The sequence below is a fragment of the Mycobacterium sp. NGS57 genome (assembly GCF_059812405.1).
Map to the genome: position 1 here is coordinate 173,015 of NZ_JCALCP010000006.1, position 57,671 is coordinate 230,685.

Consider the following 57,671-nt stretch of genomic DNA (forward strand, 5'->3'; position numbering starts at 1 on the left):
TGCTCGTCGGGATCAGCACCCGGCTGCTGGCCGGTGCGAAGGACGCGCGGGCCCGCAACGCCGACGCGGCCGCCGCGCTGGACGACCTCATCGACTTTCACCTCGACTTCGCCGTGGGCGAGCCCGACCTGATCCGCATCCAGGACCGCGACCTCGCCCACCTCCCGGAGGGGGCCGAAAAGCAGGTGCGCAAGGCGCAGCGCCAGTATGTCGAGGTCTGGGTCGGCGTGCTGCGCGAGCTCAACCCGAAGCTGGCCGAGGCCGACGCCCGGCTCACGGCGCACGCGATCTTCGGGCTGCTGAACTCGACACCGCATTCCATGAAGTCACCCGATGACCCGCGCACCAGGCCCGCCCGGGCCGCGCGGTCGCGTGCCGTCATGCGAGCGATGACCGTCGCCGCGCTGGGCGCCGGAAATCAGTGCCCCTGAGTCGGGTCTCCTGAGGGCAGCCCGCTAAAGCGCCCGACTTAGGTACCCTGCAACCCATGAGGTGGGCATGAACGAACCACGTCGACCAGGGCGGTTTGGTCCCCCTCAGTGGGGATCGGGACCGACCGGGCCGCAGCGTTCCCCGTACCCGCCGCCCACTGACCCGGCCTACGCCGACCAGGCGGCGCCCTACGCGCCCACCTACGGCGGGCAGTATCCCCAATGGGCGTCGAGCCTGAACGACACCAAGGAGCTGCCGGCGTACTGGCGCCAGGAACTGCCGCCGCTGGGTGAGGCGCCGCCCGACGGGACGGCTTCCCCGCCGCCCGGCGGGCCCAAGTCGCCCCGCTGGCTGTGGATCGCCGCCGCTGCGGCGGTGTTGCTGGTCGTCGCGCTCGTGACCGCGCTGGTGCTGGCCGACGATGCGATCAAGACCCAGACCGCGGTCCCGCCGCTGCCCGCCATGCCCGGGTCGAGTGAGGAAACCCCGACGCCCGCTCCCTCCACCCGGCGCCCGTCGCGCACGCCGCGGCCGGCGCCACCGCCGAGCGCGTCGCTGACGCCGCCCGAGACGACCGTCCCCGGCGCGACGCAGGACGTGGTCTACACCGTCACCGGCGACGGCCGCGCCATCAGCATCGTGTACATCGGCACCGGGGACGTCGTACAGACCGAATTCAACGTCGCGCTGCCGTGGAGCAAACAGGTCAGCCTGTCCAAGTCGGCCGCCCACCCGGCCAATGTCACCGTCGTCAACTTCGGCCACGACGTCACCTGCTCGGTGACCGTCGCGGGGGTTCAGGTGACCCAGCGGGTCGGGGTGGGCCTGACGGTCTGCGACACGCGGGGTTAGCGGCCAGCCTTCGCCGAGCGTGAAGTGGTGCGAAAAATGGCGCGAAATCTCGCAACAGTTGCACGCTCGGCGACGCGCGGTTAGGCGCGCGCCGGGGCGCGGACCGCGAACATCCCCAGCAGCCCTGCCGTGAGCACCAGGCAGATCCCCGCGAGGCCCGCGCGGACGGCGCCGAAGGCGTCGACGAAGAGGGAGAACAGCCAGGGCGCCAGGAAGGACACGGCCCGCCCCGTCATCGTGTAGAGCCCGAAGGCGACCCCTTCGCCGCCGTCCTTGGTCAGGTGCAGCAGCAGAGCACGCGACGACGAGAGCGACGGCCCGACGAACATCGCCAGCAACAGTCCGCACGTCCAGAAGGCGTGCACGCCGGACAACGTCATCAACGTGACCGCCACGACGATGATCGCCGCCAGGGACCCGACGATGACCGGTTTCGATCCGATCCGGTGGTCGACGAGTCCGCCGATCGCCGCGCCCAGCGCGGCCACCACGCTGGCGGCCACGCCGAACACCACCACATTCCCCTGGGACAGGCCGTAGACGTTGACGCCGAGCACGGCGCCAAAGCCGAAGATGGCCGCCAGCCCGTCCCGGAACAGCGCGCTGGCCCCCAGGAAATAGACCAGGTTGCGGTCCCGGCGCCATTCCGCGCTCACCTCCGCCCACAGCTTGCGATAACCGCCCAGCATGCTCACCGGCGGCGAGATCTCGCCGGAGTCCGGCAGCCGGCGAGCCGCCACCAGCAGCGGCAGCGCCAGCAGCGCAAACCATGCCGCGGTCAGCAGCATGGCCGCCCGGACGTAGAGGCCGTCATGGACGGGTAGGTGCAGCAACCCGCGCGTCGGGCCGGTGCCGGAGATGAACCCGAAATAGACCAGCAGCAGCAGCAGGACGCTGCCGGTGAACCCCGAGGCCGCGCCCAGGCCGGAGATGCGCCCCACCGTCTGCGGCGTCGACACCTGACGCAGCATGGCGTTGTAGGGGACGCCGGCAAGATCCCCGCACGCGGCGGTCGCCGACAGCAGCACCAGGCCCGCCCACAGATAGCTGGGCTCGTCACGGATCAGGAACATCGCGCTGGTCGAGGCGACCGCGAGACCGCTCAACACCGTCAGCGCCACCCGCCGGCGATGCGGCGCCTCCACCCAGACGCCGACGAGCGGCGCCAGCACCGCGATGGTCAACCCCGAGACGGCCAGTGCGCGCCCCAACCAACTCGCCGGCGACGTGCCGCCGGGCAGGCCCGCGCCGACGCTGCTGGTCAGATACACCGAGAAGACGAACGTCGCGACGATGGCGTTCATGCCGAGGGAGCCGCAGTCCCACAGCGCCCATGCCACGACGCGCGACGGCATCAACGTGGCGGTGCGCTGACTCATGCCCCCGACTGTATTGGCTTCGTCGCTGTCTACGATTGGCCGCATGCCGATCCCAGCTCCCAGTCCCGACGCGCGCGCCGTGGTCACCGGGGCTTCGCAGAACATCGGCGAGGCGCTGGCCACCGAACTTGCGGCGCGCGGGCACAACCTGATCGTCACCGCGCGACGCGAGGACCTGCTCAACGATCTGGCCGGGCGGCTGTCCGACAAGTATCGCGTGACGGTCGACGTGCGCCCCGCCGACCTGGCCGACCCGGCGGACCGGGCGAAGCTGTGCGACGAACTGGCCGCCCGTCCCGTCTCGATCCTGTGCGCCAATGCGGGCACCGCGACGTTCGGCCCGGTCGCGGGCCTCGATCCCGCGGGGGAAAAGGCACAGGTACAGCTGAATTCCATTGCCGTGCATGACCTTACCCTGGCGGTGCTGCCGGGCATGGTCGAGCGCAAGGCCGGTGGCATCCTGATTTCCGGTTCGGCGGCGGGCAATTCGCCGATTCCCTACAACGCCACCTATGCGGCCAGCAAGGCGTTCGTGAACACCTTCAGCGAATCGCTGCGGGGCGAGTTGCGGGGCTCGGGCGTGCACGTCACGCTGCTGGCGCCCGGACCGGTGCGCACCGACCTGCCCGACGACGCCGAACGGTCGCTGGTCGAGCGGTTGGTGCCGGACTTCCTGTGGATCTCGACCGAGCACACCGCCCGCGTGTCCCTGGATGCGTTGGAGCGCAACAAGATGCGCGTCGTGCCGGGGCTCACGTCCAAGGCCATGTCGGTGGCGAGCGGGTATGCGCCCCGCGCCATCGTCGCGCCGATCGTGGGGAGTTTCTACAAGAAGCTGGGGGGCGGGTAGGACCGGCGGCGTCTCCAAAGCGATGTCGCATGTGACATCGACGCCGAGAAGATGTTGTGTCATGCCGCGCAGGGACGCGTCTGACTGATGTGACGAGGATGCCGTCTATCTCAGCTAGCCGTCACTTCCGCCGACGTCGGCGCGTGCCGGTTCCGAAGACGGCCTTCACCGCTTCACGTATCGCCGTGTTGATACCGCTTTTCACGGTCGGGTTCTCCAGCACTTCCTCCCACAGCCCGGGGCCCTTCGGCTCCGCCGGTTCCGGCATCGGGGGTACCGGGTCATTCGCCGGGACCGGTGGGTAGCCGGACTGGGTCTGCGGCGGCCGGGCCTGCGGGGCCTGCGGCTGCGCCGGAGGAGCTGTGTGGTCGTACTTGTCTTGCAGCGGGCTGTCTTTCACCGCGGCGGCGAGCGCGTCGGCGCCGATCGCGGCCATCAGCGACCGCGGCACCCGCATGCGCGTCCACGCCACCGGCGTCGGCGCGCCCTTCTCCGAGAGCACGGTGACGACCGCCTCGCCGATCCCCAGCGACGTCAACGCCGATTCCAGATCGTAGACATCGGTTTTCGGATACGTGCGAACCGTTTTGCTCAGCGCCTTCTGGTCATCGGGGGTGAACGCCCGCAACGCGTGCTGCACGCGCGCGCCCAGCTGGGAGAGGATGTCGTTGGGCACGTCGGTGGGCAGCTGGGTGCAGAAGAACACCCCGACGCCCTTGGAGCGGATCAGCGTCACGGTCTGCTCGACCTGCTCGAGGAACGCCTTGGAGGCGTCGCTGAACAGCAGGTGCGCCTCGTCGAAAAAGAAGACCAGCTTGGGCTTGTCGACGTCGCCGACCTCGGGCAGGACCGCGAACAGGTCGGCCAGCAGCCACATCAGGAAGGTGGAGAAAATCACCGGCCGCACCGACTGTCCGCTGAACTCCAGCAGCGAGATGATGCCGCGGCCCTGATCATCGTTGCGCAGCAAGTCGTTCGGATCGAGCTTGGGCTCACCGAAAAAGGTGTCGCCGCCCTCGCCCGCCAGGTTCACCAGCGCGCGCAGGATGACACCCGCCGTCGTCGAGGACACCCCGCCCAGGTCTTTCAGGTCGGCCTTGCCCTCGTCGCTGGCCAGGTGGCTGATCACGCTACGCAGATCATCGAGGGTCACCAGCGGGCGCCCGGCTTGCTTGGCCCAGTGGAAGATCAGCCCGATCGTCGACTCCTGGGTCGCGTTGAGCCCCAACACTTTCGACAGCAGAACCGGCCCGAAACTTTCCACGGTGGCGCGCACCGGCACGCCCACGCCCTCGGTGCCCAACGACAAGAACTCGACCGGGAAGCCCGCCGGCTGCCAGTCGTCGCCGGTGTCTTTGGCGCGTGCGGCGGTCTTGTCGCTGGCCTCCCCCGGTCGCGCCAGGCCCGACAGGTCGCCCTTCACGTCGGCCATCAGGACGGCGACTCCGGCCGCGCTGAGCTGTTCGGCGATCAGCTGCAGCGTCTTGGTCTTGCCGGTTCCGGTTGCCCCGGCCACCAGCCCGTGCCGGTTAACGGTGGCCAGCGGGATGCGAATTTGCGCGGTGGGGTCGGCCTGCCCGTCCACGACGACGGTGCCCAATTCCAGCGCCTGGCCTGAGACGGCGTAGCCTTCGGCGATTCGCTGCGCGGGGGTTGCCGCTGATTCGGTGCTCATCGTGCTGGGCCCTTTCTCCCTGCAGTCCGGCAAAGCTCACCCTACTTGCCAGGGGGCGGCCGACACAGGTCCCGCGTGGGCTTAGTGTGAGCGCTGTGCGCGACGAATTGGTGTGGATCGACTGCGAGATGACCGGGCTCGACCTGGGCTCGGACAAGTTGATCGAAATCGCGGTCCTGGTCACCGACGCCGACCTCAACGTGCTCGGCGACGGCGTCGACGTGGTGATCCACGCCGACGACGACGCGCTGTCCTCGATGGTCGACGTGGTCACCGAGATGCACTCCCGCTCGGGGCTCATCGACGAGGTCAAGGCCTCCACCGTCGACCTGGCTACTGCGGAGGCGATGGTGCTGGACTACATCTCCACGCACGTCAAGCAACCCAACACGGCGCCGCTGGCGGGCAACTCGATCGCCACGGATCGGTCCTTCATCGCCCGCGACATGCCAAAGCTGAACTCCTACCTGCACTATCGGATGATCGATGTCAGCTCGATCAAGGAACTTTGCCGGCGCTGGTATCCGCGCATCTACTACGGCCAGCCGGCCAAGGGCCTGGCGCACCGGGCGCTGGCCGACATCCACGAGTCCATCCGCGAGCTGAAGTACTACCGGCGGACCGCGTTCGTGCCCCCGCCGGGGCCGTCTACCAGCGAAATCGAGATGGTGGCCGCCAGTATTCAAGGCGGAGAGAACCCCACTCGAACAATCGATTCGGACACCGAGCCACCGAGCGGCTAGTATCGACAGTCGCCGCTCGCTGGCCCCCCATCGGGATGCCGGATCGCGGTCATGGTGGCTGTAGTTCAGTTGGTAGAGCACCAGGTTGTGATCCTGGGGGTCGCGGGTTCGAGTCCCGTCAGCCACCCCAACGTTTCAAGGGGCCTTTGTCCCCCGGCCGTGGTTCGGCAATTGCGTCGGTGGTAGCTCGTAGAGTGCCCACATGACGACGCTCATGGCGTGGGAGTCCACGAATCACGGGTGGAACCTGGTCGCACATTCGCTCGGCGCGTTCCTTATGTCGTCGGGGTTCGCCGGGTTAGCTGCCGTCGCGGCAGCCGTCGTGGCAGCCAGGCAGGTCAGCAAGACGCGCAAAGAAGAGCGACTCAATCGCGACTTGGAGAGCGTGCAGAAGCGGTTTGAGTGGGTTGTCGACAGGTCAACCCCCGAAACCGGGCGGCATGCTGTCGAGAGGTCGTCGGTGCTGACGAACGCCCAGACTGCGGCGATGTTGAGGTCAATTCGCAGGCGCGCCGGCGCGCTGGGCGACGACCTGCTGACGGACATCATCAGGACCTACAGGGACGACAAGCTGGGCGGCCTTCTTGGCGAAGGCGCGCCGACCACCAGGGTTGATGGATAATGGGTCGCGAAGGAGTGTGAAGATGCGAGCCATACATAACGGCGAACTCGCCGATGAGGTCCGTGCCGCGCAAACACTATTGCAGGACGTCGTTGATGATCCGAAGTCGTCTGCAGCCGAGCGACAACAGGCAGAGGATTTGTTGCGCCTGGGCACTGAGGGACTTGCCAACCGCATCGAGCTTTCACAGCAGCAGCGCGGAGAGGTCCGCTAGCCCATCGTCAGCACCGCCCCCGCCGCCATGAAGATTATGGCGCCGAGAGCTACCAGGATCACCGCGATCGCCACCCGCGCGATGTCGTCTTCGGTGAAGCGCCGACGCCGCTTGATTGCGGCGAGAACGGCCTTGGCTCCCCACACTATTGCGTGGATTCGTGCGATCGCGGCGGCGCCGGGGCTCAGCTCCGTTTCACGTTGCCGCGCGGGGATTGCGAGGGTCATCTCGAGACCTAAGCGTGCGGGCCCCGCGAGGGGTCGGTTGCGCAAAAGGCCAATGTCTTCATGTCATCGACGATACAAAGTGGGAATCACGATTGAGGTAAAGGTGGCTAACAGTACGAGCACCAAATTTCGCTTCGCGGCTGCTCGTCAACTTTCGGAGCCTTGGGACCGAAGTCCCTACAAACCAAACGCAACATTTTCTGCCGCAACAACTTTCAGGTGTTGGCGTTGCCGGCTTTCCACACCGGCCAGGGGATGTTCCAGTCCCCCAGGCCCTCGGTGCCCGGCAGCGTCGGCCCCACGGTGTGCACCACCTCGACGATGTCGCCGCTCTTGCTGTGGTCGTAGAACCATTCGGCGTTGCTGGGGCTCACGTTCAGGCAGCCGTGGCTGGTGTTGGTGTGGCCCTGCGCGCCCACCGACCACGGTGCGGAGTGCACGAAGACGCCGCTGTAGGACATCTGGGTCGCCCATTCGACCTCGGTGCGATACCCGTTGGGCGAGTTGACCGGAACGCCGTAGGTCGACGAGTCCATGATGATGTGCTTGAAGCGCGCACCGACGATGTAGAACCCGTTGGCCGTCGGCGTGCTGTCCTTGCCCATCGAGGTCGGCATGGTCCTGACGACCTCGCCGTTGACCCGCACGGTCACCGTCTTCGTGGTGTCGTCGGCGGTCGAGATGACCTCGTCGCCGATGGTGAAGTGCGTCTTGACGTTGTCCTCGCCGAACATGCCGTCGCCGAGGTCGACGCCATAGGTGTTGACCGCCACGTCGACCGTCGTGCCCGACTCCCAGAAATGCTCTGGGCGCCAACGCACTTCGCGGTTGGTCAGCCAGTAGAAGGCACCCTCGACGGGCGGGTTGGTGGTGATCTTGATGGCCTTCTGGGCCGCGGCGCGGTTGGCGATGTTCTCGTCGAAGCGGATCGCCACCGGCTCGCCGATGCCGACCACCTCGCCGTCGGCGGGGCTGACGTAGGGCATCGTCAGGTGCGCCGGCGAACTGGTCTGGAAGGTCATCTGCCGGGTCGCGGCGCCGCCCAGGCCGAGTGCCTTCACGCTCAGCGTGTAGCGGCGGTTGTAGCCCAGTTGCTCGGTCGTCGACCAGCGCAGCCCGTCGGGGCTCAGTTGACCGCCGATCGACCGGCCGTTCTCGTTGACCATCGTGACCGCCCCGAGCACGCCGTCGGCGACGCTCACGGTTACCGGGGCGTCCACGGTGACGCCGACGGCGCCGTCGCTCACCGAGGACGTGAGCTTGGGCACCAACAGGTCGGCAAACGGCGTGCCCTTGTCGAAGATGACCTTCGGCGGCGCGGCGGCGTGGTTACCGCTGCAGGAGACGCCCAACACAGCAAACGCGATCATGGCGATAACCAGCCATGGTCGACGGCTGCGCAAAGGCATCATCGAGCAAACCTTTCGAATCGATCCGTTTGGGTTTGGTCACCGCTGACCAGAAACAGTGGAAGCATTGTAATGAATTTCCGGCCGCCCACAACGCGCTTACGGGCGAGCGTGACGGATGCGTGACTACGCCGGCTGGCCGGCCGGTTCGTGCCGCTTCGCGTCGACCCTGCGCCGGGTCGCGACGGCCTCCACCCGCGCGAGCTTGACGATCGCCGCCGTCATCACCAGTGCGGCCGCTACCAAGGCGACGACTCCGCCGCGGCCCGTGTTCAGAGTCTCGTCGAGGACGACGACCCCCAGCGCCGCCGCCACCACGGGCTGCGACATCTGCAGGGCGGGCATCGAAGCGGTCAACGGGCCGGCGCGGAAAGCCAACTGGCTGAACAGAAAGCCCCCAGCCGCGACCAACAGCCAGGCATAGAACTCCGGCGCTCGGGCCAGCGCCCACTGGCCCCCGCCGAGCCGGGCGACGACCTCCTTGGTCAGCACCGCGAAGACGCCCCACAGCGAACCCGACACGAACGCCAACAGCACGGCCGCCACGGAGCCGCCCCAAATGCGGGCCACCACAACGCATGCGACGAACAGCGGCCCCAACACCGCGACCACCGCCGCCCACGTGCCCAGCGATGCGCTGGAACGTCCGGCCTGGGGATTGCCCACGACGACCACCACGATCACCGCGGCGGTCAGCAAGCCGGCCCAGATCCATTCGCCGCCGCTCACCGCGCGGTGCGACAGCCTGGCATTGACCGGCAATGCGAACAGCAGCGACGTCATGAGCAGCGCCTGCACCATCAGCACCGACCCCCGGCCCAGCGCGGCCGCCTGCAGAGCGATGCTCGCAGCCAGCAGGATCAAGCCCCACCACCAACGTTGGCTGCGCAGCAGATTGGCGAACAGTTCGACGTGGCCGACCGAGCGGTCGGTGGCGCAGTGCGCCGCTCGTTGCTGCAACACGTCACCGAGCGCGATGCACAGCGCGGACGCCAATGCGAGCAGAGCGGCGACGTGCGTGCTAGCCACGGCCGCTCACGACCCCGGTGGGCCACCTCTTGATCAACGGCCCCCGTCGGCTCGGCGCGTCCGCGGCCCAGCGGCGCCGCCCCACCTCCGCGGCGCCGGCCTCACCCGTCGCCACCCGTTCGTGCAGCCACGCCAACGGTTTCGGCGCCCACCAGGTCCACCGGCCGAGTAGGTGGATGAAGGCCGGAACCAGCACCATCCGCACCAGGGTGGCGTCAGCCAGCACGGCAAGGGTCAGACCCAAACCGAGCATGCGCATGAACGACACGTGCGCGGGTATCAACGCGGCGAACGAAATCGACATCACCACCGCGGCGGTGGTGACCACCCTGCCGATGCCGGCGATGCCCAGCGCCGTGCTCTCGTCGGTGGCGGCGCGCGCCTCGGCCGGGATCGGTCGCGTCTCGCGCGCGGCCGGCGAGGCCCGCCAGTACTCGTGGATCCGCGAGACCAGGAACACCTCGTAGTCCATGGCCAGCCCAAAAGCTATGCAGAACAACAGAACCGGGATGTTGGCGTTCAACGTCCCGGTGGGGGTCGTCCCGAATGCGCCGAGGTGACCGTCCTGGAAGATCCACACCATCGCGCCGAACGCCGCGGTCAGCGACAACACGTTGCACACCAGCGCCTGCAACGGTATGACCGCACTGCCGGTGAGCAACAACAGCAGCGCGAAGGTGATGGCGGCGATCAGCGCCAGCGCCGTGGGCAACCCCTTGGTGATGGCGTCGACGCTGTCGCGGTTGATCTGCGCCAGCCCGGTCATCTGCACCGACCGCCCCGCCGGGCCGGGGATCGCATGGAGTCGGTCGAGTTGGGTGTTGGAGGCCTGCGAGTACAGGGGCGCGGTGCTGGCCACGGTGAGGAACGCACTGCCGTTGGCGATGGCGGTGGCCGCGGCCGGGGGTCCCACGGGTCGTCCGGCGGCGAACGTGCCGGTAGGCGCGGCGACCGCGGACACGTCGGGCACGCGCGACAGCTCGGCGGCATAGCGCGCCAGGTCGGCCTGGGTCACCCCGCGCGCGTCGGGGATCACCACGGTCACCCCGGTGCCCAGCCCATTGGCGAAGTCGCCGTCGAGCATGTCGGCGACCTGGCGCGCCGATGCCGACGGCGGCAGCACCCGCTCGTCGGGAAAGCCCCATCTCACCCCCAGAAACGGGACGCCCAACAGCAGCAGCAGCGCGACGACGCTCAGGCCCGCCGGCACGGCGTAGCGCAGTACGAACTTGGTCGAGCGATACCAGAACAGCGAGTAGACAGGCTGGTTCGCGTGGTCGCGCCACGACTTGGCCCGCGGCGGCACCCGACGCGCAAACCAGCGGCGGGCGTCCAGGGCGTCCAGCCGGGGGCCCAACAGGGCGATCGCCGCCGGGGTCACCACGATGGTCGCGAGCGCGACGATGGCGGCCGTGGCGACGATGGTGTACGCCGACGACTTGAGGAAGTACATCGGGAACACCGCCATCACCGCCATCGACAGCCCGACGGTGGTGGCCGAGAACAGTACGGTCCGGCCGGCGGTGGCCATGGTCCGGAACAGCGCAAGGTTCCGGTCGCCCGCCCGCGCTAGCTCCTCGCGGAAGCGGCTGATGATCAGCAGGTTGTAATCGATCGCCAGAGCCAGGCCCATCGCGATGCTCAGGTCCAGGGCGTACGTCGACACGTCGGTCGCGAAGCTGATCAGCCGCAACACCGACATCGTCAGGACGATGGTCAGCGCACCCAGCCCGATCGGCAGCGCCGCCGCCACCGCCCCGCCGAGCACCCAGACCAGCACCGCGAAGCTCAGCGGAATCGCGATGGACTCCATCAGCACCAAGTCGCGCGCGTTCTGGTCGTTGATCTGCGCATACGCCACGGCCATGCCGCCGGCGCGCAGCGTGACGCCGTCGCGGTCATGCACCAAATCTTTGGTGAGCGTGCTGGCGTACTTCTGCGCGTCGTTCTCCCCGCCTTTCAGGCCGGCGACGATCAGCCCGGACTTGTCATCCTTGCTGACCAGCTGGGCGGCGGCCTGCGGCGGTGACGTCCACGCCGAGGACACGTTCAATACCCACGGCGATCGTTTCAGCTGGTCGACGATGTCGGTGGCGACCCGCCGGGCCTGGGCGCTGTGGGCTCCCGCCGGGGAGGTCAGCGCGATCATCATCTGCTGGTCGGTTTGGTTGAACTTGTCGCGCAGCAGCTCGGTCGCGCGGGCGGACTCCGAGGTCGGGTCCTGAAAACCGCCGCCCGACAGGCTGGTGACCACCGGGATGCCGAAGAGCGCCGCCCCCAGCAGGGCCAGGACCGCGACCGCGATGATGCGGCGAGGTGCGGCGATGGCGAGCCGGGTGATTGCGCGCAGCATGGCGTATCGCTATACCCCGAACGCGACCGACTGACCCAGGTGTGACGAGGTTTGGCGTTTTGGCAGTCGGGTATCGGTGTGCAGAGCGCGGTTTGGCTGGGCCAGCAGCGATTGGATGAGCATGGATACGACGGACGAAGCCTTGGAAATCAGACATCCAACCGAAGATGACTGGCAGGCGGTCTATGAAAACCAGGCTCGCACATTCGGCGATCCGGTGGACGCCGCGGACGTCGATGCATGGAAACGTCGGGTCGAACTCGAGGACATCCTGGTTGCCGAGGACGTCTCCGATGCGCAACACCCGCGCCTGGTGGGGACGTCGATCATCTACCGCTCGCGGTTGACCGTGCCGGGCGGCGCCAGCCTGCGCGCCGCGTGGCTGACGATGATCACCGTCGCGTCGACGCATCAGGGCACGGGAATTTGGGCGCAGCTGTCCGCCCAGGGGCTGGGGATACTTTTGGACCGCGGCTACCCGATCGTCTGCGGCGTGCCGACCCAGACCGCGATGTACGACGGTTTCGGCGCCGGAGTGGCGAGCTACCTGCACTCGTACTCGCTGGATCGCCGCTTCGCGAAGCTGCGGGATTCGCCGGACGCCAATCGGGCGCGCGAGGTCAACGCCGACGAGGCCCGGGCCGTCCTGCCCGAGCTTTACGAAAGATGGTGTGCCGCAACGCCTGGAGCCGTCGAGAGGAGCGACGCGTGGTGGGCCGACTCGTTAGAGGACCGGCCGACGAAACGCGGCAGCGGGTCCGCGCTGAACTACACGGTTCATCCCGACGGCTTCCTGACGTATCGGGTGATCGGCGAGGCCAAGCACGCGTTTCGGCCGCCGTTCGGCACCGTCGTCGTCGAGGACTTCTGCCCCATCACCGACGAGGCGCATACCGAGCTGCTGGAGACGTTGCTGGTGCTGGAGATGTTCGACGAGGTGGAGATCGACGTGCCGGTCGACGATCCGCTGCCGCTCAAACTGCGCGACCAGCGCGCCGCGCGGACCACGGGCCGCAGCGACTTTTTGTGGGTGCGGATCAACGACGTGCCCGAGGTGCTCGGCGCCCGCGCGTACTCCGCCGATGCCGAAGTCGTGTTGGAGGTCGCCGACCCGCTGAACCTCGCGGGTGGAACGTTCCTGCTGCAGATCCGGGACGGCGTCGGGAAGTGTGTGCCGCACGACGGGCCCGCCGATTTGCAACTGGGCTTGGCCGAACTGGCGACGATCTACCTGGGTGCGCATCGGGCATCCGAGCTTTCGCGGGCGGGCCGCATCAGCGAGTTGCGCCCCGGGGCGCTGCGCGAGCTGGACGCCGCCTTACGCACCGAGCGCGCGCCGTACTGCGGGACGCTGTTTTGATCGGGGCTTTGCTCGCGGCCCAGCGGCTACCCTGGAAGGAATCCGGGATTTCGTGCCGCGACAGAACGCCTGTTATTGTCGCAAACGCGGTCTTGGATGACCGACGCGCCGTTAGCTCAGTTGGTAGAGCAGCTGACTCTTAATCAGCGGGTCCGGGGTTCGAAACCCTGACGGCGCACCACGCACCACCTGCAGCAAATCCTGCCGCTCTAACGTCGCATGCAGGTAGCTTCTTTTGCACACCGATCGCTGGCAAAGGAGCTGCCATGGGATTCATCCAGCCGAACCTGCCCGTCGTCGACATGGCCGAGTGGAGCAAGCAGACCCGCGCCGAGCGCATCGTGCCGATGGTGCACCACATCGCCCAGCACGGATTCGGCACCCCACTGGTGATGCACGTGATGTACGGCGTCAAGATCGCGCTGTACATCCTGGGCGGCTGGCTGTTCGCGTGGCTGACAGCGGGGATCGGCAGCTTCACCGCGGTCGGCGCGTGGTGGTCGGAACCGATCGTCTTCGAAAAGGCCGTGCTGTTCACGATGCTCTTCGAGGTCGTCGGCCTCGGCTGCTGCTTCGGGCCGCTGGCCGGGCGCTACTTCCCGCCGATGGGTTCGATCCTGTACTGGCTGCGGCCGGGCACCGTCCGGTTGCCGCCCTGGCCCGATCGGGTGCCGCTGACCAAGGGCGACAACAGGACTGCGTTCGACGCGCTGCTCTACGGCGCGCTGGTCGCGTTGCTCGTGACCGCGCTGGTGTCCGACGGAACGGGGCCAATTCCCGCCCTGGACACCAGGATTGGCGTGCTGCCGTCGTGGCAGATCGTCGCGATCCTGGCCGTCCTGGCGGCGATCAGCCTGCGCGACAAGGTGATCTTCCTGGCCGCCCGCGGCGAGGTGTACGCGCCATTGGCGTTGGTGTTCCTGTTCTCCGGGGCCGACATCGTCGTCGGGGCCAAGCTGGTCTTCATGGTGATCTGGCTGGGCGCCGCCACGTCAAAACTCAACCGGCACTTCCCGTTCGTGATCTCGACGATGCTGGCCAACAACCCGTTCATCCCGTCCGGGCCGCTGAAGCGGTCGATGTTCAAACGCTACCCGGATGACCTGCGGCCCAGCACATTAGCGGGTTTCATCGCCCACTTCTCGACCGCGGTGGAGGGACTGGTTCCGCTGGCGCTGTTGTTCTCGCACGGCGGCTGGCCGACGGCCGTCGCCGCGTTCGTGATGATCGTCTTCCACCTCAACATCCTGTTGGCCTTCCCGATGGGCGTGCCGCTGGAGTGGAACGTGTTCATGATCTTCGGCGTGCTGTGGTTGTTCGTCGCACACGCGGGCATCGGGTTGTCGGCGCTGAGCGGGCCGTGGCCCGTCGTGCTGTTCGCGGTCATGGCGAGCGTCGTCGTCGTCGGAAACCTCTACCCGCGCAAGGTTTCCTTCCTGCCCGGCATGCGCTACTACGCCGGCAACTGGGACACCACGGTGTGGTGCGTGAAACCGTCGGCCGACGAGAAGTTCCGCGTCGGCGCGCGCGCCCTCGGACCGATGTACCACTTGCAACTCGAGCGGTTGTACGGCAACAAAGAGGAGACGCTGGTGCCCATCCACCTGGCCATGGCGTTCCGCGGCATGAACACCCATGGGCGCGCGCTGTTCACGCTCGCCCACCGGGCGATGGCCGGCTACGACGAGAACGACTACAACCTGTGCGAGGGCGAGATCCTGTGCGCGATGGTGCTGGGCTGGAACTTCGGTGACGGGCACATGCACAACGAGTGCCTCGTCCGCGCGCTGCAGCGGCGCTGCGGGTTCGAGCCCGGCGAAGTGCGGGTGGTCATCCTCGACGCGCAGCCGATCCAGCGAAAGACCCAGGAATACCGGCTCGTCGACGCGGCGACGGGCGAATTCGAGCGCGGCTACATCGACGTCGACGACATGGTCACCAGTCAGCCGTGGGCCGATGATCTCCCGGTGCACATCCAAAGCGCCGCCGGCGCCGGGATGTCGTGACTAGCGGTTCCTGACCCGGCGGACCACGACCACCACGACGACGGCCCCGACCCCGGCCAGCGACACGAGCACCGCGGGCTTCTGCACGAACTCGAGCACCCGGGCCTTGACGTCGTCGGCGAGACGGCGCGGATTGGCCCGCTCAGCCAGCGAGTCGACGGTTGCCGCCAGCTGGTCGCGGGCGGCGTCGATGTCCCGCTTGATGGCCTCGGGGTCCCGGTCCGCCACGTCTCTGTCCTCCAAGTCGGCTGATGCACCTGAGGCACTACCCTAGATCAGTGACCGAAACCCCACGGCTAGCGCCCGGAGACAAGGCCCCCACCTTCACCCTGCCCGACGCAGACGGCAACAAGGTGTCGCTGGCCGACTACAAGGGACGCAAAGTCGTCGTCTACTTCTATCCGGCCGCCTCGACACCGGGGTGCACCAAACAGGCGTGCGCCTTTCGCGACAACCTTCACGACCTCAACGACGCCGGTCTCGACGTCATCGGCATCTCCCCCGACAAGCCGGAGAAGCTCGCCAAATTCCGGGACGCCGAGAAGCTGACGTTCCCCCTGCTGTCCGACCCCGACCGCAAGGTGCTGACGGCCTGGGGCGCCTACGGCGAGAAGCAGATGTACGGCAAGACCGTCACCGGCGTCATCCGCTCCACCTTCGTGGTCGACGAAAAAGGCGAGATCGCCGTCGCGCAGTACAACGTCAAGGCGGCACATACCGCGACGAAGATCAAGCAGATGCTCGATGGCAAGCACTGAGTGAAGCAGTGCGCGCCCGTCGGGTTTCACCGATTGCTCCGACGGAGCACAGCCGACCCTCCAGTCGAACGGCGCATCCGCTTTGCCGTCGAACCGTTTGGGAGCACCGCCGATGAGTTGGTGGATCGTGACCCACATCCCGTCGTGGGTGCTGCTCACCGGCCTGATCGTGCTCATTGCGGGCGGAGCGGTGTTGCTTCAGAGGTACGTGCGTCGACGATTCCCAGTGCTCAAAGGTGACGCACACAACGACGTCACCAAGTTCACCTACGGCTTCATCGGGTTCGTCTACGCCTTCTTCATCGGATTTGTCGCCTCCTCCATGTGGGGGCAGAACAACGCCGCAGACGGTAACGCACGCGCCGAGGGCGCAGCGGCGGCGCAGATGGCCAGAGACGCAGTCTTTTTCGACACGGCGGATAGAGACCGCATCCACCAGAGTCTGCTGGCGTATGAACATGCCGCCATCGCTGAATGGCCGAACGCCGGGAACAGCCGATCGCCAGACGCCGACACCGCCCTGGCCCACGTATATCAGGCCTACGACGGCGTAGCGGCGAAGACGAACACCCAGAAGACCCTGCTCGCGACGTCCTTTTCCAACCTCGACAAGATCAGCCAGGCGCGCACCGCGCGAATACTCACCGCCCGCGAAGACGCCGGACTCCCCTGGCCGTTCTGGACAGTGATCTTCGTGACAAGCGGTCTGGTGCTCGGCGCCGTGATCATCTACGGGGTCGAGAAATCTATCCTGCACTATTCGATGGTGGCCATCGTCGGCGTCATCGTCGCCACCAACCTCTTCCTCGTCCTTGAACTGGCTCACCCGTATGTCGGCGCGGTATCTACGAGCCCGGACGCACTGCAAGAAGTGGTCACGGTGCTCTCCCAGCCCGTTTCTTAACTTTGGCTCGGCAATACTGTTGCCATGAATTCGTTCGTCGAGAAGGCACTCTTCGGATACATGCGATTGCACGACAAGGTGTATCAGGGCACCCACGGTTGGATCGGCCACCGGATGATGTGGATTCCCAGCCTGTTGCTCCACACGATTGGCGCGAAGACCGGCGAGCCGCGCACCGCGTCGCTGGCCTATGGCCGCGACGGCGAGGACTACCTGGTGACCGCCTCCAACGGCGGCGCTCCGCGGTCGCCGGGCTGGTACCACAATTTGAAGGCTCGCCCTGACGTGGAAATCAACGTCGGGCCCAGGCGTTTCGATGCCGCAGCACGGCCCGTCCTGCCGGGTGATCCTGAGTACGGCCGACTGTGGAAAATCGTCAACAAGGTCAACAGGGGCACGTACGCCGAGTACCAGAAGCGCACGGCGCGACCGATCCCCATCGTGGTCCTCACGCCCAGACGCTAGAACTCACGGCGCCCGTTCGCCCAGATTGGCCAGCAGCAGCGCCTCGCTGATCGCCGCGCGTTCCAGGACGCCGAGATCGAGGCTCTCGTTGATGCTGTGCGCCTGGGTGGCGGGGTCCTCGACGCCGGTGACGAGGATCTTCGCCTGCGGGAACGCCGCGGCGAACTCGGCGATGAACGGGATCGAGCCGCCCATGCCCATGTCGATCGGCTCGACACCCCAGGCCTGCCGAAAGGCCGCCCGCGCGGCATCGTAGACCGGCCCGCTGGCGTCGATCGCGTAGGGCTGACCGACGTCGCCGGGTGTGACGGTGACCTGCGCACCCCACGGCGCGTGCCGCTCCAGGTGGTTGCGCAACGCGTCCAGGTGCGCGGCGGCGTCGCCGCCGGGAGCGACGCGCATGCTGACCTTGGCGCGGGCGCGCGGAATCAACGTATTCGACGACGCCGCAATCGATGTCGTGTCGATGCCGATCACGGTGATCGCCGGTTTGGCCCATAGCCGCTGCGGCACCGAGCCGGAGCCGATCTCCGACACCCCATCCAGAAGTCCTGTGTCGGCCCGGACCCGCTCGGGCGGGTACCCGACTGTGGCCGCGGTGCTTTCGTGCAGGCCCGCCACGGCCACGTTGCCGTCGTCGTCGTGCAGGCTGGCCAGCAGGCGCACCAGCGCCGTGAGCGCGTCGGGCACCACGCCGCCCCACAGACCGGAGTGCAGCCCGTGGTCGAGCGTGGCCACCTCGACGACGCAGTCGGCCAGGCCGCGCAGCGACACCGTCAGCGCCGGAATCTCGGTGCTCCAGTTGTCCGAGTCGGCGATGACGATGACGTCGGCGGCCAGCGCGTCGCGGTGGGCGGCCAGCAGCCGGCCCAGCGAGGGCGAGCCGGACTCCTCCTCGCCCTCGACGAAGACCGTCACGCCCACCGGGGGCTTGCCGTCGTGCGCCCGAAACGCCGCCAAATGCGTTGCTATGCCTGCCTTGTCGTCGGCGCTGCCGCGGCCGTAGAGCCGGACGTCGCGTTCGGTGGGCTCGAACGGCGGCGACACCCACTGGGCGCGGTCACCCTCGGGCTGCACGTCGTGGTGGGCATACAGCAACACGGTGGGCGCGCCCGGCGGCGCCGGATGGTGCCCGATGACCGCCGGCGCCCCGCCCTCGCTGACGATGCGCACGTCGCCGAAACCCGCCTGCGACAACAGATCCGCGACCGCCCGCGCGCTGCGGTGCACCTCGTCGCGCCGCGCGGGGTCCGCCCACACCGATTCGATGCGCACCAAATCCTCGAGGTCGCGGCGCACCGACGGCAGCACCTCGCGGACGCGCTCAACCAGATCGCTCATGCCCTCGAGGCTAGTCGGCGCACCGCGGGGCAATTACGAGCCGGCGAGCGCCCGCAAAATGCCACGCTTTGCGGCGTGTCGCCGTACAGACACGGCCGCTCGCGGCAAAGGAGGGTGGCCGCTCGCGGCAAAGGAGGGTCAGGAAGTCTCCAGGATCGCGACCGCGGCGGCGGTGTCGCCCTCGTGGGTCAGCGACACGTGGATCGTCACCTCGGCCAGATGCCTGGCGATGTCACCGGTCAACCGCACCCGCGGGCGCCCCCACATGTCGGTGACGACCTCGATGTCGCGGTGGATGCCCTCCGGCAGCACCGGGCGCTGGGCGAACCGCGACCCCGACCACGCCTTGATCACCGCCTCCTTCGCGGCCCACCGGGCGGCCAGGTGGCGCGCCGCCGACGAACTCTTGTCCGAGGCGTCGCGACGCTCACCCGGGGTGAACGTCTCGGCGAACACCGTCCCCGGCTGGTCGACCTGCTCGGCGAAATCTGGAATGGAGACGACGTCGATCCCCACGCCGACTATTCCCATGGGTCGGAAGGTTAACGGATGACGGCAGGCATCAGCAGGAGGCCTCGTACACGTCACCGTCGTCGAGCCGCGCGGCCGGGTTCAGCAGCATCGCCGCCTCCTGGCGCTTCTCCGGCGCGTGGTGGTCGAAGCGGCGGTCCGGCGGACGCTCGTACATCGGCGGACCCCCCGCGATGGCCGACGCCAGCCGCCGCTGGCCGGTCAGCAGCCGTGCATCGGCGCGCCGCCGGTAGTCCGCGCGCTGCTCCGGATCCAGCGCGGCGATGAACGCCTGCGGGTGCACCAGCGCCACCAGCCCGGACACGTGCCCGAACCCGAGGCTGGTCAGCATCCCGGCCTTGAGCGGGAACTTCTCCCCCAGCCGCAGGGTCTCGCGCACCCAGACGAAGTGGGCCGAGCCGGCCAGCTCGTCGTCGACGCAATCCAGGCTGCGGTTGGGCGGAATCACCCCGTCGCGCAGCATCTGGCACAGCCCCATCGTCTGGAAGACCGCCGCGCCGCCCTTGGCGTGCCCGGTGAGGCTCTTCTGCGACACCACGAACAGCGGCGCACCCGGGGAGCGGCCCAGTGAGTCCGCGAGCCGCTCGTGCAGCTCGGTCTCGTTGGGGTCGTTGGCCAGCGTCGACGTGTCGTGCTTGGAGATCACCGCGACGTCGTCGGCGGTCACGCCCAGCTTGGCCAGCGCGCGTGCCAGCGGCGACTGCCTGCCGCCGCGCCCGGCGCCCAGCGCGCCCAGGCCGGGGGCCGGGATCGAGGTGTGCACGCCGTCGCCGAACGACTGCGCGAAGGCGACCACCGCCAGCACGGGCAAGCCCATCTTCAGCGCGAGGTCACCGCGCGCCAGCAGGATGGTGCCGCCGCCCTGGGCCTCCACGAAGCCCAGCCGGCGCCGGTCGTTGGGCCGGGAGAACTTCGAGTCGTGGATGCCGCGGCCACGCATCATGCCGGTGTCGGCGGTGGCGGCCATGTCGCCGAAGCCGATGATGCCCTCCAGCGTCAGGTCGTCGATGCCGCCGGCGACCACCATCTCGGCCTTGCCGAGCCGGATCTTGTCGAGGCCCTCCTCGACCGACACCGCCGCCGTCGCGCACGCGGCGACGGGATGGATCATCGCGCCGTAGCTGCCGATGTAGGACTGAACCACGTGCGCGGCAACAATATTCGGCAACACTTCCTGGAAGATGTCGTTGGGCTTGTTACGGCCCAGCAGGTTGCCGTGATACATCGTCTGCATCGACGTGCCGCCACCCATGCCCGTGCCCATCGTGTTGGCCACCAGGCTCGGGTGTACGTAGCGCATCACCTCGGCCGGGGTGAAGCCGGCACTCAGGAACGCGTCGACGGTCGCCACGATGTTCCACACCGCAAGCCGGTCAACCGAACTCGCCATGTCGGCGCTGATGCCCCACACGGTCGGGTCGAACCCGGTCGGGATCTGGCCGCCCACCACCCGCGACAGCTTGGTCTTGCGCGGCACCCGAATCTCGGTGCCCGCCTTGCGGATGACCTGCCAGTCGCTGGAATCCGGCACCGGCCTGATCACCGTGTGGCCCGGGTCGAATTCGGCGAACGCGCGGGCATCGGCCTCCGAGGAGACCACGAAGGCGAAGTCCTTCTCCAGGAACACCGAGACCAGCAACGGCGACGCGTGGTCGGGATCGATCGCGCCGTCGTCGACGAACTCGCGGATGCCGCAGCGCTCGACGACGGTGTCGTGGTAGCGCTCGACCAGCTCGGCCTCGTCGACCAGATCGCCGGATTCGGTGTCGTACCAACCGGGTTGGGGGTCGTCCTCCCAGCGGATCAGCCCGGTGGTCCAGGCCAGCTCCAGCACACCGGCCGCCGACAGCTCGTTGTCGACCTCCATTTCGAACCGGGTGCGCGACGAGCCGTAGGGCCCGAGCTCGGCGCCGCCGACGATCACCACCAGGTCGGCGGGGTCGACGTCGAGGTCGGCCCACTCCGGTGCCGGCGCGGGGCGGTAGCCGCGGGGCGGCGACGGCAGCGCCGCGATGGTGCCTTCGGCGGGAGCGTCCTCGGCCGCGGCCTCCGACGTCATCTCCTCGCGCGCCTTGGCCGCCAGCTCGGCCATGTCCAGGTCGGCTTCGGCCAGGCCGCCGGTCATGTCGGCCTTGATCGGCGAAATGGCCGCGGCCACCTTCGATTCCACGTCGCACAGGCCCAGCAGCAGCCCGGCCATCTCGTCGGTCGAGTAGGTGGTGACACCGGCCTCCTCCACGGCGCTGACGATGGCGTCGTTGTGACCCATCAGCCCGGTGCCGCGGGTCCAGCCGATCAGCGCGTGCGCCAGGCTGACCCGCGCCGCCCACGACGACTCGGCGTGCCAGCGGCTCACCAGCGCGTCGAGCGCCGACTTGGCCTCGCCGTAGGCGCCGTCGCCGCCGAACATTCCGCGGTTGGGCGAGCCGGGCAGCACCACGTGCAGCCGCGACGCGATGTCGCGCTCGGCGCCGATCTTCGACAGCCCGCCGATCAACCGCTGCACCGCCCACAGCAGCACCTTCATCTCCATCTCGGAGCGGGAGCCGGCCTCGGACAGGTCGCCGACCACGCGGGGCGCGGCGAATGGGAACAGCAGCGTCGGGGTCTGCGCGTCCTTGATGTGAATCGACTGTGGCCCAAGGCTTTCGGTTTGCTCGGTGCCGACCCATTCGACCAGGGCGTCGATGTCGGAGTAGGACGCCATGTTGGCCGCGACGACCCACAGCGCGGCGCCGTAGCGGGCGTGGTCGCGGTAGAGCCCGCGGTAGAACGCCAGCCGCTCGTCGTCGAGCTTGGACGTCGTCGCGACCACGGTCGCGCCGCCGTCGAGTAGCCGCGCGACCACCGATGCCGCGATCGAGCCCTTGGAGGCACCCGTCACCACGGCGACCTCGCTGCTGTGCGGGCCGGGATCGGGGTTCTCGGCGCCGGCGGCGATGCGGCCGTACAGCGACGCGTGGATCTGGCGGCCGGCCGCCAGTGCCTTGCCCTGCCACCAGGTGGCCTGGGTGGCGACGACATGCCCGGCACCCTCGAACCGTTCCGACAGCCGCATCCAGTCGGTGTCGATGTCGCCCTCGTCCGTCAGCCACAGCTTGACCAGGTCCTCGCGGGCGCTGGCCCAGCGGTCGTCGAACAGCACGGCCTTCTTCGCGTCGAACACCGGCGCCACCAAACGTGGCCAGTCCGCGCCCAATTCGGCGGTGACCAGGTCGATGAGCTCGGCGTCGGTGGCCGCCGGCGCCGCGCTGATCGGGTCGTCCAGGCCCAGCTGCCCGAGCACCAGCCTGGCCGCCGAGGCCAGCACGCCGTCACGGCCGGTGATCTGGTCGGTGAATTCGCTCAGCGCCGCGGCGTCGACGGTCGCGCCGCCGCCACCGCCGGCCGACGGCAGCGCCACCGCAATGCCGCGCCGCGCGGCCACCGAGGTGACCGCGGCGTCGATGACCTTGTCGACGGACGCGGCGTCGGCCAGCGCCCCCTCGTGCAGGTTGCCCATGGCTCCCCCGCGGACGCTGGTGCCCTCGCGGGTGCCCAGCGCGACCTCGACTGTGACGTGCTTGACCCAGCCCTCGCCCAGCTCCCAGGCCTTGGTGACCCGCTCGGCGATGGCGGCCGGCCGCTTGCCCGACGGGCCGAGCACCGTCCGCAGCTGATCGTTGATCGCGTCGGAAAGCACTGGGCCGAAAGGCTTGTAGGTGCGCGCCAGCTTGGTCACCTGCGAGCGCAACCCGGCCAGGTCGGCCTCGGCGGCCCCGTCGATGGCGCCCAGGTTCAGCTCCGAACCCAGGTCCACCAGCAGCTGGTTACGCCGCGACGACGCGCCGTCGGTGATGGACTCGATGGAGTCCAGCTCCTCGATCTGGTCGATGCGCATCTTGGCCGACAGCGCGATCAGCGCCAGCGTGGCATCGGCGGCGTCGAAACCGATGTCGTCCGGCCGCGCGGTACCCGACGGGGCTGCCGGCGCCGACGCCGGTGCGGCGGGGGCCGCCTCGGTCGGCATCGACTCGGCGATGGGCTCCGCGGGCTCCGTCGCCTCTTCCTCGGGCTCCGGCTCCGGGTCGGTGTCGGTGGCGAACAGCACGGCGGCGTCGCGCTCGGCGTTGAGCACTTCCACTGCGCTGTGGGCATATTCGGGCAGCTTGAGGGTGTTGGTGGCCAGGCCGGCGACGGTCGGCGACGACTTCACGCCGATCTCGACGAACCGCTCGACGCCCAGCCCGCCCGCGGCCTCCTCGATGAACAGCAGGTCCTGCGTCTCGATCCAGCGCACCGGGCTGGCGAACTGCCAGGCCAGCAATTCGATGAAGATCTTGCGCGCCATCTCGCGGGGACGCTCGCGACGCCAGGTGTCGTAGTCGGCCAGGATCTCGTCGAGCGGCTCGGCGGGCACCAAATCCCGGATCTCCTGGATGAAATCGCGATCCAGCGTGAACGGCCGCGGCACCAGGTTCGGAATGTAGCGGCCGATGATCGGCTCGGGGTCCTTGTCGCGCGGCATGACCCGCTCGAGGGAACGGCGGAAATCGGCCACGCCGACGCGCAATACCCGCGAATGGAAGGGAACGTCGATGCCGGGCACCAAAATGAACGAGCGACGGCCGCCGGTGAGCTCCCGGCGCCGCTCGACCTCGGCCTCCAACGCCTCCAGGCCGCGCACCGTGCCGGCGATCGCGTACTGCGAGCCGCGCAGGTTGAAGTTCACGATCTCGAGAAATTCCCCGGTGCGCTCGGAGATTTCGGCGACGAAAGCCGGGACCTCGTCGTCCGGCAGGTCGATCTGCGAGGGCCGGATCGCCGCGAGCCGGTAGTTGGAGCGGCCCAGCTCGTCGCGCGGCACGATGTCGTGCATCTTCGAGCCGCGGTGAAACACCATCTCCAGCAAGGCTTCCAGCTCGTAGATACCCGTGACGCAGGCCAGCGCGGTGTACTCGCCGACGGAGTGGCCGCAGGCGATGGCGTCTTCGACGAAGGCGCCCTGCTCGCGCATCTCGGCCACCTGCGCGGCCGCGACGGTCGCCATCGCGACCTGCGTGAACTGGGTCAGGTACAGCACGCCGTCGGGGTGGTGGTAGTGCACGCCGCTGGCGATGATGCTGGTCGGGTTGTCGCGCACCACGTGCAGCACCGAGAAGCCCAGCGTGTCGCGGGTGAACTTGTCGGCCTTGTCCCACACCTTGCGGGCCGCCTTGGACCGGGCCCGCACCTCCATGCCCATGCCCTTGTACTGGATGCCTTGGCCGGGGAACGCGTAGACCGTCTTCGGGGAGGCCAGCCGGGCGGTGGCCGACATCACCAGATCCGAGCCGACGCGGGCGGTGACCTCCAAAACCTCTGCACCCCGGTCGATTCCGACGCGGTCCACCCGGAAGTCGACCTCGTCGCCCGGGAGCACCATACCCAGGAACCGCGCGGTCCAGCCGATCAGCCGTGCGGGCGGACGGGCCTGACCGTCGGTGGCGGTCACCGCGTGCTGCGCGGCGGCCGACAGCCACATGCCGTGCACGATCGGCGATTCCAGGCCCGCCAGCAGCGCCGCCGACCGATCGGTGTGAATGGGGTTGTGGTCACCGGAGACGACCGCGAACGGCCGCATGTCCACGGGCGCGGACAGCGTGACGTCGCGGCGGCGCCGGCGCGGGGTGTCGGTCGCGTTCTCCGACACCGCGCCGCCGGCCCGCACGGGATCGGTGAGCTCCGCACCGCCGGTGCGCCCCAGGATCGCGAATCGCTCATCGAGCGTGGCGATCGTCTCACCATAGGTGTTGGTGATCGTCACCGCGACCTCGACGACCCGGCCCATGTCGGTGTCGACGGCGCGCGAAGCCGTTGCGGTGATTTCCAATTGGGCCGGCACCGTCGGCAGCTTGCCGACGACGTGGGCGGCGTGGTCCAGGTGCACCAGGCTGAGCAGACCCTCCACGACCGGGACGCCGTCGTCGGTGACGGCCGAGCCGATCGCGGCGAAAACGGCGGGCCAGCACGGCCCGACGAGCGCGTCGGGCACGGTGGTGAGGCTGGGCGCCAGCGGCTCCCCGAAGGTGGCCGTGACGCCGGTGTGGTCGGCGACGCGCTCGGGGTCCCAGTCCACCGTCACGGTGGCCGTCCCGCCGGTGACCGCGGGGAGGAACTCCGGCCCGTCGACGCCGGCGGCGATCGCCAGGACCGCGCGCATGGCGGTGGCGGCGTCCTCGCTGGAGATGACCGGGATGCCGCCGTCAATCGTGTTGTCCGGCAAGGTGAACGGGATGTCGAGCCAGACGCCGGAGATCGGCACACTCAACACCACGTTGCCGCCGTCGGTTTCCAGGCGCGCCCCGGTGGAAGAGTGTGTGGCGCGGCGGCTTTCGGGCCCTTCGTGCACGAGCCACTCGGCCGGGTCGCCGATGCGGTGCACCGGGTTGGTCGTGGTGCGGCCGGCCCACTGCACGTCGGGGGCGTCGAGAACGACGGCCAGCGGTCCGGTGACGTCGGCGCGGCCCAGCCGGCGCGACGTGACGGGCCGGGGGTGCCCGTCGGTGGACATCACCTCGTCGATGGCGGCCTGCTCGAAGCGGTCCAGCAGCTCGCCGACGGGTTCGTCCATCCGGGTGATGCCGGCGACCGCGGCGGTGCCGGGGATGATGCACACCTGGTCGGCGTCGTAGCGGGCATCGTGCGCCTGCCACAGCGAGTCACTGCGCCACCAGCGCCGCACATCCTTGTCGATGATCGGCACGAAGTTGACCGGCTTGCCCAGCGTCTTGCACAGCGTGACGAAGAACGGAACGTCGGCGGGGTGCAGCTGCACGGTCTCGGCGTCCGGGTAGTGCGCGAGCAGCGTGGCGATCGCCGCCTCGGGCGTTTCCAGCAGCGCCGCGTCGTCGAACCGCGTCTCGATCGGGCCGAAATCCTGTGCGTGCAAACGCGCTTCGGCGCGCTTGAGCATCTGCTCGAACCGGTCGCGCCAGGTGTCGGCCAGCCACGGGCTGCCGGGGGCAGCGGTGTCGGCGGTCGAATCGCCGTCGCCGATGGCCAGTTCGACGTAGCGCCGCAGCCATTGCAGGTAGGTCATCTCCGCCACGTCGCCGAAATACGGCTTGGCGGTGTTGGTCATCGCGGCGATGATCTCGTCGCGGCGCTCGGCGACCGCCTCGGCGTCGCCGGCGACCTCGTCGAGCAGCCGACCGCACCGGGAGGCGCTGTTGTCGATCTCGTGGATGTCGGCGCCGAGCTGGCTGCGGCTGGATGCCATGCCGCCCTGGGCTTTTCCGGCGCTGATCCACTGGTCGGTGCCGTTGGTCTCGACCAGCATCCGCTTGACCGACGGCGACGTGGTCGACTCGAGCGTCGCCATCGCCGCGGTGCCCACCAGGATGCCGTCGATCGGCATCAGCGGGAAGCCGTAGGCCTGCGCCCAGCGTCCGGACAGATATTCGGCCGCCCGCTCGGGGGTGCCGATGCCGCCGCCGACGCAGACGGTGATGTTGGGGCGTGACCGCAATTCCGAGTACGTGGCGATCAGCAGGTCGTCGAGGTCTTCCCAGGAGTGGTGCCCGCCGGCCCGGCCGCCCTCGATGTGCATGATCACCGGCTTGGTCGGCACCTCGGTCGCGATGCGGATGACCGAGCGGATCTGCTCGACGGTGCCGGGCTTGAACACCACGTGGCTGATGCCGACGTCGTTGAGCTCGCCGATCAGCTCGACGGCGTCCTCGAGTTCGGGGATGCCCGCGCTGATCACCAGGCCGTCGATCGCCGCGCCGGACTGGCGGGCCTTCTGCACCAGCCGCTTGCCCCCGACCTGCAACTTCCACAAGTACGGGTCGAGGAACAGCGCGTTGAACTGATAGGTGCGGCCGGGCTCGAGCAGGCCGGAGAGCTCCTGGATGCGGGCGGCCAAGATTTCCTCGGTGACCTGCCCGCCACCGGCCAGCTCGGCCCAGTGCCCGGCGTTGGCCGCGGCGGCGACGATCTTGGCATCGACGGTGGTCGGGGTCATGCCCGCGAGCAGAATAGGCGACCGCCCCGTCAGGCGGGTGAACTTCGTCGACAGCTTGACCCGGCCGTCCGGCAGGCGAACCGCGGTCGGGGCGTAGGTCGACCACGCGCGGGCGACCTCGGGGACGGCGCCGACGGTGAAAAGGTTGCGCTGTCCGCCGCGGGTGGCCGCGGGCACGATGCCGACGCCGAGACCGCGGATCACCGGCGCGGTCAGGCGGGTGAGGATGTCGCCGGGTCCCAGATCGAGGATCCAGCGGGCGCCGGCCCGGTGAACACGCGTGATCTCGTCCACCCAGTCGACGCCGTTCACCAGGATCGCCTCGGCCAGCTTGCGGGTCAGCGCGACGTCGAGGCCGACCTTCTCGGCCCATCCCCCCACGATGTCGATGGCGTCGGCCAGCCGCGGCGTATGGAAGCCCACCTCCACCTGCACCGGGTCGAAGACGGGGGCGAAGACGTCGCCGCCGCGGACCTTGTTCTTGCGGTCGGCCTCTTCCTTGTCCGAGACCTGCCGGCAATACAGCTCGAAGCGCGAGAGCTGCTCGGGCGTTCCGGTAATGACCACCGAGCGGCGGCCGTTGCGGATGGACAACACCGGGGGCAGCACCGTGCGCACGTCCTGCGCGAACTCGTCGAGCAGCCGGCGAATGCGATCCGGGTCGGCGTTGGTCACCGACACCATCGGCGGGCGGTCGCCCAGCACGGAGATGCCGCGCCGGCGCGCCACCAGCGTGCCGGCCGCACCGATGAGCTGCGCGGACGCCAGCAGTTCGGCGTCGCGGGCGCCGGCCGCCTGGAATGCCTCGACGGCGAGCACGCCCTGGGAATGCCCGATGACGGCCACCGGCGGCTTCGCGGTCCAGTCCATGCCCTGACGCGCGAGGGCCCGCGCTGCGGCGACCTGGGTGAGCAGCACGCCGGGGATCGACACCGCGGCCGACGTCAGGTGCTTGTCGGAGGGGACCGGGTCCTCGGCCGCCAGCGCGCGCACCCAGCTCAGCGGCTCGAAACCGATCGGACGCACCACGACCAACTCTTTGGCCACCGGCTCGAGCAACAGGTCGGCCTCGCCCACCAGCGTCGCCAGGTCGGATTCGATCCCGGCCGACGAGACCAGCTCCTCGAGCGTCTCCAGCCACGCGCTGCCCTGCCCGCCGAATGCCACGGCGTACGGCTCGCCGGCCGTCAGGCGATCGACCAGAGCATGGGTGTCGTGCGGGCTGTTGCCGTCGCGGTCGGCTGACACTTGATCGTGCTCGTGGATCGTCACCTTGTGTATCTCCCTGTGTGCGTCTTTTGCGTCTTCGCCCGTCGCCCCCGGAGGACGGGCGTGCTCGGTCTCAGTCGGCGGCGTGATTCAGCGTCGAACCACAGCCGGAGGACGGCTCACCGGTGTGTTGTCGGCGCACCGCCCGCGAGGATCAAGCGGCGCGGCGGACAGCATCGGCTGTACTAAGAGTGTCATAAGGATCGGCGCCTTTTTCGCATGTCGAACGGTTACTGGCGAGTTCTACGCACGGGTAACCGTGTCGTGGGTAACACCCCGTCGAACCGGCCGCGGCGGCGCGGCGAACAAACCTGCTGCATGTGGGTGGTTACGGTCGAGTAGCCATAACTGCGCTGATCAAAGCACGATTGTTATCGAATCGTTATATGAAAAAAATCGTGCCGTTCAGGTCGTGCCGGCGTTGCTCCGACGGCGTCACCGGAGCCGGCCCGGTCGGAAAATGAGCGAACGAGTGTTTGCTGGGAACGGTGGCGCCGGGATGCCTCAGACCCACTGACCGAATTGGGGTTTGACGATCTCGTTGACGTCCACCCCGATGCCGCCGACGCTGCGTTTGTCGATCTCGACCTGATGCAGGCTTGCCGCCGGGTGGGTGAACCCCTTCGGGGAGCCCCAGTTGTGCTGCCAGAAGTACGAACCCAGCCCGTCGTGCAGCGCCCAGTCGATGGTCTTCGAGTTGGCGTACACGCCGGTGCGCTGATGCCCGATCACCGACTCCCAGGACCGCAGATACGGCACGATCTGCTGCTTGTACTGCTCGTATGACGGGTCGTCGTCGATCGACGCGTAGATCGGGGCGTTCGCCGGACCGCCGGCGGCGGCATGCAATTGCATCCCCCGCTGGGCATGCTTGACCCCCGCGGCCGCCCCGCCCAGCCAGTCGGCGGTGCTGCCCTTGCCGTACTGGTAGCACGACACGATTTTGAGCCCGTTGCTACTCAGGTCGCGGGCTTCGCCGACCTGAATCGGCTTGCCCAGCATCCAATTGCCGCCGGGCCGGCGGTCGGACACGTACCGGATGGATCCCAGCGCCCCGGCCGCCCTGATGGCACTGGCCGGGATGACCCCGGCCGCGTAGTCGAGCAGGGTGCCCAGCGACGCCGACACCGGGGCGGCTCGCAGCGACGCCGCCGCGACGCCCAGCCCGACCAGGCCCGGAGTCGCGGCCGCGTATTTGAGCACGTCACGGCGCGGTACGGACACATGCCACAGGGTACGGCAGAAACCTCACAAGACACATCAGACACATGGATCACATCTGCATCACAGGGCGAATCGTCGCTGGAGCGCCCCCACCGCGCCCAACACGGCGTAGGGGCCGGTCACCGCCATCAGGCTCAGCAGTGAGCGGACCCTGGGATCGCCGCGCTCGAGGCGGCGCAGTTCCATCAGGGCGTTGACGTTGTCGAGCGTGTCGACCATCAGGCCGATGTATTGCCACCTCCGGCGGTTGGGCTCGTCACTGCCGAGATACCCGACACCCAGACCCAGGGCCCGCGCGCCGAAAATGCGGATCAGGTACTTGAGCTCGGTGGACAGCAGGTGATCCGGCACGCCGTTCATGCGGGTCTGGGAGGCCGGGTACGCGAATGCGGTGGCGCCCAGCAGGATCCGGCCGACGGCCGCCGCGGCGAACGCGCGGCGCAGGCCGGCGGGTTGCGGCGGCGTGGTTGGCTTCGGTGTGGTGGTCATGAGTGCAGTCTTCGCCGCCGAGGTAAGCACGTCGATTACCTGTGAGGTAGTGGTTGAGGTGCCCAACACCGTTAGGTTCGAAAGATGTCTGGGGGCACAGCGGGTATCGCGGTGCGCGAGTGGCGCACTCGCCGGCGATTGAGCCAGATGGAACTCGCGCATCAGCTTGGCGTCTCCCCCCGCCATCTCAGCTTCGTCGAGACCGGCAGGGCCAATGCCAGCCGCGCCTTGCTGCTGCGCGTCGGCGAGTCCCTGGATCTCCCGCTGGCTGCGCGCAACCGACTGCTGCTCGACGGCGGCTATGCGCCCGTGTTCGGCGAGCACACCCTGGACGCCGAGCGGATGAGGCCGGTGAAGGCGGCCGTCGACTCGGTATTGGCCGGCCACGCCCCGTATCCGGCCATCGTCACCGACGCCTGCTGGAACCTGATCGCGGGGAATGTGGGTTGCGTCGTGCTCGCCGAAGGGGTCGACCCCGAGCTGCTGCGCCCGCCGATCAACGTCATGAAACTGTGCCTGCACCCGCGGGGGTTGGCGCAGCGACTGCTCAACCGCGCCGAGGTGCACTCGTCCATCCTGGGCCGGGTTCGCCGGCACGCGCGGGCCACCGCGGCACCCGACATCCGCCGGCTGTACGAGGAACTGTCGAATTACCCGGCGCCTCCCGGAGTCCACCGCGGCGAGCAGACGGGCGAGCTGTACGTGCCATTTCGGATGCTCACCCTGGACGGCACCGAGCTGCGGTTCATCAGCACCGTCGCCACCTTCGGCAGCCCGCTCGACATCTCGGTGGAGAGCCTCATCATCGAGTCGTTCTTTCCCGCGGACCCGGCCACCGCCGACTACCTGCACGGTCTCGACAGCGATCAGCGTCTCCGCACGATCGCGCAACGGCATCCGCAGCTGCTGCCCTTCCTCGGCTCCCGCTAGCGCATTAAGTTAGTAGGGTTACCGCGAGCACTCGACTGCAACCGGAGTTCAGATGGAACACGACCAGCTCATCGACCTGACCCGGCGAGCCCTGAAGTTGGCGCGCGACAAGACAACTGACCTTGCGCCGGGCGTGCACGCCGTCGACGCGGCCGACTACACCTCGATCGAGCGACACGAGCGCGACCGCGCCATGTTGATGGCCAGTCCCCAACTGGTCGGCTATGTTTCGGAGCTCCCGCAGCCCGGCGCGTATTGCACCAAGACGGTGATGGGACGTTCGCTCCTGCTGACCCGAACCTCGGACGGATCGGTCAAGGCGTTCGACAACATCTGCCTGCACCGCCAGTCGCAGGTGGTCACCGGGTGCGGCAACGCCAAGCGATTCACCTGCCCGTACCACGCGTGGACCTACGACAACACGGGCAAGTTGGTCGGCGTGCCCGGCCGCGAGGGCTTTCCCGACGTGGCGCCGCGCTCCGACGGTCTGACCGAGCTGCCGGCCGCCGAATACGCCGGATTCCTCTGGGTAGCACTGGATCCCGGCGCTGAGCTGGACCTTGCCGCGCACCTCGGGCCGCTCGGCGACGAGCTCGATTCGTGGGGCATCGGACGCTGGTCCCCGCTGGGCGAGAAGGTGCTCGACTCCCCGATCAACTGGAAACTGGCCGTCGACACCTTCTCGGAGAACTACCACTTCGCCACCGTGCACCGCGACACCTTCGCCACCATCGCCCGCAGCAACTGCACGGTGTTCGACTCCTACGGCCCCCATCACCGGTTGATCTTCCCGCTGAACGCGATCCTGGAACTCGACGAGGTGCCCGAAGAGCGGTGGGACCCGTTCCACAACATGGTCGTGATCTACGCGCTGTTCCCGAACATCGTGCTGTCGGTGACCATCGCCAACGGCGAGCTGTTCCGGATCTACCCCGGCGACCGGCCAGGCCGGTCAATCACCGTGCACCAGAACTCGACTCCGCTGGACCTGTCCGACGAATCCGTGGCCGCCGGCGCCCAGGCCGTCTTCGAGTACGCCCACGCCACCGTGCGCGACGAGGACTACCGGTTGGTCGCGGGCCTGCAGGCCAACCTGGAGTCGGGGGCCCGCGATCACCTGCAGTTCGGGCGGAACGAGCCGGGCCTGCAGCACCGCCACCTCAGCTGGGCCCGGGCGATAGCCGAGGCAACCTGACCGCGGCCGCCGTTTCCGCGACACGTAACCCACGCACACGACACGCCGCAGAACGTGTGCGTAGTTTCAGTCTCGACGCACGCGCTAGTCCGACAGCACGGCGATGAGGTCGTCGAGAAGCGTTGCGAACGACCGGCTTTCGGCCCGCCGCAGGTCATTCAGCAACGCGACCGCCTCCTCGCGGCGCCCGGCGGCGACCAGCGGCGGGAGCCGATCCGCCATCGGCTGAAGCTCCGGCGCCTCGTTGGCGGCGGCGGTCGCGAGCACCTCGACCAGCTCCCAATCCCGGTACAGCGCCAGCGAACGCTCGTTGAACGCGAACCCGGTCACGGGTTGGCCGGCCAGCGTTCCCTGGTAGCGGTACGGCCCCTCCATGTACTCGATCGGCAGGCCGTGCGCCGGGGCCGGCACCAGCGGTTCCCCGACGATGTCGAGTCGCAGTGTGGCGCAGGTGATCCGGTGGCGATCGGCCAGGTACCGGGCCGTGGCCACGGGCCGTACCAGGGGCCGCACCGCCTCCGGCCAGCGGACGTAGCTGCTGACCGTGACCTCGACGTCCTCCGCGCAGGCGGGCGGCTGGTCCGGATAGCTGGCCGTCACGCCGGTAAAGGGTTGCAGCGCATTGCCGTTGGTGCGGTCGAACTGGCGCCAGATGCTCAAGTCCACGCCGTTGTCGAAGTTGATGGTGCGCCATTCGTGGGACCTGGCGCGCGGGTCTCCCCCGCTTCCGCCGCCGCCGGCGTACTTCGGGAACCACTGCCGGTCGACGTGTCCGCCGCTGCCCGAGACCTGCTCGACGGCGTCTCCCCAGCGCAGGGTCCCCGTCATGGCCATCCCGGTTTGGAAATACGAGTAGGTGTCGGTCTGACCGAAGCAGGCGATCTTCCCGTTGTAGGTCGACGCGCCGACCGGTGTCGGTGCGCGCGTTGGGGTTACGGCCAGGTCCAGCCGCATCGGCCGGCCGGAGCGGTCCTCGCCCACCAGGCTGACGCGGTAGGTGTACGGCAGCAATTGCCCGTCGGCGTCGCGGCAGGCGCTCCACGACGCGGTGCCCGCGCTGCTGTGGTAGCCGAGGTCGAGATACCCGGTCGCCATGGCCAGCTTGCGTTGCGCCCCGGGCTCCATGTTGGCCGGCGGCATGTCGTAGTCCGTGTAGGTGCCGTAGTCACCGGTGTCCAGGTCGAACAGCGCCATCGTGTAGAAGTCGGCGACGATCGTTCCCCCGGGCCGGTTCTTGTTGAAGATCGTCAGGAAGGCGAACGAGCGGCCGCTCGCGGTGGCGTCGAGCTGGCCGGCGATGAACCAGGTGTCCGATTCCTGGTCGGGGTGCTCGCCCTCGGCGGCGGGGAAATCCAGTTGGGCATCTCCGGGCACCAACTGAAACGGGTACGTGCGCCAATTGCCGGTCATGTCACGCCATCCTGCTTTTTTGACTATGTTAGCGTCAATAGCAAAATTACGGTTTCGAGGAAGCGCCCCGATGACAGCAGATTCCGGCCATCGCCTCTACGACGAACTGTTCATCGGAGGGCAGTGGCGCAAGCCCGCCAACCCCCAGCAGCTCGCCGTCATCTCCCCGCACTCGGAGGAACCCATCGGCCACGTCCAGGCCGCCGGGCCCGAGGACGTCGACGCCGCCGTCGCCGCCGCGCGGGCGGCGTTCGACCACGGCCCGTGGCCGCGGATGACCCATGCCGATCGGATGGCCAAGGTCGAGCAGCTCGCCGCGATCTACGGCGGCCACATCGACGAGATGGCCGACCTGATCACCGACGAGATGGGCTCGCCGCGCAGCTTCAGCAAGCTCGGCCAGGCGGCGGGGGCGGCGTCGATGATGCACCTCGCGCTGGCGGACGCGCGGGGGTTCCCGTGGGTGGAGCGCCGCCAGGGTGTGCTCGGCGAGGTTCACCTGCGCCGGGCCCCGGTCGGAGTGGTCGCGGCGATCGTGCCGTGGAACGTGCCGCAGTTTCTGATCATGCCCAAGCTCATCCCGGCCCTGATCGCGGGCTGCACGGTCGTCGTCAAGCCGGCGCCCGAAACCCCATTGGACGCCTTGTGGTTGGCGGAGATGATCGAGCAGCTCGACCTGCCCGACGGGGTGGTGTCGGTGCTTCCCGGCGGCACCGACGTCGGCGAGGCGCTGGTGCGCCATCAAGGTGTGGACAAGGTCGCGTTCACCGGCTCCAGCGCCGTCGGGCGCCGGATCGCCACCCTGTGCGGGGAGCAGCTGAAGCGCTACAGCCTGGAGCTGGGCGGCAAGTCGGCGGCGATCATCCTCGACGACGCCGACGTCGACAAGACCGTGGCCGGCCTGAAGACCGCCGGTCTGATGAACAACGGGCAGGCCTGCGTGGCCCAGACCCGCATCCTGGTCAGCGACCGGCGCCACGACGAGGTCGTCGACGCGCTGGCCGCGATGATGTCGGCCCTGAACGTCGGTGACCCCGCCGACGAGGCGACCGACGTGGGACCCCTTGTCGCCCAACGGCAACAGCAGCGGGTGCAGGAGTACATCCGGTCGGGCCGCAGCGAGGGCGCGCGCGTCGTCCTCGGCGGCGAGGACAGCCCGTCCGATCGCGGCTGGTACGTGCGGCCGACGCTGTTCGCCGACGCCACCAACGACATGCGCATCGCCCGCGAGGAGATCTTCGGCCCCGTGCTGACCGTGCTGCGCTACCGCGACGAGGAGGACGCGCTGCGCATCGCCAACGAAAGCGACTACGGGCTGGCCGGTTCGGTGTGGACGTCGGACATCGCGCACGGCCTGGAGATCGCGGCCGGGGTGCGCACCGGCACCTACGGCATCAACATGTACACGCTGGACATCGGCGCCCCGTTCGGTGGGTTCAAGCAGTCGGGCATCGGGCGCGAGTTCGGCCCGGAGGGGCTGCACGAGTACGTCGAGCTGCAGACACTGGTGTGCCAGGGCAAGCTGCCGCCGCTGTGAAATCGGCCCGACCCTCGTGGTGCCAGAGTGGCCGGTGCGACGAGCTATGAGCTGTCCGGCCGCCAGGACGGATCGCGACCGAGCCGCGCGAGAAGCTTTGCCTGCGCGCCGCTTTCGTCCGCCACTGCGAGCGGGGCCTTGAACATTCCCGACGATCCCAGGGCTTCGAGATCATCCGGTGAGCCGAACAGCTCGCACCACGCGGGTTCGAGCCGATCGTCCGCCCCGACCGCGCGGGCGAGGTCCCAGGTGTGGACGAGTACGTCGCGGGTCAGTTTCGGTATCAGCTGCAGCGCATCGGGCTGTCTCGCCACAGCGACGGTCAGCGCGTCGTAGGTCAGCTGCCATCGCACCTGCGGATCCGAGCGTGGCCGACTGGGTTTCAAATCCAGGGGTCGTAGCAGCAGCACATCGTGGAAGCCGATCACGTGCTCGAGCACTCCGCGGGCATCCCACTCGTCGCACGGGGAGGGGCGATCCCATTTTCCGTCCGCCGATTCGACCGCCTCGCCGAACCGGCGGCACACCGCGAGGTGCAGTTCAGCCGCGTCATCCACCGGGCATCTGCAGCGTTAGCTCGACCGGACAGCACAGCGCGCCATGCTGATTGGTCACCCGGATCTCGATATCGACCAGATAGCGCGGCGGGTCCACCGAGGTGTCCCGCCGCTTGGCCACCGCGCGGCCGCGGCCGACCATCGTGTCCCCGGCATACACCGAGCCGGCCAGCCGCATCGAGCGGCGCACCACGCGGCTGCTGGGGCCGGCCCAGTCGGTGGCGACCCGGTCGGCGAATCCGGCGAGGTGCATGGTGTTGACGTAGATCGTCGGGTTGCCCTGGCTTTGGGCGTAGGCGGGATCGAAGTGGCCGGGGAAATAGTCCCAGGTCGCACCCGCGTTTTCGACCACCCGCTGATAGCTGATCTCGTCGACCACCTCGGGCAGGTCGACGGGCACGGTGAGCTCGCTCCAGTCCAGGTCCGTCACGACGGCGCTCCAGGGGTGAAGCGGAACAACGTGTTTCGGCAGGTGGCGACCACGGCGCCGTCCTGGCGGCGATAGGTTTCCAGCGTTTCGACGAAGTGGCCGACGCCCAGCCGCGTGCGCTTCTCCGGCGACACCGACACCAGCTCCTCGACGGCGGTGAGCACATCGCCCTCGACGATCGGTTCCAGGAACTCGACATCGTTGGCCGCGTTGATGAACGTGGTGCCCGGTAATGGCACTCGAAGCACCATGGACGCGGCCGGCCGTGCCCCGGTCGGGTCCCACGGCGGCGGAATCAACCACCCCATCAGCAGCGCCGGCGGGGCCAACAGGCCTCCCCATTGGGCCCGGGCGAACCCGGCGTCCCAATACGAAGGATTCCCGTCGTGGACCATCGCGGCGAACAACTGGATGCGCGCTCCGCTGACCGGCATCGCGGCGGTGCGCGGTTCGCTCTTCGCGCCGACCATGCGCAGCGCATCCGCGTACGTGCCGAAGGCCAGCTCGTAGTTCACGTGACGAGCGGGCGCCGGCTAGCCACCGAATCCCATTCGAGCACACGGGAAGTGAAGTACCAGCCGCCACGCTCGTAGATCAGCGCGTCGCGGTACACCCCGGTCGCGCGCAGCGTTGTCTCGCCATCCACGGCGGTGAAGAGCATCGCCACACAATGCTGGTCGGCGTTGACGCCGTCGACGTGGATCTCGTGATCCACGGTCACCAACCGCTGCTCGCCACCGCCGTCGAAGGCCGCGCGCAGGTCGCTGAACAGCTCGCCGTCGCGCGTGTAGCTGGCGCCGGAATGGCGGAAGGTGCCGATCCAGCGATCGCGATCGCCGTCGGAGTAGGCCCTGTTGTGCCGGGCCGTCAGGTCCAGGATGGCCGCGCGTCCGGTGACGGCATGGAGCAGCAGCTGTTCCTGATAGGACATTGTCATTGTGCTTGCCGGCCTTCCTCGAAAACGTTATCGGGCAACGGTATACCCCTCTTTCTCACGGTCCCAGACACCCGCCTGTAATCCGCGCGCGCGCAGCAGGTCCTTGCGTATCCGCCCAATGCCGTTCTTGGGCAGTTCGTCAACCGCCTCGACGAATCGTGGCACGCAGAAGTACGGCATCCGGGCCGCGCAGAAATCGAGCAGCTCCGCGCGATCCAGCGTGGCGCCGGGCCGCGCCACCACGACCAACAGGATGTCGTCCTCGCCCAACTCGCTGGGAACTCCGACCGCCGCGGCTTCGGCCACCGCGGGATGGCGCATAACCACGGTTTCCACTTCGACCGACGAGACGTTTTCGCCTCGCCTGCGCAGCGAGTCTTTGACACGGTCGACGTAGGTCAGGTTGCGATCGGTGTCGAGCCGGCCCAGATCCCCGGTGCGAAACCACTCCGGGTGCGGCTCGACCCGAAAGCCCTCTCCCACATAGCCTTCGCTCATCACACGGGGGTGGCGCGGCCGGCACGCGATCTCCCCGACGCTGCCGGGAGGCAGCGGATCGCCCTGGCCGTCGACGATGCGCACGTCGAAGTCCGGGTTCGGCCGGCCAGAGGTGCCCGGTACACCTTCGTCGGCGACGCCCTTGACGGCGATCGGGAACGCCTCCGTCATCCCGTACATCGTGACAATCTTGCAGCCGTAACGCCTTTCGATGTCGCGATAGGCATCCGCGGCGATGGGCGCGGCGGAGATGAACCGCAGCGGCAGCTGCGCGTCACGGGGATCCGGCGGCAGGTTCTGCAGCATCGACACCATGGCGCCGGCGCCCGCGAAGCCGACGGCGCCGCGGGCGCGTATGTCGTCCCACACCTCGCCCGGGTGAAACGCCTTCGCCAGCACGGTGGTTCCGCCGACCAGCATCGGTGCCAGCACGCTGGGTGCGGCGCTCAGGTGAAACAGCGGCATCGCCGTCCACAGCACCTCCCCCGCTCCGAATTGCCACGCCCTCGACGCGGACGCGGCCACCGAGAACAGATAGTGCCACGTCGTGGCGACCGCCTTGGACGGCCCGGTGGTGCCCGACGTGTAGAACAGCACCCCCACGTCCGCCGGCGCGGCGGGGCTGTCGGGCACGGAATCATCGGTGGCGGCGCACAAGGCGCCGGTCAGCGAATCACCCAGCACCACAACGTCGGTGACCGGGTCGAGCCCGTCGGCGATCTCGTCGACGCGGGGGCGCCGCTCGGCGTCGGTGACGATCACCTCGGCCCGCGACAACCGCAGCGTGTGCAGCAGGAAGTCGCCCTTGTTGGCCGCGTTCACCGCCGCGCTCACCGCGCCGATGCGCGCCGCGCCCAGCCAGAAGTAGACCCACTCCGGGCAGGTGGCGGTGAACAGCGCCACGCAATCCCCGCGGCCGATGCCCATGCCCGCCAGCATGTTCGCCGCCGCGCGGGACCTCCGCCGCATCTGCTCGAAGGTCACATCCTCGCCGGCGATGGACATCATCACCCGGTCGGGGTGCTGCTGCGCCCGGCGGTCCAGCACGGCCGGCACGGTGAAACTGTCGACGCCGAAATCGGCGGGGCCCGGCATTAGGCCTTCATCAGGCCTGGGAAGCCGCCGGGTCGGGCTGACCGTCGGCGGTGTAGCCGAAGTCGGCGGGCGAGGGCTGCGTGCCCGGGTAGAAGCGGTGCGCCCACCGGCGCAGCGCGGCGTAGTCGTGCGCCTCCTCGGGGGCCAGGTTCGGCTTCTCGAGGTATTTCATGTTCTCCCACGTGAAGAAGTCCTGTTTGATGACCTCTTGTTGCAGCGCAAGGAATTTCGCCGCGCGGCCGGCGGGCACGTCAGCGCTGTCGCCGGGCTCACGGACGGAGGCCTGCGTGTAGAAGTAGTCGGTGTAGTCCTCGTCGACCGGAGTCTGCCCGGTGACCTGGACGGTGGCCACCAGCTCGCTGGGGAAGCGCACGACGCCCAGCCCGAGCGAGTAGTTGTCGTAGATGATCTTGGCGTCGACCGGACCGTTGGGGGTCAGCCACGTCGAGGCGCGGCCGCCACCGAAATGGGCGTTGACGGTGGCGTGCAGGTGATAGCCCGACACCTCGAACGACGCGGTAGTGGCGGGATTCGCGGCCTTGTGCACGTATTGGACGTGGTACGGGTCGGCGGCGTTCTCGATGATCATCTGCGGGTGCACCTTGACCCGGTTGAGCATCTGGGTGTGTGGGTGCAGCGGGTAGTACTCGTCGGTCTCCAGCTCGGGCAAAACCGGCGGCTGCCAGTACGGCGCGCGGCCGTGGCGCTCGTGCCAGGCCAGGATGAATCCGTACCACTCCATGCTCGGATAGGTGCGGATGCTGACGTTGTTCTTGCAGCCGATCTTGCTGTACGGGATCAGCGCGTTGGTGCCGTCGCCGCGCCAGCGCCAGCCGTGCCATGGGCAGACGATGTTGTCGCCCTCCACGGTGCCGCCGACGCCCAGGTTGGCGCCCAGGTGCTGGCAGTAGGCGTCCATGACGTGTACCCGGCCGGATTCGGTGCGGAACAGCACCAACTCCTCACCGAAGTAGTGCGCGCGTTTGACCTGCCCGGCGGCCAGGTCCGAGGCGAAGGCGACGATGAACCAGCCGGTCGGAAACCGGTAGGTGGACAGCGCGATGCCGGCCGCGCCGAACTCACGTTCCGAGGGATCTGCGGCCGAATCCGAAACTGTTTCCGTCACTAGTGCACTCCAGTTCGACGATTAGGTCTATTTTTACTATCTTAAGCATTGAACGTCAACGCGGCGCCACCGGTGGTGCCATGGAACGGGGTCTGAGATGACGGCTGCGGCGGTGGATCTGTCCGATTTCGCCTTGTGGCGCAACGGCTTTCCCGACGACCTGTTCGCCGAGCTGCGGCGCACCAGGCCGATTTTCCGCCACGAGCTCACCGAAGGCGTCGCCCAGACCGTCCAGCGCGAGTTCTGGGTCACCACCAAGCACCGGCACACGGTCCGGTTGCACCGCGACACCGACTCCTTCACCGCGGTGGACGGGCCGCTCATCCAGCCGGTGGGGATGTTCGCGTCGTACCCGACGATCATCAACATGGACCCACCGGGCCTGAACAAGCGTCGCAAGCTCATCTCGGGCGCGTTCAACCCGCGCGCGATCGCCAAGCTCGAGGACGGCATCCGGGCGCGCGCCGCGCGGATGATCGACCACCTGCTCGAAAAGGGCGGCGGCGACTGGATCGAGGACGTCGCCGACGCCCTGCCCATGACGGTCATCGGCGACATCATCGGCATCCCGGAATCCGACCGGCCGCGAATCTTCGACTGCCTGGACGGCATCCTGAAGGCCAACGCGCCCGGAGCTCGGCCGACCCGGCAGGACTACACCGATCTGTACGCCACCGTGTTCGGGTACGCGATGGAGCTCACCGCGGACAAGCGCGCCAACCCCACCGACGACATCTGGAGCACGCTGGCGACCGCGATGATCACCGGCGACGACGGCGAGCAATTCAGCCTGCCCGCCAACGAACTCGAGTTCTTCTTCTTCGTGCTGGCCTTCGCCGGCAGCGACACCACCAAGAACGCGTTGGCAACCGGGCTGCAGGCGTTCGTCGCGAACCCCGAACAGATCGAGCGCTACCGCGAGCAGGAAGCGTTGCGGCCCAGCGCCATCGAGGAGGTGTTGCGATGGGCGTCACCGGTGGCGTACTGGACGCGCACCGCCAAGGTCGATCTCGAGATGGATGGCCAGCACATCGCGAAGGGTGAGCGGGTGGTGTCCATGCTGCGCTCGGCCAACCGGGACGAGGAGGTGTTCTCCTCGCCGTTCACCTTCGACATCGGGCGGCACCCCAACCCGCAGGTGGCTTTCGGCGGGGGCGGCCCGCACCACTGCCTGGGCGCCATGCTGGCGCGCGCGGAACTGCGCGCCGTGTTCGACGAGCTGCTGCTGCGCTGCGACGACATCACCCTCGGCCCGGCCACCGTGGCTCATCCGAACCTGGTCACCAACATGTCGATCTACGACGAGATGGCGATATCGCTCACCGAGCGGCGCTCGGTCTGATTGCCCGACTTCTCACTCGCCCCGTTCCGGCGCTCGCCGTCGTCGGGCGGGTCACTCGATCAGCCGCAGCGCCGCCTTGGGACACTGGTCCACCGCGGCACGCACGTCGATCTCCCGGTCGGGCGGCACCGGGCCATCCTTGATCTGCACCACGTCGGCGTCGCCCAGTTCGAAGATGTCCGGGGCGATCGATTCGCAGAAGCCGTTGGCCTCACACAGGTTCGGGTCCACGGTTACTCGCATTGGCTGCTCCTCACGGTAGCGATTCGTTCAATGCTATCGGCGACGACGCGCGAAAGCCGCGTCCGATGCGACCGAGCAGCGGCACCAGCCTTGTGGTGGATTCAGTCGTTACTCTTCCAAACCGGCTGGCCGGTGTTGGGGTCCCGGCCACAGATCAAGGCGAACCCGTCGGGCGATTGAGCGGTGGCGTCGACGCCGGGGCACGTCTCGCCCGGGCTGTGCACACCCCGCAGCGGCGCGGCCATCGCCCACTGTCCACGGAGGCAGATCATGGTTTGCCGGTCGGCGTCGAGGCCGAATACGTAGCGACCGTTGCTGCTGCACGGCGCCTGAGCGGTCACGTTATAGCGCAGGTACGGGACGCAGTCCGGGCCGTCGCACTGATCCGCCGTGGCGACGACCGGGGAGACCAGCAATGTCGCGGGCACCACCGTCCCTGCCGCCACCGCCATGAACAAGCGCTTCATCGCTCGACCGTACCAGCCCCGTCGCAACGATCGTCGTGTTCTGGCAACAATCCTCATACGGCCGCGTGACTTTGCTGTCCCACGCTCCTCACAGCCCTCTCGGGCTCGTCCCGATCACTTTGCCGGCCGCCAGGACCGCCAGCTCTTCGTCGCTCAGCCCGCACCGGTCGCGCAGCACCTCCGCATTGTGCTCGCCCAGCCTCGGCGGGGGGCGAAGCAGCCACCGATCCTGCCCCGCCAGCTTCGCGAACGGCGGGCAAGGATATAGGCCCGCACCGGTGCTCGGGTGATCCAGGGGCTCGAAGAAGCCCCGGTCGCGCAGTTGGGGATTCTCGGTCACCAACGACGGCGACACCACCGGCGCGGCGGGAACGCCCGCCCCGGCCAGGCGCTCCACCGCCGACTCCAGCGCCTCGCCGGCGAACCATTCGGTCAGCCGGGCGTCGATGTCGTCGGCCCGTTCGCGCCGGCCGGCGACGGTGGCCAGGCTCTCGTCACACCAGGCGGGCCGGCCCAGCACGTCGACCAGCGCGCGCCACTGACCGTCGTCGCGGACGGCGACGGCGATCCAGTCGTCGTCGCCGGCACACCGGTAGATGTTCTGAATCGAGGCGCAGTGTCCGCGGTTGCCTCGCCGGCCCAGCGTCACCCCGAAGACCTCGGATTCGATCGCCTGGACCGCGGTGGCGTTGAGCACCGTCTCCAGCATCGGCAGCTCGACCTGCTGGCCGGACCCGGTGCGTTCGGCGAAACGCAGCGCGGCCAGCACCGCGAACGCGGCGTGCACGCCCGCCAGCGGGTCGCAGGCCCCGCGCGGGGTCACCGGCGGCGCCTCGGGCAGCCCGGTCACCCAGGCCAGGCCGGCGATCTGCTCCATGGTCGGGGCGAACCCGACCCGATCCCGCCACGGCCCGTCCAGCCCGAACGCCGGCATCCGGGCGACCACCAGCTTCGGGTTGACGTCCAGCAGCACATCGGCGGTGAGCCCGAAGTGGTCCATCACCCGGGGCGAGAAGTTCTCGATCACCACGTCGGCAGTCGCCACCAACTCCAAGAAGAACCCGCGTCCCTCCTCCGACCCCAAATCCAAAGTGACGGAACGCTTGTTGGTGTTCATCGCGTGGAACACCCAGCCGTACTCCCACCAGTCGTCGACGTCGGTGCGCATGCCGCCCGAGTAGCGAATGCCGTCGGGCCGCTGGATCGACTCCACCTTGACGACGTCGGCGCCGAACGCGGCCAGCAGGTGGGTGGCGGCGGGTCCGGCCCAGAACGCGGTCAGGTCGACGACGCGCACGCCCGCCAGCGGCGGCGCGGGCGTGGCCGGCTCCGGCGCGGATTCGTTTGTGGGCCAAGGCGGTTCGTCGTTGGCCTCGCCGAGGGCGGGGGTCGCACCCGGCGGCGCGGGCTCGCACGCCGACATGAGCCACGGCGGGCGCGGCTGATCAAATCCGGCGGGGTTGCGGACGAACACGTTTCGCTGCTTGACGTAGTCCAGGTCTCGTATCGTCGAGCCGTTGCCCAGCGCCGCGATCGGCAGCCGGAACAGTTGCGCGAGTTCGACGACCTCGGCCACGGTGCGTTCGGCCAGCCACGGGCCGATCTGCTCGCGGATCAGGTCGCGGTAGGCCCACCGGCCGATCTGGAAGCGCAGTTGCTCGATCTCCTCGAGCTGCGGGCACTCGACCATCGCGACGAAGTCCAGCCATTGCTGCCCGGTGACCATGGTGATCCCGACGTAGCCGTCCTTGGCCGGTTCGATGGACGGCACCTCCAGCGTGCGGCGAATCGGCGGGACACACAGCAGCTGCGAATGCAGCCACTCGCTGCTCTGCATCGCGGTCATCGCCTCGAGCATGGACAGGTCGAGATGCTCACCGGGCCCGCCGCGCTCGACGCGGCGCCGCACGGCCAGCGCGCCGAACGCCGCGTACACCCCGCCCATGTACTCCCCCAGGTCACCGCCGATCGCGATCGGCGGCCCGGCGGGATCCCCGCGAAAGCCCGGCGAGCCGGCCCACGCCTGCAACGTGAACTCGCTGGCGGCGCGGTCGGCGTGCGGTCCGCTCCACCCGAAGTCCGAGATCGTGACGATGATCGCCCGCGGGGACTCGGCCAGCAGCCGGCTCGGGTCGATGCCCAGCGCGGCGGCCTGTGCGCGGCCCGCGGTGACGACGACGACGTCGGCCCCGGCCAGTTCGGCGCGCAACCTGTCGGGGTCGGCGATGGCCAGGCTGCGCTTGCCGGCGTTGAGAAAGCTGAAGAACGGAGACGGGTGACCCTCGGGCACCGGCGAACAGGTGGCCGAGTAGCGCCGTAGCCAATCCCCTTGCGGGGGTTCAATTTTGCGGACCTGCGCCCCGGCATCGGCCAGCAGCTTCCCGCAGTAGCTGCCGGCGATCCGGTCGCTGATCTCGACGACACGCAACTCGTCGAGCGGTGTCGGCCGGCTGCCGGGCTCGCGCCTCACGCGGCTATTTATACCATTACTGCTAAGATAGCTAAGCCTATCGAACACGCGAGGATTGGATGACAGCCCTGGGAATTGGCCCCGGCGCCCGCCGCCGACTGTCGGCGCCGCGGATCGCCGAGATCGTAGCCGACGAATTGCGCCGTCAAATCATCGACGGCGAGCTCGCCGACGGCGATCTGCTGCCTCGCCAGGAGGTGCTCGTCGAGCAGTTCAACGTCAGCCTGGTCTCGCTGCGGGAGGCGCTGCGGATCCTGGAAACCGAGGGGCTGGTCTCGGTCCGGCGGGGCAACCGCGGCGGCGCCGTGGTGCACGCGCCGGCGAAGACGAGCGCGGCCTACATGCTCGGCCTGGTGCTGCAGAGCGAATCCGTTCAGGTCGCCGACCTCGGCATGGCGTTGCAGGAGCTCGAGCCCGCCTGCGCGGCGCTGGCCGCCCAGCGACCCGACCGGGCGGACACGTTGGTGCCGGAGCTCAAGCGGGTCAACGACGAGATGGCCGAGAACCTCGACGACGGACGGCTTTTCACCGAAATCGGCCGCGAATTCCACGATCTTGTGGTCCGCGGCTGCGGAAACCACACCATCATCGCGGTCGTCGGCAGCCTCGAGACGCTGTGGACCAGCCACGAGCAACAGTGGGCGGACGAGAGCTCGGCGCGGGGCACATACCCGTCGTTGGCGCAGCGCCGCGCGGTGCTCAGCACGCACACCAAGCTCGCCGAGACCATCGCCGAGGGCGACGTCGACCGGGCCCGGCGCATCGCGGGCCGCCACCTGGCCGACACCCAGACCTATGTGCTGTCGGGGCGTCCCGAGCAACGCATCTACGCGCTGTCGCCGCAGGCCCTGGCCCGCCCGCGGGATCTGCGGCGTCCCTGACACCCGATGCGCACGGCACTGGTCACCGGCGGCAGCGGCGGCATCGGAAAGGGATGCGGCGGCAAGCTGAGCGAGCTCGGCTACGACGTGGTGCTCGCTGCGCGCCGTGCGGCCCCGCTCCGCGCCGCCGCCGAGGAGATCGGCGCGCGCCACCTGGTCGCCGACGCGTCCGACCCGGACGGGTTCGCCGCTGCGATAAGCACTTTGGAGCGAATCGACCTCGTCGTGCACGCCGCCGGCACGCTGGGCGGGACCTACGCGCGCAAGCAAACGTTCGAGCAGTGGCGGACCATCATCTCGGCCAACCTGGACTCGTGCTTCGTGGTGACCGCGGCCGCCCTGCCCCGGATGCGCGCGGGCTCGCGGTTCGTGTTCGTCTCGTCGTCGGCCGCGCACGAGCCGATGATGGCCCGCACCGCCTACTCCGCGTCGAAGGCCGGGATGAACGCGTTCGCCCGTGCCCTGGCGCTCGAGGTCGACCGCGACGGCATCGCCGTGCACATCGTGACGCCCGGCCCGGTGGAAACCGAGATGCTGCAGGACGTTCCGTTCGAGATGTACGCGATCCAGGTATCCGACGTCGCGGCCGCGGTGGCGTGGCTGGACACCGTCGACCCGTCGGTCGACCTGCCCGAGATCCGGCTTTCCGCCGTGGAACGGGGGCCCTACGCCCGCCCGCCCGTGGTGCCTACCGAAGCGCGCCGTCGGCGCCAGCGAATGCCTTGATCACCGATTCGCCGAACTCGTTCAGGGAGTCGGGGGCGGCGAAGTCGGCGAACCACACATAGAACCGCTCGACCCCCTGGGCGGCCAGGCCGGAGAAGTGCCCGATCAACTCGTGCGCGTCGCCGCAGACCAGCCCCGACCCCAGGTTGCCGAATCGCCGGGCACTCACCTCGCGCACGGTGTCCGGATCGGCGCCGGCCCGCACGAAGCCCACCATCTGCTGGACCGACACCCGGGCCGCCCCCGCCGCGGGGGCCAGCTTGGGCAGCTTCTCGAGCTGGTTGGCGGGCACGTTCCACCAATCCGCGTATTTGCTAACAAGTTCCATCATCCTTGGCCCGGTCCCACCCAGGAGAAGCGGTATCGGGTGGGTCCTGCGCGGGGCCTGCGCGGCCTCCGGCGCCCCGTCGCCCCAGTACTGCCGGATCAGCTCGAGGTGGCGCCCGAGCTGGGCGACCCTCGCCTTCGGATCCTGCTGGCCCACATCGAATCTGGTGAATTCGGCCGGCCAGGAGCCCGCACCGAGTCCGAGATCGAACCGGCCGCCCGACGCGTCCGAGAGGGTGACGGCCTGCTTGGCCAGCACGGCGGGATGCCGGAAGGCGTCGCACAGGACCAGGTGGCCGATCCGCAGCCGCTCGGTCTTGGCGGCCACCCAGGTCGCGATACCCATTGCCTCCCAGATGTTTTCGTTGGGCAGCCCGGGAGCTTCGAGGTGATCGATGAATGCCATCCCGTCGAAGCCGCTGGCCTCGGCGTGGCGGGCCCGCTCCGCGATGTCGGCCGCCGACAACCGCAACTGCGGCAGGAACAGATACCACTCGACCATGCGTCCACCTATGCTCGTCCGATTGCGACAAGACCGCTAGTTTACTATCTTTATTATGTTAGGGGTCTTATGGATGTCGGACTGAGCGCGGAGCAGCTGTCGCTGCGCGACACCGTGCGCGGCATCCTGCGCACCGAGTCTCCCCCGGACGCCGCCCGCCAAGCGCTGACCGATCCCGAACGCTGGCGCGCGTTGTGGAAGACGGTAGTGGACCTGGGCTGGACGGAACTCGCCGCACCCGACACCGGTGACTACGGACCCGTCGAGCTGGCGGTGGTCCTGGAGGAATGCGGCGCGGCGATCGCCCCGATCCCGTTGCTCAGCAGCGTGGGGCTGGCCGCCGGTGCCCTGCGGGCCGCCGGGCTCCATTCGGTGCTCGCCGACATCGCCGGCGGCGCCGTCGCCACCCTGGCGGTGCACTCCAAAGGTTCCCGGCTGCCCGTCGCGCCGATGACGTTGCGCCACGGCCGCCTGCGCGGCCGGGCGGTCGCGGTCCCCGGCCTGACGCGCGCCGAGCTGATCGTCACGCTGGCGCGATCGGTCGACGGGGTCGTGCTGGCGGTCGCGCGCTGCGGTGACGGGGTGACCGCGGTGCCGCGCGAGTCCACCGACCCCGCGCAGCCGGTCGCCGACGTCGAGATCGACGCCGAGCCGCTCGCCACCGCGCCCGTCCAGCTCGAAGCGGCGCTGACGGCACCCCTGGTGGCCGTCGCGGCCGACCTGGTCGGGGTGGCGAGCGCGGCCCTGCGCCTCTCCGTCGAGCACGCGAAGGCACGCCGGCAGTTCGGCAGCCCGATCGGCGCCTTCCAGGGCATCAAACACGCGCTGGCCGACAACCACGTCGGCCTCGAACGGGCCCGCAGCCTCACCTACGCGGCGGCGGCCCGCCTAAGCCAGCCGAACGGCGCGGACGGGCGGGCCGCCTGGACCGCCGCGGCGATGGCAAAGGCAGCCGCCGGCGAGGCCGCGGCCAATTGCGCGCGCACCGCGGTGCAGGTGCACGGTGCCCTCGGGCAGACCTGGGAGCACGACGTGCACCTCTACGTCCGGCACGCCTGGCAGGGCGCGACGCTGCTGGGCGACAGCCGCGCGCTCTATCACGAGGTGGGCCGCCGATTCGCGGGAGGCGCGGGATGACGGCGTTAACCCAGGAGTATGGCGCCTGGTTGACCGAATTCCTGCCCAAGGACTACTACGCGAAATATCGCGAGTACCGCTGGGACCTGGCGCTGCGGCGGGACCACCAGCGGGCCGCCTTCGAGGCCGGCTGGCTCCAGCCGACCTGGCCCCGCGAGCACGGCGGCCGGTCACTGGGCCTGCGCGACGCGATGGAGGTGCGCCTCGAGGCGGCCCTGCGCTCGGCACCCAAGCTGCCCAACATCGCCGGCCCGAACGTCGCCGCGCCCGGCATCCGCCAGTTCGGCACGCCCGCCCAGATCGACCGCCTGCTGGTCCCCCTGCTGCGCGGCGACGAGTGGTGGGCGCTGGGCATGTCCGAGCCGGAGGCGGGATCCGACTTCGCCGGGCTGCGCACCCGCGCCGAAGCTGATGGCCCCGAAGGCGAAGTCTTCCGGGTCAACGGCCACAAGATCTGGACCACCCAGGCCCACGAGTCGCGCTGGTGCACCCTGTACGCGCGCACCGACCCCGAAGCGCCCAAGCATCGCGGCATCTCGTGTTTCATCCTCGACCTGCAGTCCCCCGGGGTCAGGGTCGAACCCGTTCGCATGGCGTCGATTTCCGACGAGACGTTCTGCGAGGTCTTCCTCGACGACGTCGAGGTGCCGGCGGAAAACCTGCTGGGGCCGCTCAACGGCGGTTGGAACGTGGCGCTGGCATCGCTGCAGCACGAACGCCAGATGATCTGGATCATGAACTGGGTCGAGATCAAGCGCGGGCTCGACGCCGTCCGCGAGGCGCGCCCGACCGACGACGTCTGCGCCGAGCTGGGCTCCCTGCTCGCCGACGCCGAGGCGCTACGCGCCACCGGTTACCGCGCGCTGGGCAACGAACTGGCCGGGCGGCCCAGCCCGGAGGCCGACACCCTCAAACTGCTGGGATCGGTGACGTTGCAACGGGTTTGGGAGCTCGCATCCGTCGCCCGGGGCCAGGACTGGGTCACCGACCCGGACCTGTTGTTCGAACGCCAGGACGCGCTGGCCGCGACCATCTACGGCGGGACGTCGGAAGTGCAGCGCAACATCGTCGCCGAGCGGCTGCTCGGGCTGCCGAAGGGATGACGAGCATGGATTACGACCTCGGCGACGATGCCGGCGAACTGCGAAAGCACCTGCGCGAGCTGGTTTCCCAGCACATTCCCCCCGACTTTCTAGGCGCCTGCACCGAAAGCCCGCGCGACCTCGCCACCACCGAGACGTTCTGCAAGCTGCTGGCCGCCGAGGGGCTGCTGGCGCTGGCGTGGCCGAAAGAGCATGGCGGCGGCGGCGGTTCGGTTTGGCAGCAGACGGTGCTGCGCGAGGAGATGTGGGCCCCGCACGAACCCCGCGGCCCGCAGTACATGGGGATCAACTGGGTCGGCCCGGCGCTCATGCGCTACGGCACCGACGAACAGAAGGCCAAGCATTTGTCGGCCATCGCGTCCGGCGACGTGATCTGGTGCCAGGGCTTTTCCGAGCCGGAGGCCGGCAGCGACCTCGCCTCGCTGCGCACCCGCGCGGTCCCCGACGGTGACGGCTGGCGCATCACCGGCCAGAAGGTGTGGACGTCCTACGCGCTGATGGCGTCCTGGTGCGTGCTGGCGGCATGCACCGACCCCGAGGCCCCAAAACCCCAGCGGCTCACGCTTTTCCTGATCCCGATGGACCGGCCCGGCTTCACCGTGCGGCCCATCCCGTCGATGCTGGGGCCGCACCACCTCAACGAGATGTTCCTCGACGACGTGCCGGCCTTCCCCGGCGACGTGCTCGGCGAGGTCGGCGACGGCTGGCGGGTGATGCGCGAGGCGCTGGCGTTCGAGCGGGTCGGCATCGCCCGCTATGCGCGGTGCGAGTCGTTGCTGGAGCGGCTGCGCACCCAGCTCGGCGACGACTGGGATCAGCTCCCCGAGTCGCTACGGTCCCGCTGGGCCAAGGCGCTGGTGGACCTGCGGGTGGCCCGGCTGCTGGCCTACCGCGCGGTGTCGCTGCAGGACGATCCGTCGGCCGGGGCGGCCGCCAGCGCGGCGCGGATCGTCACGACGACCCTGGATCAGCAGGTCGCCGAGCTGCTGTTCGACGTGCTGGGCCCCACTGCGCTGGACAGCGGCGCGTCGGCGCCCCTGCACGGGGCGATCGAAGACCATTGGCGCTACGCGCAGGCGGCCACCGTGGCGTCGGGCACCATCGAGGTGCAGAAGATGCTGGTGGCACGCGACGTTCTGGGAGGAAGCCGGTGAAAACCGATCTGCCGCAAGACATCAGCGATTTCGCCGCCGTGGTCGCCAAGCGGCTCGCCCGGCTGGGCGGGCCGTCGGCGGCGCTGCGCGCCGAGGCCGACGACGGCGTCCGGGACGCGGCACGCGCGGCCCTGACCGAGGTCGGGGCGTTCGAGCTCGACGTCCGGTCGTCGTCAGACGATCTGCTGGCCGCCGCGGTGCTCTGCCAGGCCGCCGGCGCCGCCGCGCTGCCCTATCCCGTCGTCGAGGAACTGCTGGCGATCGACGGCGCCCGGCTGGCTTTGGTCAACCCGGAGGCCCCCCGCATCGACCACGGCGACCTGCCCGGGGACTGGCTCGCCGCCGACTTGGACGGGTCCCGGTACCGCCCGCGGCCGGCGCAGCGAACCACCGCCAAACTGGGGCCGTTTCTGGTGCCCGCCACGCTGAGCGCGCCCGACGGAACCGTCCCGGCCCGCGACGTTAGCCTTCACCTCGTGCTGGGATCATGGCGGATTCTGGGAGCCCTGCAGCAGTCGCTGCACATCGTCACCGAACACGTGCGCGCCCGGATTCAATTCGGCAAGCCGCTGGCCGACTTTCAGGCCGTCCGGTTCGCGGTCGCCGACGCCGCCGTGGCGGTGCGCGGCCTGCACGAACTCGCGAAGTACACCGTGTGCCGGCCGGAATCGCTTCCGGCGCAGGTGCATTCGGCCGACGCACTCGCCCTGCGGTACAAGGCCGCCGACACCGCGCGGCAGGTGCTGCGCACCTCCCACCAGCTGCTCGGCGCACTGGGCTTCTGCGACGAGTCCGACGTCAGCGTGCTCGACCGGCACACCCAGCCGCTGATCCGGTTGCCGCTGGGCGCCGACGCGCTCGCGCTGCGCCTGATTCCCGCCGTCCGCGACGGTCACCTCGAGACGCTGTTCAGCGCGCCGGTATCGGCATGAGCACCCAGCCCCTCGAATCGGGGACGGCCGATCCGCTCGCGGACGGGATTCCGTTCGGGATCAAACTCCAGCAGCTCGCCGAGCAGCGCGGCGCCGACACCGCCGTGACGAACGTCGCGCTCGACGGCAGCGCGCGCTCGCTGACCTTCGGTGAGCTCGACGCCCGCGCCAACCAGTGGGGGCGGGCGCTGGCGGCCGGTGGTGCCGAGGTGGGCTCCCTTGTCGCACTGGCGATCCCGAACTCGCAGCACCTGCTGCTTGCCGCGCTGGGGTGCTGGAAGATCGGCGCGGTTCCCGTCCCCATGCACTGGGACCTGCCCGAATGGGAGCGCGACCGGGTGCGCGAGGTGATCGACCCCGCCGTCGTCGTCGACGAACAAACCCGCTGGGTGCTGGAGGCGCGCGCGGCCGGTGAGCCCGAAAGCCCTTTGCCCGCAATCGTTTCCCCGCATTCGAACGGGATCTGCAGCAGCGGGTCGACCGGCGTGCCGAAGGTGATCCTCAGCCTGGCGCCGTCGCTGTGGACACCCCAGCATGGGGAGCCGTTCCTGTCCAACTGGACGCCGGTGGCCCAGCCGCAGACGATCATGGTCCCCGCGCCGATGTATCACACCAACGGTTTCGCCACCCTGCTCATGCTGCTGGCCGGTGACCACCTGGTGGTGCTCGAAAAGTTCGACGCGGCGCTGGTTTTGGATGTGATCGAACGCTTCCGGATCACCAACTTCACGGCTACACCCACGATGCTGGCGCGGATCGCGGCGCGGCCCGACGCCCGCCGGCGCGACCTGTCCAGCGTCGTGTTCATCCTGCAGGGCGCCGCCGTCATGCCCCCGTCGCTGATGCACACGTGGTTCGAGCTGCTGAGCCCCGAGCGGATCGTCACGGCCTACGGCATGACCGAGAACCTGGGACTTACCGCGTTGCGCGGCGACGAATGGCTCGCCCACCCCGGCAGCGTCGGCCGCGGCTTCCGCGAGACCGAGATCCGGATCCTGGACGCCGACAAGCGGGTGCTGGGCCCCGGCGAACACGGCGACATCTACCTGCGCTCGCCGATGAGCGCCGGATCCCGCTATGTCGGCGGCGCGGCGCCCCTGCCGTCGACCGACGACGGCTTCCGCTGCGCCGGCGACATCGGGTACGTGGACGAGGACGGCTACCTCTACATCGTCGACCGCCGCGTCGACATGATTGTCAGCGGCGGCGCCAACGTCTTTCCCGCGGAGGTGGAGTCGGCGCTCGCCGGCCATCCCGGCATCGCCGACGTCGTGGTCATCGGGCTCGCCGACGCCCAGTGGGGCCGCCGGGTGCACGCCGTCGTGCAGGTCGCCGACGGCGCGGCCCTGTCCGAGGAGCAGGTGATCGAGTACGCCAAGGGGCGGCTCGCCCACTACAAGGCGCCCAAGACCGTCGAGTTCGTCGACGCGATCCCCCGCACCGCGGCCACCAAGGTCAACCGCTCGGCGATGATCGCGGCCCGCGGCGGCTAGCCGAGGCGCGTCCCGGCTCAAGCGATCGACAGCACGCCGGTTTTTGCGATCCAATCGTCGATGTGGCCCATGGCGACGGGTAGTGCCGCGCCCGAAAACACCATGTGATCGGAACCGGGGATCTCGATGTGGCTGCCGTGTCGATACCTGGCTGCGGTCCGGCGTATGACCCCGGGCGGCACTATGCGGTCGCACTCGGCGCCCATCACGAGCACGGGTGTGGTGACCGCGGCGAAATCGACGGCGGTGCCCTTCGAAAGCTTCAGCGATCCCAGGAGCATCTCCCAGTACCAGCGTCCGGATTCGCACACCAGCGCTGAGTGCACCTCGCGGGCAACCTCTTCGGTCTGGGTGTTGGCTACCCAGCGACGAAATCGCTCCAGCGTGAGGGGATACACCGGTTTGGCCCAGGGGCGCGGCCGTAGGAAGTGCGGAAGCGACATGCGCAGATTTGCCGGCGTCGTACCGAAGATGCCAGCCGCCGGCGCCGGGCACGCGGCCACTAAGCCGGCGTGGCGTGTGCGCGCGGCGACCAGCTGCGCCAGCAGCCCGCCCAGCGAGTGACCTATCACAAGTGGCGGTGAATCGAGCGAGTTCACCAGCCCAACGAGATCGTCGACATAGTCCTCGAGACGCAGGGCCGCGATTTTCGTCGCGCCCTCATGCAGTGGCAGCTCGTGGTATCGCAGCGTCGGAGTGTGGATGGTGTAGCCGCGCTCTTCAAAGGCGGCGCGCGCTGGGGCCCACTGGTCCCCGCGGCTCCACGCGCCATGAATCAGAACGACGTTCTTGCTGTCCGGCATAGCGGTTAGCGTGGCACCACGCGTGCCGGACCGTAGCAGTATCGCTACACGGACGCTCAACCACGGCGACGCGGTCGCTCCCCCTGAACGCGGGCATGCCGCTGACGGTCGCCCTTTGGGGCACGCAGAGCCCGCGCCGAGCGTGCAACTGTGGCGAGATTTCGGCCGATTTTTCCCGATTTTTCGCCACAGTTGCACGCTCGGCGATCTGACGGATGGCGGCAGCGGTGCGGTAACCTCGTTCTCAACGGTGATCCGTGCAGTAAAGGAGGCGGGATGCCCACGGCCGGTACGGACGAAGCCGAAGTGACCCGCGGTGACCGCTTCATCAAAACCGCGGTCGAGATACTGGGCGAAACAGGCCGCACCGACTTCACCGTCCAGGAAGTCGTGGCGCGCTCGAAGACCTCGCTGCGGGCCTTCTACCAGCACTTCGGCAGCAAGGACGAACTGCTGCTGGCGCTGTTCGAGCGGACCATCGCGCAGTCGGCGCAGGCGTGGCGCGCAGAGACCGCCGGCCTCGACAGCACCGCCGCCCTCAAGCTGGTGATCGACCGGGTCAGCCAACAACCGGAATCGAGCACCCAGGACAGCATCAACCGGGCGCTGAGCCTCTACAACCAGCACCTGGCCGAAACGCGGCCCCGCGAATACGCCCGCGTGCTGTCCCCGCTGCATCAACTGATTCGCGACATCGTCGGCCAAGGCATCACCGAGGGACTCTTCAGCCCGGGCCTGGACGTCGGGGCCGCGGCCGCCATCGTCATGCAGACGATGATGGGCGCGCAGCGATTGCACTGGCTGGGCACCGAGTTGATCGGCACGCCGATCGACGCCGGCCAGGTGTATGACTTCTGCAGCCGGGCGCTGGGCATCCGCGACACCGACGACGCGCCGGGCCCGCCCTCGCTGGGCGAGCTTTTCGCCCAGATCGGCATGCGCCCGGGCACCCACAACGGCGAGTTCGCGATGACGATGCCGGTCAGCCCGCAGGTGGTCAACACCTCCGGTGCGCTGCAGGGCGGCCTGATCGCCACGCTGGTGGACGTCGCGGGCGGGCAGTTCGGCCTCGATTACCTGCAGCCGGGGACCACGATGACCACCGCCGACCTGTTCATCCGGTACCTGCGGCCGATCCGGCAGGGCTCGGCCTTCGCGGTGCCGCGGATGCTGCGGTCCGGGCGCCGGGCGATGGTCATGCAGATCGACATCTACGGCGACGGCGAGGGCGGCGAGGAGCTGCTGGCGACGGCGACGGTCAACTTCGCCGTGATCGACGGGGCGACGCCGCAGCTGCCCAGCTGGCCGGGGGCCTGAGGCGCCCTACACCTCGTGGCGCGGGAGTGGTAACGTCATTACCACATATCGAGAATCCAAGGCTTTCACAAGGAGATCGCCATGCCGTCCCGCGAACTTTCCTTTCCCGTGTTCGACGCCGACAACCACATGTACGAGCCGCAGGAGGCGCTGACGAAGTTCCTGCCGGACCACCGCAAGCGCGTCATCGACTACGTGCAGGTCCGCGGGCGGACCAAGATCGTGGTGCGCGGCCACATCAGCGAGTACATCCCGAACCCGACGTTCGAGGTGGTGGCCCGCCCGGGCGCCCAGGAGGACTATTTCCGCCACGGCGCGCAGGGCAAGAGCTACCGCGAAATCCTGGGCGAGCCGATGAAGGCCATCCCCGCGTTTCGCGAGCCGGGCGCGCGACTCGAGGTCATGGACGAGCTCGGCATCGACTACGCCCTGATGTTCCCGACGCTGGCCAGCCTGGTCGAGGAGCGCATGAAGGACGACCCGGAGATGACCCACGATGTCATCCACGCGCTCAACGAGTGGATGTACGAGCAGTGGTCGTTCAACTACCAGGACCGCATCTTCGCCACCCCGGTGATCACGTTGCCCATCGTCGAGCGTGCGCTCGAGGAACTGCAGTGGTGCCTGGATCGCGGCGCGCGCACCGTGCTGGTCCGCCCCGCTCCGGTGCCCGGCTACAAGGGCAGCCGGTCGTTCGGCCTCGAGGAATTCGACCCGTTCTGGCAGGCCTGCATCAAGGCCGAGCTCCCGGTCTCGATGCACGCCTCGGACAGCGGCTACTCCGAGTTCGCCAACGTGTGGGAGCCCGGCGACGAGTTCCTGCCGTTCAAACCCACCGCCTTCCGCAGCTTCGCGATGGGTCACCGGCCGATCCTGGACGCCATGGGCGCGCTGGTGTGCCACGGCGCGCTGTCGCGCAACCCCGAACTGCGGATCCTGTCCATCGAAAACGGCGCCGACTGGGTGCCGGACCTGTTCAAGGGCCTCAAGGGCGTCTACAAGAAGATGCCGCAGGCGTTCAGCGAGGACCCGATCGAGGCGTTCAAGCGGTGTGTCTACATCACGCCCTTCTGGGAGGACCGGTTCAGCGAGATCGTCAATATGGTGGGCACCGACCGGGTGCTGTTCGGCTCCGACTGGCCGCATCCCGAGGGCCTGAAAGACCCCATCACCTTCGTCGACGAGCTCACCGACTTCGACGAGGCGGACGTCGCCAAGATCATGGGCGGCAACCTGATGAAGCTGATGAAGGTCGCCAAGCCGGTCAGCGCCTAGCCGCGGCGACCTGCGGGAGGCGCCCCGAACCCGCCACGCCGAACGATCGTTAACAAACCGATGCCCCTGGCACCGGGCGCCGGTTGTTAATCTGGTACGCAGCGTGTGCAATTGTCATGTATTCGACGTAGTTACATGACTTGGTAGAGGGGTCCCGCGGGAGGGACAGTCAGATGGTCGGCGAAAAGGACTGGGACAAAACCGTCGGTGCGGCCGACGAGGTTCGCCGCACTTTCGAAAACGTCCCGGCCATGCTGGTCGGCCTGAAGGGCCCCGAGCACCGATTCGTCGCCGTCAACGCCGCCTACCGCGCATTCAATCCGACGGGCAACCCGGTGGGCAAGCTCGCGGTCGAGGTCTTCCCCGAGCTGGAGAGCCAGCAAATCTTCCAAATGTTCGATCGGGTGTACGAGACCGGCGAACCGCAATCCGGGACGGAGTGGCGGCTGCAAGCCGACTACGACGGCTCGGGAATCCAGGAACGGTACTTCGACTTCGTCGTCACTCCGCGCCTCGGCGACGACGGATCGATCGAGGGTGTGCAGATCATCTTCGACGACGTCACCGTTCGCGTGCAGGCGCGGCTGGCCGCCGAGGAGCGCATCGAGGAGCTGTCCGAGCGCTACCGCAGCGTGCGCGATTCGGCCACCGTCATGCAGCAGGCGCTGCTGGCCCCGTCGGTCCCCGTCGTGCCGGGCGCCGACATCGCCGCCGAATACCTCGTCGCCGCCGAGGACACCGCCGCCGGCGGCGACTGGTTCGACGCGATCGCCCTCGGGGATCGGCTGGTTCTCGTCGTCGGCGACGTCGTCGGCCATGGCGTCGAAGCCGCGGCGGTGATGTCGCAATTGCGTACCGCGCTGCGGATGCAGATTTCGCTGGGCCACACCGTCGTCGCGGCGCTGCAGGCCGTCGACCGCTTCCACGAACAGGTCCCGGGGTCGACGTCGGCGACCCTGTGCGTCGGTTCGCTCGACTACGCGACCGGCGAATTCCAGTACTGCACAGCCGGACACCCGCCGCCGCTGCTGGTGAGCGCCGGCGCGCAGTCGCGCTACGCGGAACCGTCCGGTGCGGGGCCCCTCGGCAGCGGCACCGGGTTTCCGGTGCGCACCGAGACGCTCGAGGTGGGCGACTCGGTCCTGTTGTATTCCGACGGGCTGATCGAGCGTCCAGGCCGGCCGCTGGGCGCCAGCACCGCCGAATTCGCCGAGTTGGCCGCCCAGATCGTCGGCGGTAGCGGCGGCTTCGTCATCGATGCGGCGGGACGGCCGATCGACCGGATCTGTTCGGAGACACTGGAATTGCTGCTCCGGTCGACGGGTTACAAGGACGACGTCACCCTGCTCGCCGTACAGCGGCGCACACCGCCGGCACCGCTGCACATCACGGTGGACGCGACCCTCCACGCCGCCCGCGCGGTCCGCACCCGGCTTCGCGAATGGCTCTCGGAGGTCGGCGCCGACACCGACGACATCTGCGACGTGGTGCACGCCGTCTCGGAATTCGTCGAAAACGCCGTCGAGCACGGATATTCGACGGAGCCGGTAGCCGATGGGGTCGTCGTCGAGGCCGCGCTGGCCGGCGACGGCAACTTGCACGCCTCGGTGATCGACCGCGGGCGGTGGAAGGATCACCGCGAGGGTGAGGGCGGGCGCGGGCGCG

Annotated in this window: 49 protein-coding genes and 2 tRNA genes (2 of these 51 running past the window's edge); 27 read left to right on the forward strand and 24 right to left on the reverse strand. The window is 68.8% G+C overall.

The window, feature by feature from the left end; translation table 11 throughout:
• Together AC5Y43_RS13425 and AC5Y43_RS13430 are read left to right on the forward strand one after the other, a co-directional pair.
• Positions 1-431 carry the 3' portion of an SACE_7040 family transcriptional regulator gene (locus AC5Y43_RS13425; RefSeq protein ID WP_499973099.1) on the forward strand. It extends 205 nt beyond the left edge of the window, so 431 of the gene's 636 nt are visible here — the last part of the coding sequence; its start codon lies beyond the left edge, outside the window; the stop codon is at positions 429-431.
• 61 nt (positions 432-492) lie between these two features.
• On the forward strand, positions 493-1,284 hold the full coding sequence (locus tag AC5Y43_RS13430; protein WP_499973100.1) for an MmpS family transport accessory protein: 792 nt from the start codon (positions 493-495) through the stop codon (positions 1,282-1,284).
• A gap of 80 nt (positions 1,285-1,364) precedes the next feature.
• On the opposite strand, the gene AC5Y43_RS13435 is transcribed toward AC5Y43_RS13430, so the two are convergent.
• Positions 1,365-2,663, reverse strand: coding sequence for an MFS transporter (locus tag AC5Y43_RS13435; protein ID WP_499973102.1), 1,299 nt, complete (start codon positions 2,661-2,663; stop codon positions 1,365-1,367).
• A 43-nt stretch (positions 2,664-2,706) separates the two neighbouring features.
• Between AC5Y43_RS13435 and cmrA the strand changes: the two genes are divergently transcribed.
• Positions 2,707-3,513 (forward strand): mycolate reductase, encoded by an 807-nt coding sequence (gene cmrA, locus AC5Y43_RS13440; RefSeq protein WP_499973106.1) that lies wholly within the window; start codon positions 2,707-2,709, stop codon positions 3,511-3,513.
• Between the two features lie 121 nt (positions 3,514-3,634).
• On the opposite strand, the gene AC5Y43_RS13445 is transcribed toward cmrA, so the two are convergent.
• Positions 3,635-5,188 (reverse strand): helicase HerA-like domain-containing protein, encoded by a 1,554-nt coding sequence (locus AC5Y43_RS13445; RefSeq protein WP_499973111.1) that lies wholly within the window; start codon positions 5,186-5,188, stop codon positions 3,635-3,637.
• Between the two features lie 95 nt (positions 5,189-5,283).
• Here AC5Y43_RS13445 and orn point away from each other — a divergent pair, with 95 nt between their 5' ends.
• The 4 genes from orn (at position 5,284) to AC5Y43_RS13465 (ending at position 6,767) form a co-directional block, all read left to right on the forward strand.
• Positions 5,284-5,931 (forward strand): oligoribonuclease, encoded by a 648-nt coding sequence (gene orn / locus AC5Y43_RS13450; protein ID WP_499973113.1) that lies wholly within the window; start codon positions 5,284-5,286, stop codon positions 5,929-5,931.
• 54 nt (positions 5,932-5,985) lie between these two features.
• Positions 5,986-6,061 (forward strand) — tRNA-His (locus AC5Y43_RS13455).
• A 72-nt stretch (positions 6,062-6,133) separates the two neighbouring features.
• The gene (locus AC5Y43_RS13460; RefSeq protein ID WP_499973115.1) at positions 6,134-6,553 is read left to right on the forward strand and encodes a hypothetical protein; all 420 of its coding nucleotides are present in this window, start codon (positions 6,134-6,136) and stop codon (positions 6,551-6,553) included.
• Positions 6,554-6,575: 22 nt separating this feature from the next.
• Complete coding sequence (locus tag AC5Y43_RS13465) at positions 6,576-6,767, forward strand: hypothetical protein (protein ID WP_499973117.1); 192 nt, start codon at positions 6,576-6,578, stop codon at positions 6,765-6,767.
• Here the strand turns inward: AC5Y43_RS13465 and AC5Y43_RS13470 are convergent.
• The 4 genes from AC5Y43_RS13470 to AC5Y43_RS13485 form a co-directional block, all read right to left on the reverse strand.
• Positions 6,764-6,994, reverse strand: coding sequence for a hypothetical protein (locus tag AC5Y43_RS13470; protein WP_499973119.1), 231 nt, complete (start codon positions 6,992-6,994; stop codon positions 6,764-6,766). The two genes, AC5Y43_RS13465 and AC5Y43_RS13470, sit on opposite strands and share 4 nt — an antisense overlap.
• Before the next feature lie 215 nt (positions 6,995-7,209).
• On the reverse strand, positions 7,210-8,406 hold the full coding sequence (locus AC5Y43_RS13475; protein WP_499973121.1) for a L,D-transpeptidase: 1,197 nt from the start codon (positions 8,404-8,406) through the stop codon (positions 7,210-7,212).
• A 123-nt stretch (positions 8,407-8,529) separates the two neighbouring features.
• Entirely contained in the window at positions 8,530-9,432 is a 903-nt protein-coding gene (locus AC5Y43_RS13480; RefSeq protein WP_499973123.1) for a DMT family transporter, read from the reverse strand.
• Positions 9,425-11,785 (reverse strand): MMPL family transporter, encoded by a 2,361-nt coding sequence (locus tag AC5Y43_RS13485; protein ID WP_499973125.1) that lies wholly within the window; start codon positions 11,783-11,785, stop codon positions 9,425-9,427. Before AC5Y43_RS13485 ends, AC5Y43_RS13480 begins: the two co-directional genes overlap by 8 nt.
• Positions 11,786-11,906: 121 nt before the next feature.
• Here AC5Y43_RS13485 and AC5Y43_RS13490 point away from each other — a divergent pair, with 121 nt between their 5' ends.
• The 3 genes from AC5Y43_RS13490 (at position 11,907) to AC5Y43_RS13500 (ending at position 15,151) form a co-directional block, all read left to right on the forward strand.
• On the forward strand, positions 11,907-13,145 hold the full coding sequence (locus AC5Y43_RS13490; protein WP_499973427.1) for a GNAT family N-acetyltransferase: 1,239 nt from the start codon (positions 11,907-11,909) through the stop codon (positions 13,143-13,145).
• A gap of 105 nt (positions 13,146-13,250) precedes the next feature.
• Positions 13,251-13,326, forward strand: a tRNA-Lys gene (locus AC5Y43_RS13495).
• 85 nt (positions 13,327-13,411) lie between these two features.
• Entirely contained in the window at positions 13,412-15,151 is a 1,740-nt protein-coding gene (locus AC5Y43_RS13500; RefSeq protein ID WP_499973126.1) for a DUF3556 domain-containing protein, read from the forward strand.
• Here AC5Y43_RS13500 and AC5Y43_RS13505 read toward each other — a convergent pair whose 3' ends face one another.
• Positions 15,152-15,379, reverse strand: coding sequence for a DUF3618 domain-containing protein (locus AC5Y43_RS13505; RefSeq protein WP_499973127.1), 228 nt, complete (start codon positions 15,377-15,379; stop codon positions 15,152-15,154).
• A gap of 50 nt (positions 15,380-15,429) precedes the next feature.
• Here AC5Y43_RS13505 and bcp point away from each other — a divergent pair, with 50 nt between their 5' ends.
• The 3 genes from bcp (at position 15,430) to AC5Y43_RS13520 (ending at position 17,278) form a co-directional block, all read left to right on the forward strand.
• Complete coding sequence (bcp, locus tag AC5Y43_RS13510) at positions 15,430-15,909, forward strand: thioredoxin-dependent thiol peroxidase (RefSeq protein ID WP_499973129.1); 480 nt, start codon at positions 15,430-15,432, stop codon at positions 15,907-15,909.
• 112 nt (positions 15,910-16,021) lie between these two features.
• Positions 16,022-16,813, forward strand: a complete 792-nt coding sequence (locus AC5Y43_RS13515) for a bestrophin-like domain (protein ID WP_499973131.1) — start codon at positions 16,022-16,024, stop codon at positions 16,811-16,813.
• Between the two features lie 24 nt (positions 16,814-16,837).
• Positions 16,838-17,278, forward strand: a complete 441-nt coding sequence (locus tag AC5Y43_RS13520) for a nitroreductase family deazaflavin-dependent oxidoreductase (protein ID WP_499973133.1) — start codon at positions 16,838-16,840, stop codon at positions 17,276-17,278.
• A 3-nt stretch (positions 17,279-17,281) separates the two neighbouring features.
• Here the strand turns inward: AC5Y43_RS13520 and AC5Y43_RS13525 are convergent, their stop codons facing one another.
• From AC5Y43_RS13525 to AC5Y43_RS13545, 5 genes are all read right to left on the reverse strand, one after another.
• Positions 17,282-18,619, reverse strand: coding sequence for a dipeptidase (locus AC5Y43_RS13525; protein WP_499973135.1), 1,338 nt, complete (start codon positions 18,617-18,619; stop codon positions 17,282-17,284).
• Between the two features lie 138 nt (positions 18,620-18,757).
• The gene (gene acpS / locus AC5Y43_RS13530; protein WP_499973138.1) at positions 18,758-19,150 is read right to left on the reverse strand and encodes a holo-ACP synthase AcpS; all 393 of its coding nucleotides are present in this window, start codon (positions 19,148-19,150) and stop codon (positions 18,758-18,760) included.
• Positions 19,151-19,181: 31 nt separating this feature from the next.
• Complete coding sequence (locus tag AC5Y43_RS13535; protein WP_499973140.1) at positions 19,182-28,409, reverse strand: fatty acid synthase subunit beta domain-containing protein; 9,228 nt, start codon at positions 28,407-28,409, stop codon at positions 19,182-19,184.
• Positions 28,410-28,910: 501 nt separating this feature from the next.
• The gene (locus tag AC5Y43_RS13540) at positions 28,911-29,630 is read right to left on the reverse strand and encodes a DUF1906 domain-containing protein (RefSeq protein ID WP_499973142.1); all 720 of its coding nucleotides are present in this window, start codon (positions 29,628-29,630) and stop codon (positions 28,911-28,913) included.
• A 60-nt stretch (positions 29,631-29,690) separates the two neighbouring features.
• Positions 29,691-30,119 (reverse strand): hypothetical protein, encoded by a 429-nt coding sequence (locus AC5Y43_RS13545; protein WP_499973143.1) that lies wholly within the window; start codon positions 30,117-30,119, stop codon positions 29,691-29,693.
• 84 nt (positions 30,120-30,203) lie between these two features.
• On the opposite strand from AC5Y43_RS13545, the gene AC5Y43_RS13550 reads away from it, so the two are divergent.
• Together AC5Y43_RS13550 and AC5Y43_RS13555 are read left to right on the forward strand one after the other, a co-directional pair.
• The gene (locus AC5Y43_RS13550) at positions 30,204-31,049 is read left to right on the forward strand and encodes a helix-turn-helix domain-containing protein (RefSeq protein WP_499973145.1); all 846 of its coding nucleotides are present in this window, start codon (positions 30,204-30,206) and stop codon (positions 31,047-31,049) included.
• Positions 31,050-31,101: 52 nt separating this feature from the next.
• Positions 31,102-32,244, forward strand: coding sequence for an aromatic ring-hydroxylating oxygenase subunit alpha (locus tag AC5Y43_RS13555; RefSeq protein ID WP_499973146.1), 1,143 nt, complete (start codon positions 31,102-31,104; stop codon positions 32,242-32,244).
• Positions 32,245-32,328: 84 nt separating this feature from the next.
• Here AC5Y43_RS13555 and AC5Y43_RS13560 read toward each other — a convergent pair whose 3' ends face one another.
• Positions 32,329-33,654 (reverse strand): lipocalin-like domain-containing protein, encoded by a 1,326-nt coding sequence (locus AC5Y43_RS13560; protein ID WP_499973148.1) that lies wholly within the window; start codon positions 33,652-33,654, stop codon positions 32,329-32,331.
• A 70-nt stretch (positions 33,655-33,724) separates the two neighbouring features.
• Between AC5Y43_RS13560 and AC5Y43_RS13565 the strand changes: the two genes are divergently transcribed.
• Positions 33,725-35,191 (forward strand): aldehyde dehydrogenase, encoded by a 1,467-nt coding sequence (locus AC5Y43_RS13565; protein ID WP_499973150.1) that lies wholly within the window; start codon positions 33,725-33,727, stop codon positions 35,189-35,191.
• Between the two features lie 44 nt (positions 35,192-35,235).
• Here the strand turns inward: AC5Y43_RS13565 and AC5Y43_RS13570 are convergent, their stop codons facing one another.
• Genes AC5Y43_RS13570 through AC5Y43_RS13595 form a run of 6 tightly spaced genes read right to left on the reverse strand, consistent with a single transcriptional unit; the run spans position 35,236 to position 39,834 of the window.
• Positions 35,236-35,748 carry a maleylpyruvate isomerase family mycothiol-dependent enzyme gene (locus AC5Y43_RS13570; protein WP_499973151.1) on the reverse strand — a complete coding sequence of 171 codons (513 nt, stop codon included), beginning with the start codon at positions 35,746-35,748 and terminating at the stop codon, positions 35,236-35,238.
• The gene (locus tag AC5Y43_RS13575) at positions 35,741-36,178 is read right to left on the reverse strand and encodes a MaoC family dehydratase (RefSeq protein ID WP_499973153.1); all 438 of its coding nucleotides are present in this window, start codon (positions 36,176-36,178) and stop codon (positions 35,741-35,743) included. The genes AC5Y43_RS13570 and AC5Y43_RS13575 overlap by 8 nt, the downstream gene beginning before the upstream one ends.
• Complete coding sequence (locus tag AC5Y43_RS13580) at positions 36,175-36,648, reverse strand: FAS1-like dehydratase domain-containing protein (protein WP_499973430.1); 474 nt, start codon at positions 36,646-36,648, stop codon at positions 36,175-36,177. The genes AC5Y43_RS13575 and AC5Y43_RS13580 overlap by 4 nt, the downstream gene beginning before the upstream one ends.
• A gap of 41 nt (positions 36,649-36,689) precedes the next feature.
• Positions 36,690-37,115: a nuclear transport factor 2 family protein gene (locus AC5Y43_RS13585; protein ID WP_499973154.1), complete on the reverse strand. Its 426-nt coding sequence runs from the start codon at positions 37,113-37,115 to the stop codon at positions 36,690-36,692.
• 27 nt (positions 37,116-37,142) lie between these two features.
• On the reverse strand, positions 37,143-38,708 hold the full coding sequence (locus AC5Y43_RS13590; RefSeq protein WP_499973156.1) for an AMP-binding protein: 1,566 nt from the start codon (positions 38,706-38,708) through the stop codon (positions 37,143-37,145).
• Positions 38,709-38,718: 10 nt separating this feature from the next.
• Complete coding sequence (locus AC5Y43_RS13595) at positions 38,719-39,834, reverse strand: aromatic ring-hydroxylating oxygenase subunit alpha (protein WP_499973158.1); 1,116 nt, start codon at positions 39,832-39,834, stop codon at positions 38,719-38,721.
• Positions 39,835-39,931: 97 nt separating this feature from the next.
• On the opposite strand from AC5Y43_RS13595, the gene AC5Y43_RS13600 reads away from it, so the two are divergent.
• Positions 39,932-41,176, forward strand: coding sequence for a cytochrome P450 (locus AC5Y43_RS13600; RefSeq protein WP_499973160.1), 1,245 nt, complete (start codon positions 39,932-39,934; stop codon positions 41,174-41,176).
• Positions 41,177-41,227: 51 nt separating this feature from the next.
• On the opposite strand, the gene AC5Y43_RS13605 is transcribed toward AC5Y43_RS13600, so the two are convergent.
• The 3 genes from AC5Y43_RS13605 to AC5Y43_RS13615 form a co-directional block, all read right to left on the reverse strand.
• Positions 41,228-41,419 carry a ferredoxin gene (locus AC5Y43_RS13605; protein WP_499973162.1) on the reverse strand — a complete coding sequence of 64 codons (192 nt, stop codon included), beginning with the start codon at positions 41,417-41,419 and terminating at the stop codon, positions 41,228-41,230.
• 101 nt (positions 41,420-41,520) lie between these two features.
• A complete protein-coding gene (locus AC5Y43_RS13610; protein WP_499973163.1) occupies positions 41,521-41,886 on the reverse strand; it encodes a hypothetical protein in 366 nt (121 codons plus the stop codon).
• An 88-nt stretch (positions 41,887-41,974) separates the two neighbouring features.
• Entirely contained in the window at positions 41,975-44,356 is a 2,382-nt protein-coding gene (locus tag AC5Y43_RS13615) for a CaiB/BaiF CoA transferase family protein (protein ID WP_499973165.1), read from the reverse strand.
• 59 nt (positions 44,357-44,415) lie between these two features.
• Between AC5Y43_RS13615 and AC5Y43_RS13620 the strand changes: the two genes are divergently transcribed.
• Positions 44,416-45,237 (forward strand): FadR/GntR family transcriptional regulator, encoded by an 822-nt coding sequence (locus AC5Y43_RS13620; RefSeq protein WP_499973167.1) that lies wholly within the window; start codon positions 44,416-44,418, stop codon positions 45,235-45,237.
• A gap of 6 nt (positions 45,238-45,243) precedes the next feature.
• Complete coding sequence (locus tag AC5Y43_RS13625; RefSeq protein ID WP_499973170.1) at positions 45,244-45,963, forward strand: SDR family oxidoreductase; 720 nt, start codon at positions 45,244-45,246, stop codon at positions 45,961-45,963.
• Here AC5Y43_RS13625 and AC5Y43_RS13630 read toward each other — a convergent pair.
• Positions 45,926-46,792 (reverse strand): LLM class flavin-dependent oxidoreductase, encoded by an 867-nt coding sequence (locus AC5Y43_RS13630; protein ID WP_499973172.1) that lies wholly within the window; start codon positions 46,790-46,792, stop codon positions 45,926-45,928. The genes AC5Y43_RS13625 and AC5Y43_RS13630 overlap by 38 nt on opposite strands.
• A 69-nt stretch (positions 46,793-46,861) precedes the next feature.
• Between AC5Y43_RS13630 and AC5Y43_RS13635 the strand changes: the two genes are divergently transcribed.
• From AC5Y43_RS13635 to AC5Y43_RS13655, 5 genes are read left to right on the forward strand one after another with little or no spacing between them, the layout of a single operon-like run.
• Positions 46,862-47,929 carry an acyl-CoA dehydrogenase family protein gene (locus tag AC5Y43_RS13635; protein WP_499973174.1) on the forward strand — a complete coding sequence of 356 codons (1,068 nt, stop codon included), beginning with the start codon at positions 46,862-46,864 and terminating at the stop codon, positions 47,927-47,929.
• Positions 47,926-49,032: an acyl-CoA dehydrogenase family protein gene (locus AC5Y43_RS13640; protein ID WP_499973175.1), complete on the forward strand. Its 1,107-nt coding sequence runs from the start codon at positions 47,926-47,928 to the stop codon at positions 49,030-49,032. Before AC5Y43_RS13635 ends, AC5Y43_RS13640 begins: the two co-directional genes overlap by 4 nt.
• Positions 49,029-50,186 (forward strand): acyl-CoA dehydrogenase family protein, encoded by a 1,158-nt coding sequence (locus tag AC5Y43_RS13645; protein WP_499973177.1) that lies wholly within the window; start codon positions 49,029-49,031, stop codon positions 50,184-50,186. Before AC5Y43_RS13640 ends, AC5Y43_RS13645 begins: the two co-directional genes overlap by 4 nt.
• Positions 50,183-51,118: an acyl-CoA dehydrogenase family protein gene (locus tag AC5Y43_RS13650; protein ID WP_499973178.1), complete on the forward strand. Its 936-nt coding sequence runs from the start codon at positions 50,183-50,185 to the stop codon at positions 51,116-51,118. Before AC5Y43_RS13645 ends, AC5Y43_RS13650 begins: the two co-directional genes overlap by 4 nt.
• Positions 51,115-52,611: a class I adenylate-forming enzyme family protein gene (locus AC5Y43_RS13655; protein WP_499973180.1), complete on the forward strand. Its 1,497-nt coding sequence runs from the start codon at positions 51,115-51,117 to the stop codon at positions 52,609-52,611. The genes AC5Y43_RS13650 and AC5Y43_RS13655 overlap by 4 nt, the downstream gene beginning before the upstream one ends.
• A gap of 17 nt (positions 52,612-52,628) precedes the next feature.
• Here AC5Y43_RS13655 and AC5Y43_RS13660 read toward each other — a convergent pair whose 3' ends face one another.
• Entirely contained in the window at positions 52,629-53,414 is a 786-nt protein-coding gene (locus AC5Y43_RS13660) for an alpha/beta hydrolase (RefSeq protein ID WP_499973182.1), read from the reverse strand.
• A 276-nt stretch (positions 53,415-53,690) separates the two neighbouring features.
• On the opposite strand from AC5Y43_RS13660, the gene AC5Y43_RS13665 reads away from it, so the two are divergent.
• The 3 genes from AC5Y43_RS13665 to AC5Y43_RS13675 all read left to right on the forward strand — a co-directional run.
• Complete coding sequence (locus AC5Y43_RS13665; protein WP_499973185.1) at positions 53,691-54,731, forward strand: hotdog fold thioesterase; 1,041 nt, start codon at positions 53,691-53,693, stop codon at positions 54,729-54,731.
• Positions 54,732-54,812: 81 nt separating this feature from the next.
• Positions 54,813-56,006, forward strand: a complete 1,194-nt coding sequence (locus tag AC5Y43_RS13670; RefSeq protein ID WP_499973186.1) for an amidohydrolase family protein — start codon at positions 54,813-54,815, stop codon at positions 56,004-56,006.
• A gap of 173 nt (positions 56,007-56,179) precedes the next feature.
• Positions 56,180-57,671: the 5' portion of a SpoIIE family protein phosphatase gene (locus AC5Y43_RS13675; RefSeq protein WP_499973188.1), read on the forward strand. It continues 497 nt past the right edge of the window; 1,492 of the gene's 1,989 nt are visible here — the first part of the coding sequence; the start codon lies at positions 56,180-56,182; its stop codon lies off the right edge, out of view.

Coding starts and splice junctions, on each gene's coding strand:
- AC5Y43_RS13435 (WP_499973102.1), bottom strand. CDS start 2,663: ATGAGTCAGCGCACCGCCACGTTGATGCCGTCGCGCGTCGTGGCATGG.
- cmrA (WP_499973106.1), top strand. CDS start 2,707: ATGCCGATCCCAGCTCCCAGTCCCGACGCGCGCGCCGTGGTCACCGGG.
- AC5Y43_RS13445 (WP_499973111.1), bottom strand. CDS start 5,188: ATGAGCACCGAATCAGCGGCAACCCCCGCGCAGCGAATCGCCGAAGGC.
- AC5Y43_RS13460 (WP_499973115.1), top strand. CDS start 6,134: ATGACGACGCTCATGGCGTGGGAGTCCACGAATCACGGGTGGAACCTG.
- AC5Y43_RS13465 (WP_499973117.1), top strand. CDS start 6,576: ATGCGAGCCATACATAACGGCGAACTCGCCGATGAGGTCCGTGCCGCG.
- AC5Y43_RS13470 (WP_499973119.1), bottom strand. CDS start 6,994: ATGACCCTCGCAATCCCCGCGCGGCAACGTGAAACGGAGCTGAGCCCC.
- AC5Y43_RS13475 (WP_499973121.1), bottom strand. CDS start 8,406: ATGATGCCTTTGCGCAGCCGTCGACCATGGCTGGTTATCGCCATGATC.
- AC5Y43_RS13485 (WP_499973125.1), bottom strand. CDS start 11,785: ATGCTGCGCGCAATCACCCGGCTCGCCATCGCCGCACCTCGCCGCATC.
- AC5Y43_RS13490 (WP_499973427.1), top strand. CDS start 11,907: ATGGATACGACGGACGAAGCCTTGGAAATCAGACATCCAACCGAAGAT.
- AC5Y43_RS13500 (WP_499973126.1), top strand. CDS start 13,412: ATGGGATTCATCCAGCCGAACCTGCCCGTCGTCGACATGGCCGAGTGG.
- AC5Y43_RS13515 (WP_499973131.1), top strand. CDS start 16,022: ATGAGTTGGTGGATCGTGACCCACATCCCGTCGTGGGTGCTGCTCACC.
- AC5Y43_RS13520 (WP_499973133.1), top strand. CDS start 16,838: ATGAATTCGTTCGTCGAGAAGGCACTCTTCGGATACATGCGATTGCAC.
- AC5Y43_RS13525 (WP_499973135.1), bottom strand. CDS start 18,619: ATGAGCGATCTGGTTGAGCGCGTCCGCGAGGTGCTGCCGTCGGTGCGC.
- acpS (WP_499973138.1), bottom strand. CDS start 19,150: ATGGGAATAGTCGGCGTGGGGATCGACGTCGTCTCCATTCCAGATTTC.
- AC5Y43_RS13545 (WP_499973143.1), bottom strand. CDS start 30,119: ATGACCACCACACCGAAGCCAACCACGCCGCCGCAACCCGCCGGCCTG.
- AC5Y43_RS13550 (WP_499973145.1), top strand. CDS start 30,204: ATGTCTGGGGGCACAGCGGGTATCGCGGTGCGCGAGTGGCGCACTCGC.
- AC5Y43_RS13555 (WP_499973146.1), top strand. CDS start 31,102: ATGGAACACGACCAGCTCATCGACCTGACCCGGCGAGCCCTGAAGTTG.
- AC5Y43_RS13560 (WP_499973148.1), bottom strand. CDS start 33,654: ATGACCGGCAATTGGCGCACGTACCCGTTTCAGTTGGTGCCCGGAGAT.
- AC5Y43_RS13565 (WP_499973150.1), top strand. CDS start 33,725: ATGACAGCAGATTCCGGCCATCGCCTCTACGACGAACTGTTCATCGGA.
- AC5Y43_RS13580 (WP_499973430.1), bottom strand. CDS start 36,648: ATGGTCGGCGCGAAGAGCGAACCGCGCACCGCCGCGATGCCGGTCAGC.
- AC5Y43_RS13585 (WP_499973154.1), bottom strand. CDS start 37,115: ATGACAATGTCCTATCAGGAACAGCTGCTGCTCCATGCCGTCACCGGA.
- AC5Y43_RS13590 (WP_499973156.1), bottom strand. CDS start 38,708: ATGCCGGGCCCCGCCGATTTCGGCGTCGACAGTTTCACCGTGCCGGCC.
- AC5Y43_RS13600 (WP_499973160.1), top strand. CDS start 39,932: ATGACGGCTGCGGCGGTGGATCTGTCCGATTTCGCCTTGTGGCGCAAC.
- AC5Y43_RS13605 (WP_499973162.1), bottom strand. CDS start 41,419: ATGCGAGTAACCGTGGACCCGAACCTGTGTGAGGCCAACGGCTTCTGC.
- AC5Y43_RS13610 (WP_499973163.1), bottom strand. CDS start 41,886: ATGAAGCGCTTGTTCATGGCGGTGGCGGCAGGGACGGTGGTGCCCGCG.
- AC5Y43_RS13620 (WP_499973167.1), top strand. CDS start 44,416: ATGACAGCCCTGGGAATTGGCCCCGGCGCCCGCCGCCGACTGTCGGCG.
- AC5Y43_RS13625 (WP_499973170.1), top strand. CDS start 45,244: ATGCGCACGGCACTGGTCACCGGCGGCAGCGGCGGCATCGGAAAGGGA.
- AC5Y43_RS13630 (WP_499973172.1), bottom strand. CDS start 46,792: ATGGTCGAGTGGTATCTGTTCCTGCCGCAGTTGCGGTTGTCGGCGGCC.
- AC5Y43_RS13635 (WP_499973174.1), top strand. CDS start 46,862: ATGGATGTCGGACTGAGCGCGGAGCAGCTGTCGCTGCGCGACACCGTG.
- AC5Y43_RS13640 (WP_499973175.1), top strand. CDS start 47,926: ATGACGGCGTTAACCCAGGAGTATGGCGCCTGGTTGACCGAATTCCTG.
- AC5Y43_RS13645 (WP_499973177.1), top strand. CDS start 49,029: ATGACGAGCATGGATTACGACCTCGGCGACGATGCCGGCGAACTGCGA.
- AC5Y43_RS13655 (WP_499973180.1), top strand. CDS start 51,115: ATGAGCACCCAGCCCCTCGAATCGGGGACGGCCGATCCGCTCGCGGAC.
- AC5Y43_RS13660 (WP_499973182.1), bottom strand. CDS start 53,414: ATGCCGGACAGCAAGAACGTCGTTCTGATTCATGGCGCGTGGAGCCGC.
- AC5Y43_RS13665 (WP_499973185.1), top strand. CDS start 53,691: ATGCCCACGGCCGGTACGGACGAAGCCGAAGTGACCCGCGGTGACCGC.
- AC5Y43_RS13670 (WP_499973186.1), top strand. CDS start 54,813: ATGCCGTCCCGCGAACTTTCCTTTCCCGTGTTCGACGCCGACAACCAC.